This is a genomic window from Salipiger abyssi, assembly GCF_017311415.1.
Lineage (GTDB): Bacteria > Pseudomonadota > Alphaproteobacteria > Rhodobacterales > Rhodobacteraceae > Salipiger > Salipiger abyssi_A.
Genome location: NZ_JAEKIS010000026.1, coordinates 1 through 42,465 on the forward strand (window position 1 = coordinate 1; position 42,465 = coordinate 42,465).

Consider the following 42,465-nt stretch of genomic DNA (forward strand, 5'->3'; position numbering starts at 1 on the left):
CGCCTGATCGGCCCAGAACCCGTCCGGATCGCTCAGCGACCGCGCATACATCTCGTCATACGCCGCAGCGTCGACATGCGCTCCGGAAACAAAATCGGAAGACGGCGGGTAGGTGTCGGACATCGGTGGGTTCCTCCTCCACGAAATTCAATGCCCAAGGGAAGCGCGGCGGGCAGGGGATGGCAATAGGCATTTGGTGCAATGTTTCAGCAACCCGCGCATAAATTTTGCACATATTGCACGGTGCCACGGAGGCGGGGCACCCCCGCGGCGCGCGCGCTATCAGATCGCCAGATATTCCGCCCGCAGGCTTTCGTTCTCCAGTACCTCGGCGGCGGTTCCATCGAACACGATGGAGCCGGTATCGAGGATGATCGCCCGGTCCGCCAGTTGCAGCGCGCGCACCGCGTTCTGCTCGACCAGGATCGTGGTCATGCCCTGCGCCTTGATATGGCGCAGCGTCTTTTCGATCTCGTCCACGATCACCGGCGCCAGCCCCTCATAGGGCTCGTCGAGCAGCAGCACCTTGATGTCGCGTGCCAGCGCCCGGGCGATAGCCAGCATCTGCTGCTCGCCGCCCGAAAGCGTCACGCCCTCCTGCCGGCGGCGTTCGCCCAGACGGGGGAAGAGTTCGTAAAGACGTTCGATCGACCAGCCCACCGGCGGCGCGATCTGCGCCAGTTGCAGGTTCTCCTCGACCGTGAGGCCGGGGATGATGCGCCGGTCCTCGGGCACCAGACCCAGCCCGTGCGCCGCCGCCTCATGCGAGGCCATCTTGTGCAGCGGCTGGTGATCGAGCCAGATCTCGCCCTTCTGCACCTGCGGCGAGCCGAGCCGCGCGATGGAGCGCAGGGTGGTGGTCTTGCCGGCGCCGTTGCGACCGAGCAGCGCGACGATCTCGCCCTCGTGCACGTTGAAGGAAATGCCCTGCACGATATAGCTCTCGCCATAATAGGAATGCATGTCCCAGACGGAGAGGAAGGCCGGCGCGGTCTCGGCCATATTGGCGTTCTTGGAAAAATCCGGTCTGACGTTCATTTCTGTGATCCTCCCGTCCCGGACCTGATCCGGGACCTCATGCGTGGAGGCCCCGGACCAGGTCCGGGGCGTGTTGCGCGGGCTCAGGCGTGTTCGCCGAGATAGGCTTCCTGCACCTTGGGGTGGCCCTTGATATTGGCGGGGATGTCCTCGACCAGCGGCGTGCCCTGGGCCAGCACGGTGATCCGGTCGGCGAGCGAGAACACCACATGCATGTCATGCTCGATGATGCACATGGTGATGTCGCGCTTTTCCTTGATCTCCTTCAGCAGGTCGATGGTGTTGTTGGTGTCGGCGCGGGCCATGCCGGCGGTGGGCTCGTCGAGCAGCAGCAGGCGCGGCTCCTGCACCAGGCACATCGCCATCTCCAGCCGCCGCTTGTCGCCGCGCGACATGGAGGCGGAATGCATGTTGCGCTTCTCCAGCATGTTCACATCCGAGAGCATCGCCTCCGCCCGTTCGCGCAACGTGGCCTCGTTCTCGACCGACTCGATGGCATGCAGGCGGAAGACCCCGTCCCGCTTGGCGAAGAGCGGGATCATCATGTTCTCCATCACCGTCAGATCGCCGAAGATCTCCGGCGTCTGGAACACCCGCGAAATCCCCATCTGGTTGATCTCGAAGGGTTTGCGCCCCAGCACCGACTGCCCGTCGAACATCACCGACCCGGTGTCTGGGATCAGCTTGCCGACCAGGCAGTTGAGCAGAGTCGACTTGCCCGCGCCGTTGGGGCCGATGATGGCGTGCACCGTGTTCTCCTGCACGGAGAGGTTCACCTCGCTCAGCGCTTTCAGCCCGCCGAAGCGCTTGTTCACGTCCTTGACGTCGAGAATGCCCATAATCGCGTCTCCTTACTCGGCGGGGGTGGTGCTGGCGGATTTGGCGTCGTCCTTGGCCGGCTTGCGGCGCAGGCGGCGGGCGATGCGCTGGCCGCCCTCCACCAGCCCGCCGGGCAGGAAGATCACGATCAGCATGAACAGCAGGCCCAGCGTCAGGTGCCAGCCCTTGCCGACGAAGGGGTGGATCAGCGCGACCACCAGATCCTCGAGCCCGTCGGGCAGGAAGGAGACCCAGCCATGCACCACCTGGTCGTTGATCTTGGAGAAGATGTTCTCGAAATACTTGATGAAGCCCGCGCCCAGCACCGGGCCGATCAGCGTGCCCGCGCCGCCGAGAATGGTCATCAGCACCACCTCGCCTGACGCCGTCCACTGCATACGCTCGGCACCCGCCAGCGGATCCATGCAGGCCAGCAGCCCGCCGGCGAGCCCGGCATACATGCCCGAGATCACGAAGGCCGCCAGCGTATAGGGGCGCGCATTGAGGCCGGTGTAGTAAAGCCGGTTCTGGTTCGACTTGATCGCGCGCAGCATCATGCCGAAGGGCGAGCGGAAGATGCGGATCGCCACGTAGAAGGAGATCAGCATGATGATCGCGGCAAGGTAGTAGCCCACGGAGAACTGGAACTCCCAGGGGCCGAGCACCAGCGTCTCGAAGCTGCGCATCTCCATCCCGAAGAGGTTGGTCACCGGGATACCGCCATCGGCGGTGGCCGAGACGCCGAGCACGCGCGGATCGTCCAGCGTGATCTGGAGCCCGGTCTCGCCATTGGTGATGGGGGTCAGCACCGAATAGGCGAGGTTGTAGCTCATCTGTGCAAAGGCCAGCGTCAGGATCGAGAAATAGATCCCCGAGCGGCGCAGGCTGACATAGCCGATCACCACCGCGAAGAGGCCCGCCACGATCATCGACAGCAGGATCGCCGGGATCACGTTCATGCTCAGCAGCTTGAACATCCAGACCGCTGCATAGGAGCCGACGCCGAGAAACGCCGCGTGGCCGAAGCTGAGATAGCCGGTGAGGCCGAACAGGATGTTGAAGCCGATCGCGAGGATCCCGAAGATCACGAAACGCTGCATCAGGTCGGGGTAGCCGGCGTTGAACTGCGCCAGCCCGCTATCGGTGGGGAAGGGGTTCAGGATGAAGGGTGCGAACAGCGCCAGCACCGCGACGATCAGGAACAGGGTGAAGTCTTTCTTGCCGAGTCCGAACACAGGCTTAGTCCTCCATCACGCCCTTGCGGCCCATGAGGCCCCGCGGGCGGGTCAGCAGAATGATGATGGCGACGAGATAGATGATGATCTGGTCGATCCCGGGCAGGATCTGCTTGATCTCGTTCATCGAGGCGAAGCTTTCGAGGATTCCCAGAAGGAAGCCGGCAGCGACGGCGCCCGGAAGCGAGCCCATGCCGCCGACCACCACAACCACGAAACTCAGCACCAGGAAATCCATGCCCATGTGGTAGTTGGGCGAGTTGATCGGCGCATACATCACGCCGGCGAGCCCGGCCACGGCGGCGGCCAGCCCGAACATGATGGTGAAGCGTCGGTCGATATTGATGCCTAGCAGGCCCACGGTCTCGCGGTCGGCCATGCCGGCGCGCACCACCATGCCGAAGGTGGTGAATTGCAGGAAGGCGAACACCCCGCCGATGATCAGCGCCGCGAAGGCGAAATAGACCAGCCGCCAATAGGGGTAGATGATGGCGTTGGGGTCAAATCCCAGCAGCACGCCGAAATCGAACGAGCCGGTGAAGGCGTCGGGCGCGGGCGTCGGGATCGGGTTGGCGCCGAAGATCTGCTTGATGATCTCCTGCAACACGATGGCCAGGCCGAAGGTCACCAGGATCTGGTCCGCATGCGGGCGGCGGTAGAAATGCTTGATCAGCCCGCGCTCCATGATCACGCCGACGGCGATCATCACCGGGATCGAGAACAGGATCGCCAGCGGCACCGACCAGTCGATGATGGCGGCACCGGTCACCTCGCCGAAGAGATCGTGCATATAGGGCACATCGACCTTCAGCGGGTTGCCGAGGAAATCGGTGCGGGTCTCGTCCACCACCTGATGCGACAGCGTCAGCAGGCGGTTCAGCGTCACCGCGCAGAAGGCGCCGATCATGAAAAGCGCACCATGGGCGAAGTTCACCACGCCCAGCGTGCCGAATATGAGGGTAAGCCCCAGCGCGATCAGCGCATAGGCCGAGCCCTTGTCGAGCCCGTTCAGGATTTGAAGGGTGATTGCGTCCATGTCCCGGCCTTCAAGGTCAAAGGGAGAGGGTGCGTTCCCGGCTCGGGGCCGGGAACGCTGGGGATACGACCTAAAAAACCAACAGGTGCGGCCGTATAAAATGCGGGGGTGTCAGGCGCCGGGGTTACAGGCGCCGAGCGAACCGCCCGCGAACATCGGATGATCCGGCGCGTATTCCACCTGGGCGCGCGGCGTGACCTCGACCACTTCGAGCAGGTCGAATTCCGAGGTGGGGTTTTCCTTCCCTTTCACCACGAGCACATCCTTGAAGCACTGGTGATCCTCGGCGCGGTAAAGCGTCGGGCCGTTGCCGAGCCCGTCGAATTCGAACCCGGCAAGGGCCTCGCCCACGGCGCAGGGATCGAAGGAGCCCGCGCGCTGAACCGCATCCGCATAGAGCAGCGTCTGCACATAGCAGGTGTGCGCGGCCTGACTCGGCGGGAAGCCGTATTTGGTGCCGAAGCTCTGCACGAAGGCCTTGGAGCCCGCATCCTGAAGCGACCAGTGCCAGTTGGTGGAGCCGAAGATGCCCTTGACGTTCTCGCCGGCGCCGCGCGCCATCAGGCGCGAGTAGAGCGGCACGACGATCTCGAAATTCTTGCCGTTCACCTGCTTTTCGCGCAGGCCGAACTGCACCGCGTTGGTGAGCGAGTTCACCATGTTGCCGCCGTAGTGGTTCAGCACCAGCACATCGGCACCCGAATTCAGCACCGGCGCGATATAGGACGAGAAATCGGTCTGGGCGAGCGGGGTCTTGACCGCGTTCACGGTCTCCCAGCCGAGAGCCTCGGTGGCGGCCTTGATCGATTCTTCCTGCGTCCAGCCCCAGGTGTAATCGGCGGTCAGGTGATAGGCCTTGCGGTCATCGCCATACATCTTGGCCAGCACTGGCGCCAGCGCGGCGCCCGACATGTAGGCGTTGAAGAAGTGGCGGAAACCGTTGGCCTTCTTGTCCTTGCCGGTGGTGTCGTTGGAGTGTGTGAGACCGGCCATGAAGATCACGCCGGCCTCCTGGCAGAGCCCCTGCACGGCGATGGCGACGCCGGAGGACGAGCCGCCGGTGATCATGATCGCGCCGTCCTTTTCGATCATCGACTTGGCGGAGGCGCGGGCGGCATCGGATTTGGTCTGGGTGTCGCCGGTCACATACTCGACCTTCTTGCCCATGATCCCGGTGCCGTCGAGCGCCTTGGAGCTGAAGGTGTTCAGCATGCCACCATCGCCGCCGCCGTTCAGATGCTCCACCGCCAGCTCATAGGCGCGCAGCTCGTCGGCGCCCTCATCGGCATAGGGGCCGGTCTGTGGCACGTTGAACCCGAGCGTCACCGAGCCGCCGGTGGGGGCGTTGGTGAAGGCGCGGGCCGACGAGGCGGTAAAGATCGTCGGCAGCGCGACGCCGGCGCCGGCCACGGCACCCGTTCTCAGCACGCCACGGCGAGTCAGAGTCGTCTTGGACATGAAATCCTCCCATTTTGTAAGCTGCGCGGGAGGGCTCCTCTTCCCCCCGGCGCGAACACGTAACAGTGCAAAGCCAGTATCGGCGAGTGAATGAAAACCACGCAACAATTGCTTTTTGGTAAACAATTTTTTTGTCAACGAATGAACGGTATACTACAGTTTTCTGTAAACTGATTTATGTGGCGCCGCAGAAAGGCGTTGAAAGGACAGGAAAAGCGTCATGGCCCGCGACACGCTCACCGGCTCGCGCATCCGCGAAAGGCGGATCATCCTGGGCATGAAGCAGGCGGAACTGGCGCGGCGGTCGGAAATTTCGGCCTCATATCTTAATCTCATCGAGCACAACCGGCGCAGAATCGGCGGAAAGCTGCTGCTCGATATCGCCGAGATTCTCGGTGTCGAACCCTCCATGTTGACCGAAGGCGCCGAGGCCGCGCTGATCGCGGCGCTGCGCGAGGCGGCGCTGCATGCGCAAAGCAGCGGGGCGGAGCTTGATCGGCTCGACGAATTCGCCGGGCGCTTTCCCGGCTGGGCGCGGCTCCTGGCCGACAGCCGCGCGCGGATCGAGACGCTGGAGCGCTCGGTGGAGGCGCTGACCGACCGGCTGGCGCATGACCCGCATCTGGCCGACGCGCTGCACGAGATGCTCTCGACCGTGACCGCCATCCGCTCTGCCGCCTCGATCCTCGCCGAGCCGGGCGAGATCGACCCGGACTGGCAGCGCCGCTTTCACCGCAACATCTACGAGGACAGCGCAAGGCTTGCCGAGAGCAGCCGCAGCCTGGCCTCCTATCTGGAGGCCGAGGGCAAGGCCGCCGCCGAGAGCGGTACGCCGCAGGAGGAGGTCGAGGCGCTGTTCGAGGCGGCGGATTACCATATCGCGCCGCTCGACGCCGGCGGCCTGCCGGGAGAGGTCGCGCAGGAGCTGGGGGCGGCGCTCTCGCCCACCGCCCGGGCGCTGCTGCGTCGCGCCTTCGAACGCTACGCCGCCGATGCCGCAGCGCTTCCGCTGCCGCAGGTGCTGGAGGCTGTGGTGGTCACCGGCACCGACCCGCTGGCCTTGGCGCGGCGCTTCGGCACCGACCCGGCCCGCGCCATGCGGCGGCTGGCGACGCTGCCGCCGAGCGCGCCCTGCGGCCAGGTCGGGCTGGCGATCTGCGATGCCTCGGGGGTGTTTACCTTCCGCAAGCCGCTGCCGGATTTCCCGATCCCGCGCTTCGGCGCCGACTGCCCGCTCTGGCCGCTCTTTGCCGCGCTCTCCCGTCCGATGTCGGTGCTGAGCCGGGTGCTGCATTCGGCAGGCCGGCAAAGCGGCGCGGTCACCGCCATCGCCTTTGCCCAGCCGGCGGGTCCGCCCGAGATCAACCGCGAGCCGGTCTTCGAGGCACATATGATGATCGCGCCCGCGCGGGCGCGCACGGAGGAGCGGCCCGAAGAGGTCGGGGTGACCTGCCGGATCTGCCCGCGCGCGCCCTGTCCGGCACGTCGCGAGCCCTCGCTGCTGGGCGAGCCGGGCTTTTGATCTTTTGACACCCGCCGTCACATTGGCGATAAGTTTTTTACAGGGGAGGAAAACCACGGTTCTCCGGGCCGCACGGTCCGGGGCCGGGGCAAGGGGGCGTGATGTTGAAACGAGTGATGCTGATCGAGGATGAGCCGAACATCATCGAGGCGATCAGTTTCATCCTGTCGCGCGAGGGGCTGGCGGTGGACACCCATTCCGACGGCACCACCGCCAATGACAGGTTGCGGGCCTGCCGGCCCGATCTGCTGATCCTCGATGTGATGCTTCCGGGCAAGAGCGGCTATGACATCCTGCGCGAACTGCGCGAGGACGCGGATACCGCCGAACTGCCGGTGCTGATGCTCACCGCGCGCGGCCAGTCGCGCGACCGCGAAATGGCCGAGCGCGCGGGCGTGTCGGCCTTCATGACCAAACCCTTCTCGAATGCCGAGATGCTGGCGACGGTGCGCACGCTGGTCGCCGGAGGCGTATGAGCGAGGCCGGGCCTCCGCGCCGGGGCAAGCCCCCGGTCTTTCTGGAGCGGCAATCCTATCGCCGCCGCCGGGTGATCGACGCGGCACGGGTGCTGCCCTTTATCGGCATGCTGCTCTGGCTGGTGCCGCTGCTCTGGGCCGAGGAGGGCGCGGCGGCGGTGCGCTCCTCCAGCGCCATCCTCTATCTCTTCGGGGTCTGGGCGCTGCTGGTGCTGGGCGCGGTGGTGCTGTCCTCGCGGCTGGCGGCGCAGGGGCGCTATGGCGCTGAGACCGGCGGCGAGGGCGGATGACGATGCTCAACACGCTGGTCGCCGTGTGCAGCGCCTATGCGCTCTTTCTTTTCGCCGTGGCATTCGCCGCCGAGCGCGCGGCGCTGCGCGGCCAGGCGACATGGCTGCGCTCGCCCATGGTCTACACGCTTTCGTTGTCGATCTACTGCACCGCATGGACCTTTTACGGCGCGGTGGGCTCGGCTGTGCGCTCCGGGTTCGAATACCTGACGATCTATCTCGGCCCGTCGCTGGTGCTGGTCGGCTGGTGGTGGATCCTGCGCAAGCTGGTGCGCATCGGGCGCAGCCAGCGCATCACCTCGGTGGCCGACCTGATCTCGTCGCGCTACGGCAAGTCCAACCTGCTGGCGGTAGGCGTGACGATCCTCGCCGTGGTCGGCACCACGCCCTATATCGCGCTGCAACTGCAATCGGTGACGCTGAGCTTCGAGGTGTTCGGGGTCGGAGATCTCGCCACCGGCGAGGAAAAAGGCCACACCGCGCTCTGGGTCGCGGCGGGGCTGGCGCTCTTCACGGTGATCTTTGGCACCCGCAATCTGGATGCGAACGAGCGTCATAACGGCGTGGTCATGGCCATTGCGCTGGAGGCCATCGTCAAGCTCGCGGCGCTGCTGGCGGTGGGGGTCTTTGTGGTCTGGGGCCTGTCGGGCGGGGTCTCGGGCGCGCTCGACAAGATCGACGCCTCGCCGCTGGGGCATTGGGAAATCGACGGCGGGCGCTGGGCGGGGCTGATGATGCTGTCGGCGGCCGCCTTCCTCTGCCTGCCGCGCATCTTCCAGGTGCTGGTGGTGGAGAACGACAACGAGACCCATCTGCGCACCGCGAGCTGGGCCTTTCCGCTCTATCTGGGGCTGATGAGCCTGTTTGTCGTGCCCATCGCCGTGATCGGGCTGGAGATGCTGCCCGAGGGCTCGAACCCGGATCTCTTCGTGCTGACCGTGCCGCTGAGCCAGGGCCGCGACGGGCTGGCGGTGCTGTCCTTCCTCGGCGGGTTCAGCTCGGCCACCTCGATGGTGATCGTGGCGGCCATCGCGCTCTCGACCATGGTGTCGAACCATGTGGTGATGCCGCTCTGGCTGCGCTTTGCCGGGGGCGGCGCCAAGGTCTCGGGCGATGTGCGCCATGTGGTGCTGCTGGCGCGGCGGCTGTCGATCATCGGCGTGGTAATGCTGGGCTATCTCTATTACCGGCTCTCGGGTGGCGGCGCCGCGCTGGCCTCCATCGGGCTGGTGAGCTTTGCCGGCGTCGCGCAGGTGCTGCCGGCGATGCTCGGCGGGATCTTCTGGCGCGGCGCATCGCGGCTGGGCGCGCTGACCGGGCTGACGCTGGGGTTCGGCTGCTGGGGCTACACACTGTTCCTGCCGAGCTTCGGCCCCGGTGCGGTGCTGCCCGAGGCCTGGCTGCTCGACGGCGCGTTCGGCCTGCACTGGCTGCGCCCGCATGCGCTCTTTGGCATCGGGGGCATGGACCCGCTGCTGCATGCGGTGTTCTGGTCGCTGGCACTCAATACCGGCGGCTTCGTCCTCGCCTCGCTCGCCAGCTTTCCGCAGCCGCTGGAGCGCTTGCAGGGCGCGCAGTTCGTCAATGTCTTCGAGCATTCCACCGGCCCGCGCAGCTGGGCCGGGCGGGTGGCGCCGACCGAAGACCTCATGGTCATGGCGCAGCGCATCCTGGGCGCACGCGATGCCCGGCTGCTCTTCGAGCGCGAGGCGCAGCGCCAGGGGCTGCGCGGCGGGCTGCCGGCGCCGACACCGGATTTCCTCGAAACGCTGGAGCGCGAGCTGGCGGGCTCGGTCGGCGCGGCCACGGCGCATGCCATGGTCGGCCAGATCGTCGGCGGCGCTTCGGTCTCGGTCGAGGATCTGATGGCGGTGGCCGACGAGACCGCGCAGATGATGGAATATTCCGCCCGGCTGGAGGCGCAGAGCCAGGAGCTCGCCCGCACCGCCGCGCAGCTGCGCGAGGCCAATGCCAAGCTGACCCGGCTTTCGGTGCAGAAAGATGCCTTCCTGAGCCAGATCAGCCACGAGCTGCGCACGCCGATGACCTCGATCCGCGCGTTTTCCGAGATCCTGCGCGACACCACGGGTCTCAGCGCGCCGGAGCAGAGCAAATACGCCTCGATCATCCATGACGAGGCGATCCGCCTGACCCGGCTGCTCGACGATCTGCTGGATCTCTCTGTGCTGGAGAACGGGCAGGTGAACCTGAACCTGCGCGAGGGGCTGCTGTCGGAGGTGCTCGACCGGGCGGTCGCGGCGGCGGCGGCGGACGAGCACGGCGCGCGGCTGCGCATCGACCGCGACCCGGCGGCGGAGCGGATCTGGCTCAACACCGATCTCGACCGGCTGAGCCAGGTGTTCATCAACCTTGTGGCCAATGCCCGCAAATACTGCGACGCGGCGCAGCCGGCGTTGGATATCCGCGTGCGCACCGGCGAGGAGGTGGTGATCGACTTTATCGACAACGGCACCGGGATCTCTTCCGAGGCGCAGGATGTGATCTTTGAAAAATTCAGCCGGGTGAGCGACCAGAAGGCCGGCGGTGCCGGGCTGGGGCTGGCGATCTGCCGGCAGATCATGACGCGGCTGGGCGGCGAGATCGCCTATCTGCCGGGGCAGGGCGGCGGCGCCTTCCGCGTGATCCTGCCCGCCAATATCGCCATGGCGGCGCAGTAACCGGGGGCAGAGGGGAAATCCTGGCCCCTTAAAGCGCTTAGTAACCAAATCCCGCCATACAGGGTCGGGAGTCAGCCGGAGAACAGGCCAAGCAGGTGATGGGAGAAACCGTCAGACAGGATGACGTTCTGGGCCAGAAGGCCAGCGCCGCCCGCCGCGCATTCGAGGCGCGGGCGATGTCGCCGGCCAAGGCCCTGCGCCGGGCGCTGTCGCGTGCGGCGGACGTGCTGTGGGATCTGGCGCTGGTCACCCATGGCGTCGGGCAGGAGATGTCCGATCAGGACGGCGTGGTCGAGATGCTGCCTGCCAACACCCTGCTGCTGCTGCTCGACGGCCCCGAGGGCGCGCTTGGCCTCGCCATGATCGACCGCGAGGTGATGACCGGGCTGATCGAGGTGCAGACGCTGTTGCAGGTGACCCAGATGCCGGTCGAGGATCGCCCACTCACCCAGACCGACGCGGCCATGGTGGCGCCTCTCATCGACGCGACGATGGAGCGGCTGGCGCGCTATCTCGAAGGCCACCCGCTGCAACCGCAATTCGAGGGTTATCGCTACGGCGCGATGATCGAGGATGCCCGCGCCGCCGGGCTGCTGCTGGACGCGGCGGGCTATCGCAGCTTTCGCGTCTCGGTGGATCTGGCGCTGGGCCGCCGCCGCGGCGAGCTGCTGCTGGTGCTGCCCGACCGCCCGCATGTGGGCGAGGCGGCGCCCGATGCGGAGGGGGGCGACGATGCGCCCGGCCCGCATGAGCGCAAGATGAAGCTGCTGCCGGTGCAGATGGATGCGGTGCTCTGCCGTCTCAGCCTGCCGCTCGGCGCGGCGCAGCGGCTGAAGCCTGGCGATCTGATCCCGCTGCCGCCGGAGGCGCTCGACGGCGTGTCCTTTGTCGCGGGCTCCGGCGCGGCGGTGGCGGGCGGGCGTCTGGGGCAGATGAACGGCATGCGCGCGGTGCGGCTGGCCTGGCCCGAGGGCACGCCGCAGGGCACCGCCCCGCCGGTGATGGAAGAACATGACCCGGCGCCGGAACCGCGCGCGCCGCAATTGCCGATGGAGGAGGAGGAGCCCGCGCCCATGCCGGATCTCGAACCGGAGGAGATGGCCGGCGATCTGCCGGACCTGCCGCCGATGGAGTTCGACACGGGCGATTTCAGTTTCGATGCGGAACCGGCGGAAACCGGCGAGGACGAGGCGGAGGAGGGCGGCGCGTTCGATTTCGACTTCGCCGCCGCTCCGCTCGATATCGAGGAGTCCTGAGTCTCAGCCCTTCTGCGCGGCCAGCGCGTCGAGCGTCGGGCGCAGCCCGTCGAGCTGATAGCCCGCCTTGGTCGCCGCGCCGAGGATCGCGTCGGTTTCCATCTTGCCGGCCTGGCCCATGGCCCAGACGATGGAGCTGCGCGTGCCGGAGCGGCAATAGGCAAATACCGGCCCCTCCGCCGCGTCGATCAGCGCCGCCTGCTGCGCCACCTGGTCGAGCGTCAGCGTGTCGTTGGTCACCGGGATGTGGACAAACTCCATCCCGGCGGCGCGCACCGCCGATTCGAGCGCCGCCGCCTGATGCGAGGGCGGCACCTCGTCATCGGGACGGTTGCAGATTACAAGGGAAATGCCCGCCTCAGCGAGGGCGGGCACCTCTTCCACCGCGATTTGCGGGGAGACGAAATAGCCGGGGGTGAGTTCGATCAATGCCATGGCGGCAAGATCACTCGGCAGGCACCATTTTGTCCAGACGTGTCCGCAGGAAAGGTGCCAGCACCATGCCCGTCAGCATCGCGGCGACGAAAATATAGATCCCCGTACCGCCATAGCTGAGCGAAGCGATGGACGGACCCGGGCAGATCCCGGCGAGCCCCCAGCCGGCGCCGAACAGCACCGAGCCGATGATCAGCTTGCGGTCGATCCGGCTTGACGGCGGCGGCGGCAGCGGTGTGCCCAGCACCGAGGCGGTGCGTTTTTTTGCGATGGCCCAGGCGATGAACATCGGGATCATCGCGCCGCCCATGACGAAGGCCAGCGTCGGATCCCAGGCGCCGAACACGTCGAGCCAGCCCTGCACCTTGGCGGTGTCGGTCATGCCCGAGACAAACAGCCCCGCACCAAAGAACCCGCCGGCGATGAACGCGAAAATCAGTCGTTTCATGTCAGATCACCCCCAGGAGATGGCGGAAGATGACGACGCCGACGCCGCCCGCGAGGATGTAGCAGACCGTCGCCACGATGCCGCGCACCGAGAGCCGCGAGATGCCGCAGACCCCGTGCCCCGAGGTGCAGCCATTGGCGATGCGGGTGCCCACGCCCACCAGCAGACCGGCGGCGACCAGCACCGCGACATTGTCGGTGATATGCGGATCCACCTCGCGATAGACCGGGAAGAGCAGGATCGGCAGCAGCACGACCCCCGCCAGAAACACCAGCTTTTCCCATTTCGTATTGCCCGCCGAGCCGTCCACCAGCGAGCCGATGATGCCGGAGGCGCCCATGATCCGCCCGTTGAAAAGCAAATAAAAAGCCCCTCCGGTGCCGATCAGCAAGCCGCCGATCAGGCCCCAGATCCAATCCTGTTCCATTGTTCGCGCGTTCCCTTGGTCGTGTTTCGCGATCGCGCCCCCGGTTCGCGGCGGGGGCGCCATTGGGTGCTCAGAGCTTGTTCACCGGCACCTTGAGAAAGACGTCGCCCTGCTCGTCGGCGGGCGGCATCTGGCCCGCGCGCATGTTCACCTGCAACGACGGGATGATCAGTTTCGGCATCGCCAGCGTGGCGTCGCGGCTGTCGCGCATATGCACGAACTCGTCCTTGGATTTGCCGGCGCCGACATGGATGTTGGCAGCCTTCTGCTCGCCCACGGTGGTTTCCCAGGCGTATTCGTCGCGGCCCGGCGCCTTGTAGTCGTGGCCGACGAAGATGCGGGTTTCGTCCGGCAGGGCGAGGATCTTCTGGATCGAGTTGTAGAGCGTCTCCGACGAGCCGCCGGGGAAGTCGCAGCGCGCGGTGCCGAAATCGGGCATGAAGAGCGTATCGCCGACAAAGGCCGCGTCGCCGATCACATAGGTCAGGCAGGCCGGCGTATGGCCCGGCGTGTGCAGCACGTCGCCGCGCAGCTGGCCGATGTGAAAGCTGTCGCCCTCCTGAAAGAGCTGGTCGAACTGCGAGCCGTCGCGCTGGAACTCGGTGCCTTCGTTGAAGACCTTGCCGAAAGTGTCCTGCACGATCTTGATGCGGTCACCGATGCCGATCTTGCCGTCCACGGCCTCCTGGATATAGGGCGCGGCGCTCAGGTGATCGGCATGGACATGGCTTTCAAGCAGCCATTCGACCTTGTAGCCTTTCTCCCTGACAAAGGCGATGACCGCATCCGCTGAGCGGGTGTCTGTCCGGCCCGAGGAATAGTCGAAATCCAGCACGGAATCGATGATCGCGCAGGACGACCCTTCGGGATCGCGCACGACATAGGAAATCGTGTTGGTGGCGTCGTCGAAGAAGGCGGTGACTTCGGGTGACATCATGAGCGTATCCTCCAGTTTCGGAAGTCATATATTCAAAGGTGAATATGTAATCAAGGATTCGTTGAACTTGACCTGTGTCATGGCCGCGCCATGCTGAAAGCGGCATCTTTGCGAATGGTGTAGTGTGTCAGGACGGACCGATGCCATACGAAAAATACAAAGCCATGTTGCTGAAGAGGTTGGAGGAGTTGGGTGCACGTCTCGAGGGAATCGAGGATTCGCTTGAGGCGCCGCGGCCCAAGGACTGGGAGGAAAGCGCCGTCGAACGCGAGGGCGACGAGGTTCTGGAAAGCCTCGGCGCCAGCGGACAGACCGAGATCGCCCGCATCAAGGCGGCCTTGAACCGCATGGACGAGGGCGAATATGGCTACTGTCTGAACTGCGGCGACGCGATTTCGGAGGCGCGGCTCGACGTGCTGCCCGAGGCGCCGCTTTGCGCCGCCTGCGCCGGGGGACAGAAGAGATAGGCCGGGGTGGTCCCTGCCTGAGAGACGAGAAGAGAGGAGGAGTGAAGAAATGATCGAAGCCCTGAAAGCCCGGATCGCCGAGCTCGAGGCCGAAATCGGACACGCTACGGCCTCGGCCGATGCAACCGCCTACAAAGATCTTCTGGACGACCTGGAGCGCCATGTGGAAGAGCTTGAGGCGCGCGGCGGCAAGGCGCCGCAGAGCGCGCTGGCTCTGGTGCGCCCGGATGGCGACAGCGAGGTCGAAGATCAGTTCGACAATATGCCGATCTGAGGCAAGACCGCTTCAAACTTGCCATAATCGCAAGTTTCCCGTCTAATACCGCGAAATCGTGCGGAAAAGCGCGGCGACCAGAGGCGCCGGCCCGGTGATCGGGCCGGCTTGCGGGGGCAGGCGGATGACAGAGGCGCGGGACGCGGTCGAATATTCCTATCGGGACGGAATTGTCTGGCTCGGCGTGTCGGAGCCGCCGGCAAATGCTCTGACGCGTGCCGCGCGCGAGGCGCTGCTCGCGGCGCTTGAGCGTGCGCTTGCCGAGCCGGAGGCGCAGGCGGTGGTACTCCATGGGCGCGGCAAGAGCTTTCCCGTCGCTCTGGATGCCGATGACCTGCTGTCGCTGCATGAGGTTCCGTCGCTGGCGGAGCTCTGTGCACGGATCGAAACCGCGCCGATACCTGTGGTTGCGGCGATGCATGGTGCGGTGCTTGGCGGCGGTCTCGAACTGGCTCTTGCCGCGCATTACCGCATCGCGCACGCTTCGGCCCGCATCGGGCTGCCGGCGGTTCAGCTCGGTCTGCTGCCCGCCGCGGGCGGCACACAGCGGCTGCCCCGCATGCTCGGTGCCGGGGCGGCGCTCGACATCATGCTGAGCGGCGCGAGCTTCGCGGTGGATCGGGCGCCGGCGCGCGGGCTGGTCGATGCGGTGGCGGAGAGCGATCTGCTTGGGGCGACCACGGTTTTCGTCCGCAAGCTGCTGACCGACGGGAGAGGGCCGCGTCGCAGTTCCGAGATGCGTCAGGGTTTTGCCGACGCGATGGCATATCAACAGGAGGTGGCCCGCCGGCGCGAGGCGGTGGCGGCCCGGCCCGAGCTGGCCCCGCGTGAGATCGTGGCGGCGGTCGAGGCGGCGATGCTGCTGCCCTTCGAGGCCGGGCTCGCATTTGAGGCCGATGCGTTTGACGCCTGCCGGACCTCGGAACAGTCAAAGGCGCTGCGCGGGGCGCAGACGGCCGAGCGCCGAGCGCTGCGTTTCGGTCTGCCCGCCGGGACCGAGTTGCCGGATCTGCGGCGTGTCGCGGTGCTGGGCGGTGGCGGGCTGGCGGCACAGATCGTGTTTGCGGCTTTGAATGCCGGGCTGTCGGTGAACTGGGGCACCCGCGATCCGGCGCGTCTGCGCATCGGAGTGCCGCAGGTCAACGAGATGTTCCGTCAGAGCGTGGCGCGCGGGGCGATCAGCGATGAAATGGCCCAGGAGCGGATGGCGCGCCTGCGCGTGGGCGACAGTGCCGACATGACCGCCGACAGCGACATGATCCTGCACGCGGCGCGCGGTCAGGCCGATGTTCCGGCGCCGGACCATATCGTGCGCGCATCGGTCTTTACCGACCGGGTCGAGCGGCTGGGCCTGCGGTTCGCCTTGCCTGTGCATGGCATGCGGCTGGTGGAGGTGATCGCCGGTCCATCGGTGGGGCCGGAGCAGCTGGCGGCGGCGCTGTCGCTGGCGCGCGCCCTCGGCAAGCTGCCGGTCAAGGTGGTGTCCAGCGGCGACAGCCTGGCCTCGCGGCTCATGGGTGCGTGCCAGCGCGCGGCGGATGCGCTGGTCGATCTCGGCCAAGACCCCTACGAGATCGACCGGGCCCTGCGGGACTGGGGATGGCAGCGCCCGCCCTTCCAGCTGCGCGACCAGATCGGCCTCGACAAGCTGGCGCAGCGGGAGCGGGCCGAGGGCGCACACAACTGGTCGGCGCTGCTGCTCGGGCAGGGGCGTGGCGGACGGGCGCAGGGCAAGGGGGTCTATGAGTGGTCCGAGGGCGGGGCGCAGCCGGATCCCGGTCTGAGCGCGCTGCTCGAAGCGGAGCGTCCGCCGGCCAAACCGATGCCGCCCGATCTCATTCGCAAGCTGATCTTCGGTGCCATGGCCAATGAGGGCGCGCGCATGCTGGCTTCGGGCATGGCGGCGCGGCCCTCGGATATCGACATCGTGGCGGTCATGGCGCTCGATCTGCCGCGCTGGCGCGGCGGTCCGATGCATTTGGCGGGGGTGATGGGGCTGCTCTCCATGCGCCGCGCGATGGAAGCGCTCGACCATCCCGACCGCGCCTTCTGGAGGCCGCAGCCGGTTTTTGCCGATCTCATCAAGAACGGCCGGAGCTTCGACGATCTGAACGGGCGGTAACCGCCCGAACCGGGCTCAGCCCAGGAAGATCCCGATGATCACCATCATCAGGCCGAGCACCGACAGCATCAGCGCGCCCATGTTCAGCGGCACCGCCTTGCGCACCACCTCGCGCAGCGCCTCGTCCGACAGCCCCGCCCGGCGCGCGCGCCAGACCTTTGCGATGCTCCAGAAGAGACCGCCCAGTCCCAGCGCGGACACGGCCGCTCCCAGCCAGATCAGCCATTCCATCGGGTCCGTCCCCTCATCCCATGCAAACGCGGCTTCGCGTAATCCATCGCCGGTGCTGCCGCAACCCCTTGATGGGCGCGTACCGCTTGGGCTACTCAAAGCGCCAGATCGGCAGGAGACAAGAACGATGCAAGACGAAGGTTCGAGCAACAGCTACGGCGTTGCCGCAGGCGAGCTGCGCAGCTTTATAGAGCGCTTCGAGCGGCTGGAGATGGAAAAGAAGGAAATCGCCGACCAGCAGAAAGAGGTGATGGCCGAGGCCAAGGGGCGCGGCTATGACACCAAGGTCATGCGCAAGGTCATCGCCCTGCGCAAGCGCGACAAGGACGATATCGCCGAGGAAGAGGCGGTGCTGGAGATGTATAAGGCCGCGCTCGGCATGGAATGAGCGCCGGCCGGGCAGGGGCTTCGAACACCGGCGGGCCGGCATCCGGCCCGCATTCCCCCTTCCGGCGGCTCAGGGCGTGATCAGTGTGACGCCAGGCATCTGGCCGATCTCCAGCACATCCTCGTCGTAAAGCTCGGTCAGCATGTCGACATAGGCGCCGTCCCAGCCCGGCAGGTCGAGCTCTTCCTCGATCGCGTCGTCGAGCGCGTATTTCTCGAGAAACGCCATCATGACCCGGCGTTTCTGTATCTCGTTGACGCTGGGGTTTTCCTTCAGGAAGGCGCGGAACCGCCGCATGCCCTCGGGATTGATGATCTCGGAGAAGATGTCGAAGCTGCCGATGATCTTGCGGCTCATCTCGATCCCGGCCATGTCGCGCATGATCTGGCCCCAGATCAGTGGGGTGTCCTCGTTGCACCAAACGGTGATCGGCATCTCGGGCGCGGTGCGGCGCATGCGCCCGATCACCTCTGACCAGCGCAGATGCATCGGATCGGCGCCGTTCAGGAAAGCCTCGAAGGCCTGGTGCGGGGTCTTGCGGTACATGGCAGGCAGAAAGGTGGCGAAATCGCGCAGCCCGACAAAGAGCCCGATCTCGTCGCCCTCGAAAAGCCGCTGCAAGGCGGAGAGGCGCTGCTCCAGCTTGCGGTAGAGCCTGCCGCCGTCCAAAGCCAGTTTCGGCATCGAGAGCAGGTTTTCGTGGCTCAGGATCAGCCGCTCCACCTGATCGGGATCATCGTCGAGAATCGCATCGATCAGCACGTCGCGGGCGCCGTCCGAAGGGGAGGCGTCGCCCAGAGAGGCGACCGCCTCCGACAGCAGCCGACGGTAACGGCTGGGGCCGGGGATCGAAACGCCGTCCTTGCGGAAATCGCCGGCATTGCGCAACAGACCCTTCAGCAACCGGTCCTCATCGGTACAGTGAACGCCGAGATGAAGAATGATCTGCATTGCCTGCTCTTTTGGTTGGCCTGCGGCTGCACTATAAGAGCTTTCGCCGCGAGGAAAACCGCAATCGCCCGAAGGGACGCGAGATGAGCCTGGCAGACCACAGCCGCCGCAAACCCGATCTGCGCTTGCGCTGGCCGAATCCCTGGTCGGCGGGGGCGGCGCTGATCGCCGCGCTGGTGGTGGCTCCGATCCTCGCCGTGATCTGGATCGCGCTGTTTCCGGCGGAGAATATCTGGCCGCATCTCGTCTCCACCACGCTGCCGCGCTATCTGCGCAACACACTGGTGCTGATGTTCGGGGTCGGGCTGCTGGCAGGGGCCGTGGGCTCCGGTGCGGCCTGGCTGATTTCGCGCTACGAGTTCCCCGGGCGGCGCTGGCTGGAATGGCTGCTGCTGCTGCCGCTGGCGATCCCGGCCTATGTTGGCGCCTATGCGCTGGTGGATTTCCTCGAATATGCCGGCCCGGTGCAGACCGCGCTGCGGCGGCTCTTCGGCTGGCAGACCGCGCGGGATTACTGGTTCCCAGAGATCCGCTCCATGGGGGCGGCGATCATCGTGCTGGCGGCGGCGCTCTTTCCTTACGTCTACCTGCTGGCGCGCAACGCCTTCCGCGAACAGTCCGGCGCCTCGGAAGAGGTGGCGCAGTCGCTCGGCACCGGCGCGCTTGGGCGGTTCTGGCGTGTCGGCCTGCCTCTGGCACGCCCCGCCATCGCCGCCGGCATGGCCATCGTGATGATGGAATCGGTCAACGATTTCGGGACGGTGGATTATTTCGCCGTGCAGACGCTGACCACCGGCATCTTCTCGGTCTGGCTGCAAAGCAACAATGCCGGCGGCGCGGCGCAGATTGCCGCGACCGTGCTGTCGCTGGTCATCCTGCTGGTGCTGCTCGAGAAGCACTCGCGCCGCAAGATGCGGTTTTTCAATCTCTCGACCCGCCACCGCCCGGTCGCCCGCAAGGATTTGCCGGCGCGCACGGGCTGGCTGGCGACGCTGGCCTGTGCCTTTCCCTTCGCGCTGGGTTTCGTGCTGCCCGCCGGGGTCATCCTGAGCCACGCGCTGCGCAACGCGGCGAACTGGGCCGAGCCCGCGCTCTGGGAGGCGGGGCTGCACACGCTGATGGTCTGCGGCATCGCAGCGGTGCTAACGGTTCTGGGCGGAGTGTTTCTGGTCTATGGCGTGCGGCTTTCGGGGCGTCAGCTACCGCGGCTGCTGCTGCCGGTGACGACCATCGGCTATGCGGCGCCGGGCGCGGTGCTGGGCGTCGGCATCCTGATCCCGCTCGCGGGGCTCGACCACGCTCTGGCCGACACGGTCGAGGCGGTGACCGGCTACGATATCGGGCTGGTGCTGACCGGCTCGGCCTTTGCGCTGGTGCTGGCCTATTTCGTGCGATTCTTCGCCATCGCCCAGGGCGCGGCGGATGCGGCGATGGGCCGGGTCTCGCCCAATCTGGCGCTCGCCGCCCGCTCGCTCGGGCGCAATCAGGGCCAGACGCTGGCCGAGGTCTATTACCCGATGATCCGTGCCTCCATTGCCTCGGCGCTGCTGCTGGTCTTTGTCGACTGCGTCAAGGAGCTGCCCGCGACGCTGCTCCTGCGCCCGTTCAACTACGAGACGCTGGCGACGCGGGTGCATGAGCAGGCCTCGCTGGAAAATCTCGGCGACGCGGCGCCGGCGGCAATGCTGGTGATAGCGGTCGGGCTGACGGCGGTCGGGCTTCTGGCAAGGGCAAACCGCTAGATAGCGCTTGCGCATGGGGGCGCTGCTGTCATATCCCTTGCGCCACGGTGCCCCTATAGCTCAGCTGGTAGAGCAACTGATTTGTAATCAGTAGGTCCGCGGTTCGAGTCCGTGTGGGGGCACCAGGCCAAAATTTAGGCATTGATTTAATTGAGATTTTTGGGATTTGTGCCCCACGATCAAATGACCGTGGGGCACCTTACCCCCATTCGATGTCCGCAATGGTCGCCAACGCCTGCTCGGAAAGCATCCCTCGCTGCGCCTTCTGGGTGTAGATTCTGGTAGTCGATGGCTGGGTGTGGGCGAGCACCGCGCCGATCTGCTGATCATTCACGCCACCCTCGGCGAGCATTGTCGCCATGCCGAGCATTGTCGCCATGCCCTTCCTCACTCCATGAGAAGACCGCTCGGGCAGTCCCGCATCGTCGCACCAGCGGCGGACTCGTGTCCTCAGGGTCTCGACGTTCTTGAACGGCTTGCCGCGCTCCGAAAGCAAGTAGGCTGGGCCGATGACCGGCATTGCGCGGATTGTCCGCAGCAGCGGCGGCAGGATCGGCAAGGACACGGCGGCGCTGCCCTTCTTGCCTGGCTGCCACTCAAGCCGCACGATTCCGTTGCGCGTGACCTCGTGCTCTCGACCGAGGACGCACAGGTCGCCGATGCGCGCCCCGGTGAACATGGCTAGCGTGAGCCAGAGGAACGCCATGGAGCCGGGCCGGTGCGTCTCCGCAAACTGTCGCATGTCGTCAGCGGTCCAGGGCTTTGTTCCGCCCTTGCTCTTGTGGATCTTTCCCACGCCCTCGGCGGGGTTCGTCTCAGCCGCGCCTATCTCGATGGCGAATTTGTACATCGCCTTCGCCGCCTTCATCATGTTGTCAGCTTCGGCTGGGGTCGCGGCGCGGGCGTTCCTGACACGCACAAGGGCGTGCGTCGGAAGGTCCAGGTGCAGATCCCCGTAGCGGTCACCGTCGTCGTCCATCTCGTCGCAAAGGCGCGTGAGTAGGCTGCGGCGTTGCTTTAGCGTGGCGGGGCTTGCGTTGCTGCCATCGACCATGCGCGTCAGGTGGGCGAGGTACTTATCGCGCAGCCAATCCAAGCTTTCGCGCGGCGCCTGTATGGCGACTGGCGCCCCCTCCCATTTCTCGCCGACGCGGGCGGCGCGGTAGTGCTCTAGAAAGTCCGGGTGATCCGGGCCGACTGGAACGGTGATCTTTTTCGACTTCTTCCCCTTCATGCGGACGATATGCCGGATGTTGCCAGACGGCAGGGTCTCGGAATACCAGCCGGGGAAGGGGTTGGGAGGCGTCATTTTTCACCGTAGCGTTTCAGGGGCGTGACCTTGTTGCCCTGCTTTTCGTCTTGGGCATAGTCGAATTTCACCCCGTCCGGTCCGACAGCGACGATCCGAGCGCCTGGGTTCAGAGCCCTGACGGCTTCCAGAGCGTCAGCGATCTGGCGCGGGGTTGGCATGGATGGTGCGGCAGTTTTGGCCATCAGCTCTTCCTCCGGTGCTTCTGCTTCCATGCAGTGTGGCGGTTCGCGGGCATGTCAGGGTCTCCCATCGGTGGTGGGTGCGTGGCAGATGTAGAAGCGCAGCCGCCGCTTGCCGGTGACTTTGCTGCCCCTCGTGTAGACGGGCCGATGACGATAGCCGCCTCGCTGCCACGCGGTGAACGCTGGCCAGAACGGGTGCGTATCGCTGGTGGGCTGGCCGGGCATCGGTTCGAGGTCCGACTTTCGAAGCAACAGCGGGCCGAACATATCGGAATGCTCGAACCACCATTCTTTGCCGCCGAAGCGCAGCAGCAGCGGGCCACGGCCCCAGCAGTCGATATGAGCGCCGCCGATGTTCGCGGCGTGTTGTCCGAAGGCGGAAGGCATCACCTATCCTCCCCGAAAATTGCAGCAACTCCGAAGGCTGTACCGATGGCAAATTGCGGCCCGAACGACCACCAAGGTGCGCCGTCCACGAGGGCCAATAGGCTGGTCATGAGTAGTGCGCCCGAAGCGAAAGCGTACAGCATCAGTCGCTGCTTTCCGCTGCTGGCGAGCCTTCGTTGCAGATTTCAGCGCAAAGCGATACGCACTCGTTGCAGATGTAGGCAGATGGTCCGGCTATGATCTTCTTTACCTCAGTCTGAGGCTTGCCGCAGAATGAGCAGCGCAGGGGCCTGAGCTCTTCGAGCCTCTGTTTCAGATCGTCACGGTCTTTTTCGGCTTTCGAAAGCTTGAATTGCAGCTCTTCGAGAGTTTTGCGGCTCACGCGTTCGTCGTCCAGTGATCTGGGCCTTCCAAACATCAGTCGTCCTCCTCACCCGGCGTGGGCCCGGTGTCTTGGCGAATTATCAGCTCAAGATACCGCCGGATTGGCATTCGCATCACGTCTTCTGCGGAATGCAGGTTTTCGGCGTCCAGGTGCTCCGCCACCTTCCGGGCGTGCCGATCAAGGATGCGTTGTGCTGCTTGGGCGTCTGTGAAGCCACTCATTGTTTCCTGGCCTTCCTCGCCCCGGGTCCGATCCTGCGCGAGCTGCGGCGCAGGGCGCGGATGCGGGTATCGGCGTCGCTGGCGATGGCGTGAAAGACCTGCGCCGCCGGGCCGGAGGCGCTGGCGGCTGCCGCCCGCGCCCGGTCGCGCAGATCGGTGATCTCGTCGATTTCGGCCAGCACGCTCTGGATCGTCACGGTGCTCATGCGGCGCCTCCATCGCCGCGCCCCATCATGCGGGCGATCATGCCGCGACGGTTCTTGTGCGCGTCGACAGCGGCGCGGATGGAGGGCAGGGCGGCGACGCGCGCCGCATCCACCGCGTTGGGGCGCTGCGGCGTCGGGTAATGGCTCGGATAGGCTTCGAGCTGGGCGGCATGGCGCCCCTCGATGCGGGCTGAGCTGCCGTCCTCGCGGCGCTGCTCTTCCTTAAGCTGCAACCAGGCGTCCTGCACGGCGGCGGGGCTGTGAAAGACCAGGTCCGGCGTGGTCACCATGCGGGACAGGCCGGCGAAACGTGTGGGGTGAAGCATTGTGTCCTCCATCTCTGAACCCGCGATCAGCCGGAGGCGTCTTCGGCGGGTAACGTGAATGAGGTAGCGAATTTCGCTACATAATGCAATGACGATGTAGCAATAATCGCTACAATTTGCGAGGGAGGTCTGCTAGAGTTCTTGTGTCAGCGCGGTGCTGGCGCATGTCTCACAGGTCAAGAATCGGATGCAAGTATACCCCGTCGGACAGTATGATCCCCTAGCAGACCCATCGTTCTGGGTGCTGCTCAGGGGAGATGTCGTATTGACCAGAGATGATGACTATCTGCGTGAACTGCTTCTTGAGTTCGAGGCTGACGAAGACTGGGTTCAGGTTTCAGAGCTCTTGTTGGGCCCCGGCGACGACGAAACGAAACGACATTACCATGTACTCCTGCTCTGTGACGCGGGCATGATGACGGGTGTCGACGAGGGTTTGTTCCGATTGACCAGCGCGGGGCACGATTTTCTTGAGCTAACGAGGCAGAGTGAAGCTTGGGAAGCAACAAAGGGTGCCTCCCGGAAGCTTGGCGGGGCCAGTATTCAGATGCTCTACCGTGTTGCTGAGGGCTACGCGCGGAGCAAGCTGTCGGAGCTGGGTATTCCGTTGGCATGAAACCTCCAGCGCGGTGCTGGCGGAATGAAAAAGCCCGGCGCTGGGGCCGGGCGGGGAGGGTGCGATGAAACTCGATGCAGGGAAAACGAGAGCCGTAGCGATCGCCGAACTGCGCCCGGCGCGTGTGGAGCCGGGCCTATACTATAGCCCTGTCGGTGGTATTATAGTGGTGCGCGAGATATCAAGTAGCGATCAGAAGTTGGGCACATCAGAAGGGTTCTCTGATAAAGAATAGTTCGTCCGATAACCACATCATACATCCGCCCATTGTCCCTTAGGTCGGCGGTGATGAATTCATTGTCGCAAATCGTTCTGCTGCCAATAAGGAATAGCGGGGCGTCGATTATTTTGCCCGCCGTGGTTGAAGTCGCACCACTTACTTGAACTGTTTGCGTGGGAACCACTCCTAGTTTTTCGGCCAGAGCTGTGTCGATGTAATTATGATCGGCACCTGTGTCGACAAGTGCCCAGCCTCTGCAAAACGGGGCGTTTGACCAATCTAGGTTCGTAAATTCCCCTGAACTGCCTAAGCTATGGGGCAGCGCGTACTCAATCACCGGGCAATCTTTAACGCTCGATGGGGATGCCAGAATTCTGCCATCCGCTGTCAGAAATCTTATCTCATCGGCAGGGGCGTCATTCGTCATATCTTCCTCGCCAGCTCCGCAGGCCAGTGCAGGCGCACGGGGGAGGCCCATTTCAGCCTGACGCCGTACATGGTCGGGCTGGTGTCGTTGAAGCTGTGCAGATCAAAGGTGCCGTCCTCGCGGCCCTCGCGCAGAACCTTTACCCAGCCCATGCCGGTCTCGTCCTCGCAGACACAGCGTCTGCCGAGCGCCTCGGAAGGCACGCCTTCGTGGCTATCGCGAGTGTAAAACAGCAGATCGCCCGCGCTATACACGGGTTCCATGCTGTCGCCCTTGACCTCAACCGCAACCACGCCACGCGGTGACAGGCCGGGCGGGCACTCGACCTGGGGGCCAGCGCCCTTGGCGTAGGCGTCGAAGACCGGCACCTGAGCGCCGGCGCCGACCTTCCCGGCAATGGCGATTGTTGGTGTTGAAGGCGTATCGCCAGGCACATCGAACCCTGTAATCTCGGCAATCCTGAGAAGCTCTTCCGCCGAGATCGCGCGCTTTCCGAGGGTCATCTTGTTGATTGTCGAGCGATCCACCTTCTTCGACACGACTGCATCGAGGCGCTCAGCGAGCGCAGACTGACTCATGCCCGAGAAATCAAGGGCTTGGATGAGCCACTCATTCAGCGGCGTGGAGATGGGTGTTCGCGCGATCATGTCGGCGAACAGAATATCGCTACATGCGGACATCATCTGTAACGAAAATCGCTACATTGCGTCTTGTTGCGTGTAGCTAAAATCGCTACAATGTTGCTATGGAACCGGCAAGCAGCATCATTTCGGCCCTCGGAGGGCCTACAGCGGTCGCCGCAGCGATTGGCATTCACCGCACGCGTGTGTCGATGTGGCAGGCTCCGCGCGAGCGGGGCGGCACCAACGGGCTTATCCCTTACCGTCATGTCCCCCGCCTGATGGAGGTAGCACGCGAGAACGGCGTCGAGCTCACACCCGCCGATTTCATGCCGCCGGTCGATGGCGCCGCCTGAATCCCTTCGCTGTCCCATGCCTCGACCATGGAGCAGCGCCGACGCAACACCAAGAAAAAGGGGTTTCCCATGAGCATCTTGCTACGGGCCCACATGTTCGGAGAACTGGTCAAGGCGGTCGGCGGCGTCGATGCGGCGGCGGCGGCGATAGAGGCGGTGGTCGGGCACACGGTGTCGCGGGGCACGATCTCGAAGGTGCAGAACGGACATGCCGAGGTGCCCTATGCCTGGGCGAGCGCGCTTGAGAACGCCTCGGGCCGGCACCCGTTTCTCAACATGCGCAGCCGCGAGGTCACCGGCGGGCCGGCGCGCTCCGAGCTGGCCTGCCATCTCGACATGTTGCGCGAGGCCACCGAAGGGGTCACCGCGCTGGCCGAGTTCGAGGCCAATCCGGACGATCCGCAGGCGGTGGCCAAGGCCTATGCCGAGCTGGCCGATGTGCACGACCTGACCGCCGGCGCCATGGCGAAGCTCAAGGCGATGATGGGCGTGTGGAAGGGGGATGCGGCATGACCAACGACCCTATCCTTTCCCGCGCGGCGTTCTCCCCGGCGCCGCAGCTTTTTCCGCTGGAGATTTGACATGCCCGCACGAATGCCCTCGCGCACCGATGATGAAACGCTTCTGAACATGCTCGACATGCGTGATTACGATGGTCTCAGTGCGGCCAAGATCGGCCAGCGCGCCGGGCGCTCAAGGGCTGCCGTCTGCGGGCTGTTCAAGCGGGTCCGGGATGATGAGGCGTGGTACGAGGTGGAGTGTGCGGCGCGTGGTGTGCCTGTCTGCCGGTGCCGGAAGCCCGAAAATCGCGATGGGGGCATGACGCGCCGCTGGTGGCGCTCGTGAGTTCCGGACCTTACCCCCTCGATATGGCTGGCCGGCGGAGCTTGCCGGTCGCGCATCTGACCATGGATCTGAGCCGGTCGACCTGCGGCAACTTCATGTGGTCGCTGCGTTTTGTGCCCCCGAGCGGGATGGAAGGAAAACCGGCGCCTGTGGCCAACGGGTTTTGTGACCAGCCGCGTGAGCGTCACCGCCTCGCGGCGGAGCTGCGCGCCGTGGCCGATGCTGTGGAGGCTTGGCCATGACCGTGCGGAAATCGCCGACCATCGCCTTCGGGCTTCAGGTGTCTGCCGTCGCGCTCAAGGCCAAGGCGGGCTTTCTGACCGCGCGGGATCAGCTTGCGCTGGTCGAGAATATGTTTGCCTGGGCCGATGGCGATGCATCCGCGCGCGACGCGGTGCGGGATTTCATGGCGCTGGCGAAGATCGATCCGGCTGCCGCCGGGCGGCGTTTGCAGGACTGGCTCGATGGCTGGTCTCCGGAAACGGATAGCCGGCGCACGGAAGAGGTGCTGGCCGGCATCGATGCCGCGCGACCCGACTGGCGTGCCAGGAAGGATTGCGGCCTTGAGTGAGCCGCGGACCCTCCCGCGCGACGTTCTCGCCCGCATTCCCGACCTGTCGGTCGATGAGCTGCGCGGCTGGTGGGCGGCCGTGTTCGTCTGGAAATTGCGCCCGGTCAAGACCGGGGAGCCGGCGCTGCTTGGCGCCCGGGCAAGGGAGCTGGGGGTGACGCTGTGACGGATCCACGTCTGGACGAAGCGAAGGCGATCTCGGCGCGCGAGACGGTCGACCGGCTCGGCATTGTCGGGCTGAAGGCCGGCGGCGGTGAGCTGATCGGGCCGTGCCCGCTCTGCGGCGGGCGCGACCGGTTCGCGATCAACCTGCGCAGCCATGCCTTTCTGTGCCGCCGTTGCGACATTCGCGGCGGCGATAATATCGCCCTGGTCATGGCGGTTCTGGGCTGTGACTTTCGCGCGGCGCTGACCTGGCTTTGCGGCGATGCGCCGGCGCAGATCGATCCCGGGGAACTGGCGCGCCGGCGGCAGCGGGCGGAGGAGCGGGCGCGCCGGGATCGCGCGGCGCAGGATCGGTATCGGGAGCGGGCCATTGCTGACGCGCGCGCGATCTGGGCGCGGTCACGACCGGGCGCGCAGGGCGTGGTGCGGGCCTATCTGACGGCCCGCGGCATCGCGCCCGGGGCGTTGCCGAGCATCCCGCCGGCGCTGCGGTTCCTGACCGATCACCCCTATGTCAAGAAGATCGGCGGCGCGCTGGTGACGGTGCATCGGGGGCCGTGCATGACCGCGGGGGTGCTGAACCCGGCGGGCGAGATCACGGCGGTGCATCAGACATGGGTCGATCCGGAGCCGCCTCACGGCAAGGCGCGGATCGCGTGGCAGGGCGAGGCGCTGCCGGCGAAACTGGTGCGCGGCTCGAAAAAGGGCGGCGCGATCCGGCTGGTCACGCCTGACGATGCAGAGGTGCTGGTGATGGGCGAGGGGATCGAGACCACGCTCTCGGCGCTGGCGGCGGATGCGGTTCCCGGCGCGGCCTATTGGGCCGGTGTCGATCTGGGCAACATGGCGGGGCGCGCGCAGCGGGGTCCCGGTTTGAGATATGCCGGCCTACCGGATATGAGCGATGCCGAGGCCTTTGTGCCGCCGCCCTGGGTGCGCCGGCTGATCTTCATCCAGGACGGCGATTCCGATCCCCGCGCCACGCGCCACAAGCTCGAATGCGGCCTGCGCCGCGCCATGGCTTTGCGGCCGGGGCTGCGCGGCCAGATCGTGCAGGCGGGGCAGGGTGTCGACCTGAATGACGTGCTGGCCGGCCGGGGCGCGGACGAACCGGGGCAGGATGGGGCAGGTGACAGATGAGCAGGTTTTCTGAGCCGCATCGTTGTCCGTTCTGTGGTGGTGTTTTGCCTCTTCTCGCGCTCGCTGGGGAAGAGGGGCGGCGTTTCGTCATGTGCCACGGGTGCGAGGCCCGAGGGCCCGTCGAGCATTCGGATCTGCATGCGGTTTCCGGTTTCGAAGGCGATGCGGGATTCGAGCATCTGAGTGAGATCCGCGACAGGTTACAGCGGCTGTATCAGGAGTGGGCCGGCCTTGAGAAAACGACGAGGCCGGATTTCCTGACCTTTGCGCATCACCGCCGCAATCCCGAACTGGGAGGCGACGCGGACGGATGAGTGACAGGCTGGACGAGGTGCGCGCGCGGTTTGCCGCGCCCGAGGATGTGGACATGCCAGATGACATGCCGCTCACGGAAGATCCGCAGGAGGCTGCCGACCATGGAGACGATGGCGGTAATGGCGGCGCCGGCAGCGCGACCGAAGAGCCGCGGGAGGCGCAGGGTGCGACCTTGCCGCTGAATGACACGGGCAACGGCCGGCGGTTCGCGCACTATTGCGGCCAGGACGCCATGGTCGTGCCGCGCGTGGGCTGGCACGTCTGGGATGGCCGGCGCTGGAAGCTCGATCCCGACGATATCTCGGTGCGTCGCCATGCCCAAAGCGTGCAGCACCACATCATCCGCGAAATCCCGCATCTGGTTCTCGAGGACTGGCAGCAGCGTGAGATCGGCAAAGAGGTCGAGATCCGCAGGCGAGAGGCTGCGCTGCGCGCGGAGCTGAAAGCCGGCACGCCGACCACCGAGCAGGAGGTCGCGCTCGAAGAGCTGACACAGCGGCTGAGCTGGATCCGCAAGCTCAAGGATCGCCGCTCGACGATGAAATCGGATCACCGGACCTTTGCCAAGTCGAGCGGCAACAAGGCCAAGATCGACGCGATGCTGACCGAGGCGACGGTCGAGCTGGCGCGCGAGGTTGACGATCTGAATGCCGATCCGCTGACGGTGAACACCGAATCCGGCCTGTTGCGGTTCTCGGTCGATGGCGGCGGCGATAGCGGCTTTTCGAAGACGGCCGATGTCACGCTCGAGCCGCATGCCCGCGAGGTGACGATCCCCGGCCGCAATGCGCCGCAGCTGATCACACAGATGATGCCGGTCACATACGACCCAGATGCGACATGCCCGCTCTTCGATGCCTTCCTGCACCGGGTGCAGCCGGATGCGGAGATGCGCGGCTTTCTCCAGCGCTGGCTGGGGCTTTCGCTGACCGGGCTGAAGATCCAGAAATTCGCCTTCTTCTACGGGGCCGGCGCGAATGGCAAATCGGTGCTGGTCGATCTGATCGCCAAGATGATGGGCGACTATTCCCATGCGGCGAAGATCGAATCCTTCACGGGCCGGAACCGCCGCGGCGGCGGCGACGCGACACCCGACATCTTCCCGCTGATGAATGCCCGCATGGTGCGCGCCTCCGAGCCGGAAGAGGGCGAGCGGCTGCAAGAGGGGCTGATCAAGGAGCTGACCGGCGGGGAGCCGATCCTCGTGCGCCAGCTGCATGCCGATTTCATCGAGGTGCATCCGTTCTTCAAGCTGACCATGTCGGGCAACCACAAGCCCGACATTCGCGGCACCGATGACGGGATCTGGCGGCGCGTTCTTCTGGTGCCGTTCGATGTGCAGATCCCGGCGGCCGAGCGCGACGAGAAGCTGGGCGAGAAGCTCTGGGCGGAGCGCGCAGGCATCCTGAACTGGCTGGTCGACGGGCTTGTGCAATATCTCGAGGGCGGGCTCCAGGAGCCGCAGCAGGTGCTGGACGCGACACAGGAATATCGCGCCGATAGCGACCCGATTGGCACCTTCCTCGGCGACGCCTGCCTGATCACCGGTGATCCCGGCGACTTCCTGCTCGCGCGCGAGATCATTCAGGGCTTCAATCTGTGGCTCGATCTGCGCGGCGAGGGCATGTGGGGCGACCGGACGGTCTCGCTCAAGTTCAAGGGGCTCGCGAACCGATATCGCGACCCGAGAACCGGGAAGACCTACAGCCCCGGCAAGCGCGAGGCGACCGGGTATCGCGGCATCAGGTTCGTGGACATGTTCCGGCGCAGCTTCGATACGGCGCCGCGCGATGCGAAGGGGCGTCCGGTGGCGGCGACGGCCAGCGCCGGAGGCGGGGCCGACTGATGGCCCTGCCGGACAAATACTGGCTGCTCTGCGGCCTGAGCCTGGAACGGCTGCCGCGCGCCGCGCTCGACGAGATGCTGGGGCAGGCGGCGCGGGCCGGTGCGCTGGCGCTCTGCTCGCGACCGCGCACGAAAGCCGACTGCGCCCGGCTGCTTCGCCGCGCGCGACAATCGACCTACGATCAGACCGCCGCGCGCCGGCAGACTGCCGGCGGGGCCTTGCAGTCCGCGGCGCCGGTCTCGGTTTGCGAGATCCCTGCGTCCAAGGTGAACGCCTGGCTGCGTGCGCTGCCGCCGGAAGGCCTTGATCCATGATCCCGCGGGGCGCAGCCCGGCGCGCAAGCGCGGCCCGCACCCCGCACCCCTCACCCTTCTTTCGGAATTCAGGACGGTCGGACCGGCCCGACATGCCCATGTCACGGCTCGATGGCGCGACATGGGGTTCGGGGGAAATGTCGCGATTCCAATATCTTGCGCGGGCTCTACGGCCTGAACGGCCCGAACGGCCTGAAATGCGAGGTAACGCATGCGCGCGACAGAAAGGGGGTGTGGGGGAAGAGCCGTCTTATGCGTTAGTTGGCATCTCACGCCGTTCGGGCCGTTCAGGCCGTGATCCGCCTTCGTTCTCACATTATTTCAATGGCTTACCTGTTCACGGGCTTTCTGTGTCTCAGGCCGTGCCCTGTCTCTCTCGGGCCGTTCAAGCCGTTCTCTTTTACAATCGAAAATCAACATCTGGTCTCAAGTGAGAGAAATGAGACGAAATATTGAGGAAGTCTGGGGATGAGCATGGAATATAGGACGTTTGGAGCGCCACGCATTCGACCGGGCCGGGCTGGCAAGGTGCCGGTGAGCATCTGGGATCTGCTCGTCTGGGCCTTCCAGTCGGAGCGGGTTTCGCTCGACTTCAATGAGATGGGAAGCGCGGCGGGGGAGCGGCCCGGCGTCGGGATGGAATACATCCTGATGAAGCGCGGAGATCTCGGCTGCGCCATCGATGGCGGTGGCCGATCCGATCCGCATCCGGATGCTGACCTGGTGGCATCTGCGGTGTCGTGCCTGCCGGAAGGATGTGGCGGCCGGCGCATGGCCGTCTGGTTGGTGGAGCTTGCCCGCCTCGGGCGGTGGCCGGACTGGGGGCAGACTGTGGTGTCGCGCTGCGAACCGGTTGCGTGGAAGGATCACTGGCGCGGTCGTTTTGCCGAAAAGTCCATTTGGGACGGGCTGGGGCGGTGGCCGGTGAACCAGCTCGGTCGCGATGATGGGTATTGCTGCCGTGTGATCTTCACGGGAACGGCGGCGGAGCGTGCGAAGCTGCGCCGGGATTGGCTGTTGTGGTGGTCGGCACTGCTCGAGCTGAAGACGACGTTCGTCCTGCATTGCAATCTGACGGGGTTCGACGTGACCGAAGCAATGCCGCCGCGCGCGCCGTGGAAGAAAATGGCTTGACCGGATGTAGGATCGTTGACATCTTGCCAGCGAACCGAACCGCGCCCGGAGCTGAGATGCTTCCGGGCGCTTCTCGTTTGAGGCCTTCAAAAATGGGTAAGCTTCGTGGGCGGGGCATCTCGTCACGGATCGGTGCGCCGGGGTCGCGGTTGCGGCGGGCGGCGCCTGCCGGTGGGGAGACGCCGGCGCGGCGCTCGACGGATTGGCTGAACACGGCGCGCTGGCAAAAGCTGCGGCGCAAGGTGCTGGCGCGGGACGGTTATGTCTGCCGGCAGACCGGTGTGTTGCTGATCGGCACATACCCTGCCGGCGACAGCCCGGTGGTCGATCACATCCGCCCGCATCGCGGCGACCCGGCGCTGTTCTGGGATGAGGACAACCTCCAGTCGGTGAGCAAGGAATGGCACGACCGGGTGAAGCAGAGCCGGGAAAAGCGCGGCCTGGCGTGACGGGCCGGGGGGTGGGGTCAAAGTCAGGCGCTTTGGGCGGCCAGACCCGCGCCCCCCTCACCGGGAGATTTTTTATTCGGAGACCGGGTTTTTGAACGACATCCGCGAAACAGACCTGTTCGGCAACCCTGTGCGGGCCGGCAAGGGCGCGCCTGGGCGGCCTCGCAAGGAGCTGACGGCAACCGACCTCGACATGCTGGAGGCGGGTCTGATGCAGGGCTGGACGAACCAGCGCATCGCCAAATCTCTGGGGATCGGGGTCTCGACGCTGAAGCGGAATTTTGGGCCTCTGCTGCGGATGCGCGACCAGATGCCCGACCGGCTGCGGCTGCTGATCTTCTCGACCGCGGTGCGCAAATCGCTGGAGGGCGACATGGGCGCGATCCGGCAGGTGCGCCAGCTCATGGAGGACAATGAGCGGCGGCTGGCGGCGGCGCGGATCGACCGCGCCGGCGAGGAGGAGCCGCCGGAGGCGCCGGTGGGCAAGAAGGAACGCGCCCGGCGCGCCGCCGAGCAGGTGGCGGAAACGGGCGGCGGCGATCTCTGGGGCGGCGATCTGAGCCCGGGGAGCTATCACTGATGGAGGGCGCGGAGGCGCTCTTCGATCCGGCCTGGTCGACGGCGGTGCCGGACTGGGAGGCGCGGATCGTGGCGGGACGGTCGCTGCTGCCGGATCTGCCGCTCTTCGATGCGGTGGCCGACAAGGCGCTGCGGATCTTCAAGCGGCTGCGCGTGCCCGATCTGATCGGCACGCCGACCTATGGCGAGGTGTGCGAGGATTGGGTCTTCGATCTCGTGCGGGTGATCTTCGGCAGCTACGATCCCGACCTGAAAAAGCGGATGCTGCAGGAGTTCTTCCTGCTGGTGCCGAAGAAGAACGGCAAATCCGCCATCGCGGCGGCGATCATCGTGACCGCCGCGATCATGAACGAACGGCCGCAGGCGGAGCTCCTGCTGATCGCGCCGACGCAGAAGATCGCCAGCATCGCCTTCAAGCAGGCGAAGAACATGATCGCGCTCGACGCCGATCTGGTGCGGCTCTTCCGGGTGCAGAACCACCTCAAGGAGATCACCCATCATGTCACCGGGGCGGTGATCATGATCCTTTCGGCGGATGGCGATGTGGTGACCGGCTCGAAGGGCACCTTCATTCTTGTCGACGAGACCCATGTGCTGGGCACCAAGCCCAAGGCGCCGGATATCTTCGTCGAGCTGCGCGGCGGGCTGGCGTCGCGGCCCGAGGGGTTCCTGCTCCAGATCACCACGCAATCGAAGGACCGCCCGACCGGCCAGTGGGAAAAGGAGCTGGAGACCGCGCGGGCGGTGCGCGACGGCAGGATCGACCTGCCGATGCTCGCGGTGCTCTACGAGCTGCCGGCGAAGATGGCCGAGGCGGAGGAGTGGCGCGACCCGAAGACCTGGGGGATGGTCAATCCGAACCTCGAGCGTTCGGTGTCGCGGGCCTATCTGCAACGCGAGATGCGCAAGGCGGAGGAGGACGGGCCGGAGGCGCTGGCGCTCTTTGCCAGCCAGCACCTGAACGTGCAGATCGGGCTCGGGCTCAAATCGGGCCGCTGGGTCGGGGCGGATTACTGGCCGACGGCGGCGCGGGCGGATCTCGATCTGACGCGGATCCTGGCCAGCTCGGAGGTCTGTGTCGTCGGCATCGACGGCGGCGGGCTCGACGATCTTCTCGGGCTCTTCGTGCTGGGGCGGCATGCGGAAACCAGCCGCTGGCAGGGCTGGGCGCGGGCCTGGGCGGATCGCGACGTGCTGACGCTGCGCAAGAAGATCGCGCCGGAGCTGGTGGCGCTGGAACAGGCGGGCGAGCTGATCCTGGTCGACAATATCGAGGAGGAGGCGAATCCGGAGATCGTGGAGATCTGCGCGCGCATCCGCGATGCCGGGCTGTTTCCGGAGCAGGACGGCATCGGCATGGACCCGGAGGGCGTGGGCTCGATCATCGACGCGCTGGTGGAGGCGGGGTTCCGGATCGAGGATATCCGGGCGATCAGCCAGGGCTACAAGCTCAATGCGGCGATCAAGACGGCGCCGGTGAAGCTGAAGAACGGCAGCATGGTGCATGGCGGCCAGCGGATCATGACCTGGTGCGTCGGCAACGCCAAGACCGAGGCGCGGGGCAATGCGGTGATCGTGACCAAGGCGCAGAGCGGCAGCGCCAAGATCGACCCGCTCATGGCGATGTTCAACAGCGTCATGCTGATGAGCTGGAACCCGGTCGCGCATCGGCGCGGCAATCTCAACGACTTTCTGAACAACCCGGTGATGGCGATATGAAGCTTGCGCGACTGATGAAGGGCGCGATCCAGGGCGCGCGCGCGTCCCTGGCGGCCGGCGAGTCCGGCTGGGTCGCGCTCTCGGGCGCGGGGGTGTTTCCGCAGGCGGGCTATCGCTCGACGGCGGGCAAACCGGTGTCGCAGGACAGCGCGCTGACGGTCTCGGCGGTCTGGGATTGCGTGCGCAAGCTCAGCCAGACGGCGGCGACCCTGCCGCTCAAGGTCTATGAGAAGAGCGCGAATGGCGGTCGGGTCGAGATCGAGCCGGATTTTGCCGATATCATCTGTCGCCAGCCGAACAGCGTGCAGACACAGGTCGAGTTCTGGGAGGGCATGGTCGCCAATCTCTCGATGCGCGGCAATGCGGTGGCGGAAAAGAAAGTCCTGGGCCGCAATATGGTCGGGCTGTCGCCGCTGCCGAACCTGACGCCCTATGTGAATGCCGAGGGCCGGATCGTTTACGAGTTCTACGACCGCGGCAAGCTGGAGCGGCTGCCGAAGGACAAGGTCTTTCATCTGCGCGCCTTCGATCCGGGCAACGGCATCGGGCTCTCGACGATCAGATACGGCGCCAATTCGATGGGCGCGGCGCTGGCGGCGGACGAGACCGCCGGCAGCGTGTTCTCGAATGCGATGATGGTCGCGGGCGTTCTGGCCTCGGATCAGACGCTCGACGCGCAGCAGCGCGTGCAGCTCGGCGAGATCATCAACAGCTATGTCAGCTCGCGCCGGGCGGGCAAGGTGATGGTGCTGGAGGCGGGGCTGAAGTTCGAGCCGCTGCAGATGAACCCGGAAGACGCGCAGCTGCTGGAGACCCGGCGCTTCCAGGTCGAGGATGTGTGCCGCTGGTTCGGCGTGCCGCCGATCATCATCGGGCATGCGGGGGACGGGCAGACCATGTGGGGCAGCGGGGTCGAGCAGATCATGCTGTCCTGGCTGACGCTGGGGCTCAACCCGCTGCTGAGCCGCATCGAGGCGCGGCTTCAGCGCGATATCGTGCCGCCGGAAAAGCGCGGGCGCTGGTATTGCGAATACAACCGCGAGGCGCTGCTGCAAATGGACAGCAAGGCCAAGGGCGAGTTCATGGCCAAGATGGGCCAGTCCGGCACCATGACGGCGAATGAGCGGCGCCAGAAGCTGAACCTGCCCCGGCATGACGACCCGGCCGCCGACGCGCTGCTGGCGCAGACCGCGCTCGCGCCGCTCGAGGATCTCGGAAAGGAAAAAGAGCAATGAGCAATCGTGATCTGCCGAAGGCCTTTGTCGCCGCGCGGCCCGGGGTGGCGTCGCAGGTATCGGATAAGGCGGTGAACCGCTGGAACCCCGATATCCGGGCGGCGGCGGGGGAGGACGACCGGCGCAGCATCTCCATCCTGGACGCCATCGGCGCGGATTATTGGGGCGACGGGGTGACTGCCAAGCGGATCTCGGCGGCGCTGCGGTCGATGGGCGAGGGGCCGGTCACGGTGAATGTGAACTCGCCGGGCGGCGATTTCTTCGAGGGGCTGGCGATCTACAACCTGCTGCGCGAGCACAAGGGCGAGGTGACGGTGCGGGTGCTGGGCATGGCGGCCTCGGCGGCCTCGGTGATCGCCATGGCGGGCGACCGGATCGAGATGGCGCGCGCCAGCTTCCTGATGATCCACAACACCTGGGTGGTGGCCGCCGGCGACCGCCATGCCTTCCGCGATGTGGCCGACTGGCTGGCGCCGTTCGATGAGGCGGCGGTGGGCATCTATCACGCGCGCACCGGGATCGCCGAGAAAGAGCTGGGCGCGATGCTCGACCGCGAGACCTGGATCGGCGGCGACGCGGCGGTGGCGCAGGGCTTTGCCGATGCGCTGCTTGCCTCGGACGAGATCGAGGCCGCGCCGTCGAACGCGGCGTCTGCGGAGCTTGCCGCGGTCAAGAAGCTCGACCTGATGCTGGCCACGGGCACCCGGGCCACGAAATCCGAACGGCGTGAACTTCTCGCCGCTCTCAAGGGGGGCAAGTCTGGCGCTGCCCCGACCGGCATGTCTGGCGCTGCCGATGATCGGGAGGTGCTTTCCGCCCTCCTTACGAAGCTCAACTCCATCTGAGGAAATCCACGATGAAACAGGCAAAGATGCCCGCCATTGCGGTGGCGGGGCTGGCGGCGCGTATGCCGCAGGCAGTGCTGTGCGGGCCGCGCATGGATGCGGGGGGCTCCACCGAGGAGATGCTGAAACAGGTGCAGCAGTCGCTCGACAAGCTCACCGGAGAGACCAAGCAGACCGCCGAAAACGCGCTCGATGAAGCGAAACGGGCGGGGGCGGTCTCGGCGGAGACCAAGGCTGCGGCCGACCAGCTGCTTTCGGCGCAGACCGCGCTCTCCAAACAGCTCAAATCGCTGACCGACCAGCTCGAGGGCGTGAACCAGAAGCAGCTCGATATCGCGCAGCAGATCTCGGACGGTCTGCCGGGCAATGGCGGCGCGGGTGTCAAATCGCTCGGGCAGGCGGTGATCGACAGCCACGAGAAGATCAAGGCCTTCAACGGCGGCACCCTCTCGGTCGATGTGAAGAACGCGATCACCACGGCGGACGGATCGGCGGGCGGGCTGATCGTCCACGAGGAGGAGCGCACGCCCGTGCGCATGCCGCGCCGCCGGCTGCTGGTGCGCCAGCTCCTCATGTCCGGGCGCACCAGCTCGGATCTGGTGACCTATCGCAAACAGGTTGTCCGGACCAACGCCGCCGGCATGGTGGCCGAGGGCGGCACCTATCAGGCGTCGGAATACGGCTGGGAGAAAGCCACCGAGCAGGTCAAGAAGATCGGTCATATCACCCATGTCTCGGAGGAGGCGCTGGCCGATGCCGATCAGCTGATGACCGAGATCGACGGCGAGCTGCGCTATGGGCTGGATCTGGAGGAGGAAAACCAGATCCTCGCGGGCGACGGCACCGGCGAGAACCTGACCGGCCTTCTGACCGAGGCGCCGGCCTTCGTGGCGGCGGCGGGTCTGCCCAACGCCACCCGGATCGACCGTCTGCGCCTGGGCATCCTTCAGGTCACGCTGGAGGATTACATCCCGACCTTGATCCTGCTGAACCCGCTGGACTGGGCCGCAATCGAGCTGCTCAAGGTCAGCGGCACCGACAACCGTTATGTCTGGGGCAACCCGGGCACGGGCAACACGCCGGTGCTCTGGGGCAAGGATGTGGTCGACAGCAATTCGATGACGGCCGGGGAATGGCTTGTCGGCGATCTCGCGCTGGCGGCGACCTATTACGACCGCCGCGAGGCCGAGGTGCTGTTCTCCACTGAACACGGCACCAACTTCATCGAGGACATGGTGACTGTGAAGGCGCGCAAGCGCGTCGCGATGGCGGTCAAGCGTGCGCTGGCGATGGTGCAGGGCGACTTCACCTTCGCCTGATCCGTCCGGCCCGCGACCGGCGCCTTTCGGGGCGCCGGTCCAATCCCTTCTAGAGAGAGGAGCTTCCGATGTTCGTGAAGTGCAATTCGACCCGTCATACCGTGATCGGCACGTTGCGCCGCAACCATGTCTACCGGCTCGACGACAAGAGCCCGAAAGCGCGTAAGGTGGTCAAGACCCTCACCACCGGCAAGCGCCCGGTGCTGTCCGAGTTGAGCGAGGACGAGGCCGAGAAAATCGGCGCGCGGGCCATCGGTCTGGTCTATTCGGAGGATTTGGCGCCAAGCGAGGAGGATGCGGAGGCGCCGGCGCTGATCGAGGCGCTGACATCGCAGATCGAGGAGCTGACACGCAAGCTCGACGCGGCGGGGGCCGACCGGGAGAAGGTCGTAACGGAACGCGACGCGCTTGCCGGGGCCGTCGATGAGCAGAAAGCGGCCACTGAGGAACTTTCCGGGAAACTCGAGGCATCGACGGCAAAGCTTGAAGAGGTCACGGCGGAGCGCGATGCGCTTGCCAAGCAGATCGCAGACCTGAGCGCCGCGCAGGGCGCGGACAAGGCCTGAGGCGGGAGCAGTCGGGATGAGCATCACGGTTGCCGAAGTGAAAGCCCATCTTAACATCGGCTTCGATGACGACGATACGCTGCTCGGCGGCTTCCTCTCCGCCGCGACGACCCATGCCGAGCGCTACCTGCGCCGCGAGTTTGCGGTCGAATATCCGGACGGGCTCCCCGCCCCGATCCGCACCGCGATCCTGCAACACGTCGCGGTGATGTTCCGCGACCGCGAGGCGACACAGGAGGGCGGACTGTCTGCGCCGCCGCTCATGTGGAAAGATCTCCTGTCGAGCTACCGGGTGTTCTCATGAGCGGCGCCGGGGCGTTGCGCGAGCGGGTCACATTCCAGCGCAAGATGACCGTTGGCCAGACAGCGCCGAGCGACCAGACAGACCCTTTCGGCAACTCTATCGACGGGTTCGGAAACAGCACCGGCGAGTTCGGCGACCTGTTCAGTGTGAGAGCTGACATTCGCGAGACACCGGGCAAGGAGAGGATCGCGGCCGGGCAGTTGGAGAGCACGCGGCTGGCGACAATCCGAGTGTGGGCGGAAGCGAGAACGCGCAGTGTGACACCGGCAGACCGGTTGGTGGCGCGCGGCGCGGTCTGGAACATTCGCAGCGGCCCGGTCCAGATCGACCGCGCAGGGCGGATGCTGGAGTTCACCTGTGAGACGGGGGTGGCCACCTGATGGGTGTGCGCAAGGTCGGGTTCAAACGGGTCCAGAAGATGATGGAAGAGCTGCCAGAGACCACCGGGAAGCACCTTGAACAGGCGAACGAGGATAACGCCGACGAGTGGATTCGCGTGGCAAAGATCCTTGTGCCGGTGGGCGAGACTGGTCGTGCCAAGGCGGCCATCCGGACCACCAAGCAGGGCAAGGGCCAGCTCATGGATTTCGGGCCGCTTTCCTCAATCCTGGAGGGGGGAACGCAAGAGCGTTTCCATAAAAGCGGCAAGGGCACGGGGAAAGGGCCAAAGCTGCCGTTTGTCAGGCCGGCAGAGAGGGCGACGGAGGACGCGCGCAACGAGCGCCTCGCGAAGGCTCTGCGGGACGCGGTGACGGAGGCGAAGAAGAATGGCGGCTCCTGAAATTGCGCTTTGGTACGGTCTTGTCGCCGCGCTACGGGCGGATGCTGGCGTGGTCGCGCTGGTCGGGGGGCGGATCTATGATGAGCCCCCTCAGGGGTCCACACGTCCTTTCGTCCGCTTCGGCAACCTCAACCCGTCGCCGGTGCGGACGGATTGCGGCACAGCCTGCCTGGTCACGTTTTCGCTGGAGGTTCACAGCCGCCCTATCGCAGCCGGGCGCACCGAGGCAATGCTGATTGCGGCGGCGCTGGTCGAGGCTCTCAGCGACAATGAGGAGACGGTGACGCTGGACGGATACACGCTGTCGCGCCTGCAATGGATGCCTGGCGCGGCCACGGGTGGACGGGACGACGACGGCGAAAGTTACGTCGAGATCCGCGGTTTCGAGGCGATCGTGGGTTAGTCCGGAAGGCAGGGTCGGGAGGCCGTCCTTGCTAAAAATCTGGGGGAGTATCTGGGCAAGCTTCTATGAGGGCCTTGGAGTTGTCATTTAAGGTGTCGAGCATCTCGTCCGTGATCTCTCCGAGCCTAGAATTTAAAGGCTCAGGCGTGCCGCCGCGCAGAGCTTGCCTGCCTTCAGCGGTAATTATCCGAGTAGATGACATCATCAACGTCTTCATAAGTTCATATGCAATATCGCACTGATCTTTCGGCTTTGCCTGCGCTGGCACCACTGCCACGAGTGCCGCTGCAAGTATCAATAATCGCATGAAATTACCTCCGGTTGTTTCCGGCAGGTTGGCCCTCTTTGCGCCCTTGGGCAAGGCGCTTCCCCAAATATGGAGCCTCCCCATGGCAACGCAAAAAGGCCGTCTCCTGCTGGTCAAAATCGGCGACGGGCAGGAGACAGAACAGTTTTCGACCCTCTGCGGGCTGCGTGAGAAGACGTTCGGTTTTTCCGTGAACGAGTCGGATGCAACGCAGGCAGACTATGACAACCCCGGCGGGCAGATCTGGACGCGGGGTGTTTCGGGTGCGCGCAGGCTCAACGTCAGCGGCACCGGTCTCTTCGAGGACCACTCAACGCTCGAACGCATGCGCTCCATCTGCATCGGCTCCGGCCCGGCAGATACCGTCGATGCTGTCGGCAATTTCCAAGTGGTCGTTCCGGGTGAGGGCACCTACGAAGCGGAGTTCCACGTCTCGCAGTTCGAGCGTGTTGGTCCGCAGGAGGGTGAGATCACCTACTCGCTCACGATGGCGTCGAATGGCGCGCCGGCGTTCACGGCAGAAGCCTGATGACGATCACGGCTGAGCCACCCATTGGCGGCACCATAGCGGAGTTGGGCGGAAAATCCCGCCCACTCCTGTTGCGGAACGAAGAGATCGAGCGCTTCGAGAAGCACCACAACTGCGGAATTTTCGCTATCTTCGATGCGCTCTTCCTGGATGGAGATGCCCCGAAGGTCCATCAGATCCGTGACCTCGTGGCGCTGGGGCTGGTCGGCGGCGGGCAGCCGGATCGCGCGGCGGACCAGATTGTTGCGTCCATGCCGCCAAGCGCGAACTTCACGCTGCGGCAGATCGCGGGCGACATGATCCTCGCGGCCTTCACGCCTGAGAATCCGGAAAAAAAAAGCGATACGGATGGCTCGTCCGGCACCCCGGGCGCGACAGCGACCGATGGGACGCCCCCGGTCGTATCCGATCCGTCGTCGCCACCGGCCTGAAACCGGCGGAGGTGCGCGCCATGACCCCGCGCGATCTGGGCAACTTCATCACCGGCTGGAACGAGGCGCACAGCGACGAAGTGCAGGCGCCGACGGCTGACGAATATGCGGAATTGGTGAGGGAATATGGCTGAAGCTGACGAACGCACCGAGCGCATCCGCATCCTGCTGGATCTGGAAAAGGACGCGCACGATAGAGAGGCCCGCGCGGCTGCGCGAGAGATCGTGCGCCTTGAGCGGTCATATGACCCGCTGTCTCGCGCTGTCGAAAAGCAGGAGCGCGCGATGCAACGCCTGTCGAAGCAGTTCGAGGCGGGCAAGATCGATGCGCAGCAGATGCAGAGGCTGCAAGATGGCATCCGGCGCGAGTACGAGCAGTCCGTCGAGAAGGTGAACCGCTTCAACGCTGCGCTTGCGGCGAACAACAACGCCCACGGCGGACTGATCGGCACGGTGACCCGCAACAAGGCTGCCTTCCAGCAGCTCGGCTATCAGGTTGGTGACGCCGCAGTTCAGATCCAGGGCGGCACGAGTGCGATCACGGCAATGACGCAGCAGGGCTCGCAGCTTCTGGGCGTCATGGGGCCATGGGGCGCAATCGCTGGCGCTGTGCTGGCTGTGGGCGCCCCTCTGGCAGCTTCATTTCTCAGCCAAGCGGATGGCGCGGAAGAGGCCAAGGAGAAGCTGGAAGGCTTCTATGAGGCTCTGGACGCTTATTCGAGCTTTGCCGAGCGTGCCAGCGCCACGACCGAAGACCTACGCGAAGAGTTCGGCGATTTTGCCGACGAGATCCGGCAGATTTCGGAGTACATGGCCGAAGTCGTCGCGACCCGCGCGCTGGATCAGTTCCGGAAAGACAGCGCGACCTTGCGCGGCGCGTTCTCCGATATCGTTGATGACCTTGAGAAAGCGGACAGGCTCAGCGGCAATAACGCTAGGAACATGGAAGATCGGGCCGAAGATGCCGCCGCAGCCATCTGGCCTGCTGCCGGTTTCGTGGACGGCAGTTTAAGCTTTCATAGCTCTCTCCTCGAACGTGATAGGGCTTAGATACCCGATGGTCGAGTGCCGACGCTTTGGATTGTAGAACCGTTCGATGTAATCGAAGACATCTGCGCGCGCCTGCTTCCTGGTGCGGTAAGTTTTCCGCCTAACCCGTTCGGTTTTTAGCGAAGAGAA

The 42,465-nt window shown here is 65.5% G+C and carries 56 protein-coding genes, 1 tRNA gene and 1 pseudogene; 37 read left to right on the forward strand and 21 right to left on the reverse strand.

Going from position 1 to position 42,465, the window contains the following annotated elements; all coding sequences use genetic code 11:
• Positions 1-282 precede the first annotated feature (282 nt).
• The 5 genes from I6N89_RS22445 to I6N89_RS22465 all read right to left on the reverse strand — a co-directional run bounded on the left by I6N89_RS22445 (position 283) and on the right by I6N89_RS22465 (position 5,586).
• Positions 283-1,038, reverse strand: coding sequence for an ABC transporter ATP-binding protein (locus I6N89_RS22445; RefSeq protein WP_207020594.1), 756 nt, complete (start codon positions 1,036-1,038; stop codon positions 283-285).
• Between the two features lie 83 nt (positions 1,039-1,121).
• Positions 1,122-1,877 carry an ABC transporter ATP-binding protein gene (locus tag I6N89_RS22450; RefSeq protein ID WP_076695683.1) on the reverse strand — a complete coding sequence of 252 codons (756 nt, stop codon included), beginning with the start codon at positions 1,875-1,877 and terminating at the stop codon, positions 1,122-1,124.
• A 12-nt stretch (positions 1,878-1,889) separates the two neighbouring features.
• The gene (locus I6N89_RS22455) at positions 1,890-3,092 is read right to left on the reverse strand and encodes a branched-chain amino acid ABC transporter permease (protein ID WP_207020595.1); all 1,203 of its coding nucleotides are present in this window, start codon (positions 3,090-3,092) and stop codon (positions 1,890-1,892) included.
• Between the two features lie 4 nt (positions 3,093-3,096).
• Entirely contained in the window at positions 3,097-4,128 is a 1,032-nt protein-coding gene (locus tag I6N89_RS22460) for a branched-chain amino acid ABC transporter permease (RefSeq protein ID WP_207020596.1), read from the reverse strand.
• 111 nt (positions 4,129-4,239) lie between these two features.
• A complete protein-coding gene (locus I6N89_RS22465) occupies positions 4,240-5,586 on the reverse strand; it encodes a substrate-binding protein (RefSeq protein WP_207020597.1) in 1,347 nt (448 codons plus the stop codon).
• A 220-nt stretch (positions 5,587-5,806) separates the two neighbouring features.
• Here I6N89_RS22465 and I6N89_RS22470 point away from each other — a divergent pair, with 220 nt between their 5' ends.
• The 5 genes from I6N89_RS22470 (at position 5,807) to I6N89_RS22490 (ending at position 11,808) form a co-directional block, all read left to right on the forward strand.
• Positions 5,807-7,108 carry a helix-turn-helix domain-containing protein gene (locus I6N89_RS22470; protein ID WP_207020598.1) on the forward strand — a complete coding sequence of 434 codons (1,302 nt, stop codon included), beginning with the start codon at positions 5,807-5,809 and terminating at the stop codon, positions 7,106-7,108.
• 101 nt (positions 7,109-7,209) lie between these two features.
• The gene (locus I6N89_RS22475) at positions 7,210-7,584 is read left to right on the forward strand and encodes a response regulator transcription factor (protein WP_207020599.1); all 375 of its coding nucleotides are present in this window, start codon (positions 7,210-7,212) and stop codon (positions 7,582-7,584) included.
• The gene (locus tag I6N89_RS22480; protein WP_207020600.1) at positions 7,581-7,874 is read left to right on the forward strand and encodes a hypothetical protein; all 294 of its coding nucleotides are present in this window, start codon (positions 7,581-7,583) and stop codon (positions 7,872-7,874) included. The genes I6N89_RS22475 and I6N89_RS22480 overlap by 4 nt, the downstream gene beginning before the upstream one ends.
• The gene (locus tag I6N89_RS22485; protein ID WP_207020601.1) at positions 7,871-10,552 is read left to right on the forward strand and encodes an ATP-binding protein; all 2,682 of its coding nucleotides are present in this window, start codon (positions 7,871-7,873) and stop codon (positions 10,550-10,552) included. The genes I6N89_RS22480 and I6N89_RS22485 overlap by 4 nt, the downstream gene beginning before the upstream one ends.
• 98 nt (positions 10,553-10,650) lie before the next feature.
• Positions 10,651-11,808: a FliM/FliN family flagellar motor switch protein gene (locus I6N89_RS22490; protein ID WP_207020602.1), complete on the forward strand. Its 1,158-nt coding sequence runs from the start codon at positions 10,651-10,653 to the stop codon at positions 11,806-11,808.
• Between the two features lie 3 nt (positions 11,809-11,811).
• On the opposite strand, the gene I6N89_RS22495 is transcribed toward I6N89_RS22490, so the two are convergent.
• The 4 genes from I6N89_RS22495 to I6N89_RS22510 all read right to left on the reverse strand — a co-directional run bounded on the left by I6N89_RS22495 (position 11,812) and on the right by I6N89_RS22510 (position 14,052).
• The gene (locus I6N89_RS22495; RefSeq protein WP_207020603.1) at positions 11,812-12,243 is read right to left on the reverse strand and encodes a TIGR01244 family sulfur transferase; all 432 of its coding nucleotides are present in this window, start codon (positions 12,241-12,243) and stop codon (positions 11,812-11,814) included.
• A 10-nt stretch (positions 12,244-12,253) separates the two neighbouring features.
• On the reverse strand, positions 12,254-12,691 hold the full coding sequence (locus tag I6N89_RS22500; protein WP_207020604.1) for a DUF6691 family protein: 438 nt from the start codon (positions 12,689-12,691) through the stop codon (positions 12,254-12,256).
• Position 12,692: 1 nt separating this feature from the next.
• On the reverse strand, positions 12,693-13,118 hold the full coding sequence (locus I6N89_RS22505) for a YeeE/YedE family protein (RefSeq protein WP_076695661.1): 426 nt from the start codon (positions 13,116-13,118) through the stop codon (positions 12,693-12,695).
• A 70-nt stretch (positions 13,119-13,188) separates the two neighbouring features.
• Positions 13,189-14,052 (reverse strand): MBL fold metallo-hydrolase, encoded by an 864-nt coding sequence (locus tag I6N89_RS22510; RefSeq protein WP_207020641.1) that lies wholly within the window; start codon positions 14,050-14,052, stop codon positions 13,189-13,191.
• Between the two features lie 143 nt (positions 14,053-14,195).
• Here I6N89_RS22510 and I6N89_RS22515 point away from each other — a divergent pair, with 143 nt between their 5' ends.
• From I6N89_RS22515 to I6N89_RS22525, 3 genes are all read left to right on the forward strand, one after another.
• Positions 14,196-14,522 (forward strand): TraR/DksA family transcriptional regulator, encoded by a 327-nt coding sequence (locus I6N89_RS22515; protein WP_207020605.1) that lies wholly within the window; start codon positions 14,196-14,198, stop codon positions 14,520-14,522.
• Between the two features lie 49 nt (positions 14,523-14,571).
• A complete protein-coding gene (locus tag I6N89_RS22520; RefSeq protein WP_207020606.1) occupies positions 14,572-14,796 on the forward strand; it encodes a hypothetical protein in 225 nt (74 codons plus the stop codon).
• Between the two features lie 124 nt (positions 14,797-14,920).
• Positions 14,921-16,918 (forward strand): enoyl-CoA hydratase-related protein, encoded by a 1,998-nt coding sequence (locus I6N89_RS22525; protein WP_207020607.1) that lies wholly within the window; start codon positions 14,921-14,923, stop codon positions 16,916-16,918.
• A 15-nt stretch (positions 16,919-16,933) separates the two neighbouring features.
• Here I6N89_RS22525 and I6N89_RS22530 read toward each other — a convergent pair whose 3' ends face one another.
• Positions 16,934-17,149 (reverse strand): hypothetical protein, encoded by a 216-nt coding sequence (locus I6N89_RS22530; protein ID WP_076695538.1) that lies wholly within the window; start codon positions 17,147-17,149, stop codon positions 16,934-16,936.
• A gap of 127 nt (positions 17,150-17,276) precedes the next feature.
• Between I6N89_RS22530 and I6N89_RS22535 the strand changes: the two genes are divergently transcribed.
• Positions 17,277-17,537, forward strand: coding sequence for a DUF2312 domain-containing protein (locus I6N89_RS22535; RefSeq protein ID WP_207020608.1), 261 nt, complete (start codon positions 17,277-17,279; stop codon positions 17,535-17,537).
• A gap of 69 nt (positions 17,538-17,606) precedes the next feature.
• Here the strand turns inward: I6N89_RS22535 and I6N89_RS22540 are convergent, their stop codons facing one another.
• A complete protein-coding gene (locus I6N89_RS22540) occupies positions 17,607-18,488 on the reverse strand; it encodes a hypothetical protein (RefSeq protein WP_207020609.1) in 882 nt (293 codons plus the stop codon).
• A gap of 83 nt (positions 18,489-18,571) precedes the next feature.
• On the opposite strand from I6N89_RS22540, the gene I6N89_RS22545 reads away from it, so the two are divergent.
• Both I6N89_RS22545 and I6N89_RS22550 read left to right on the forward strand, forming a co-directional pair.
• Positions 18,572-20,230 (forward strand): ABC transporter permease, encoded by a 1,659-nt coding sequence (locus I6N89_RS22545; RefSeq protein WP_207020610.1) that lies wholly within the window; start codon positions 18,572-18,574, stop codon positions 20,228-20,230.
• A gap of 49 nt (positions 20,231-20,279) precedes the next feature.
• Positions 20,280-20,355: transfer RNA gene (locus tag I6N89_RS22550), tRNA-Thr, on the forward strand.
• Positions 20,356-20,429: 74 nt separating this feature from the next.
• Here I6N89_RS22550 and I6N89_RS22555 read toward each other — a convergent pair.
• From I6N89_RS22555 to I6N89_RS22580, 6 genes and pseudogenes are all read right to left on the reverse strand, one after another.
• Positions 20,430-21,539 (reverse strand): tyrosine-type recombinase/integrase, encoded by a 1,110-nt coding sequence (locus I6N89_RS22555; RefSeq protein ID WP_207020611.1) that lies wholly within the window; start codon positions 21,537-21,539, stop codon positions 20,430-20,432.
• Positions 21,536-21,724 carry a hypothetical protein gene (locus I6N89_RS22560; RefSeq protein ID WP_207020612.1) on the reverse strand — a complete coding sequence of 63 codons (189 nt, stop codon included), beginning with the start codon at positions 21,722-21,724 and terminating at the stop codon, positions 21,536-21,538. Before I6N89_RS22560 ends, I6N89_RS22555 begins: the two co-directional genes overlap by 4 nt.
• Before the next feature lie 54 nt (positions 21,725-21,778).
• Positions 21,779-22,111, reverse strand: coding sequence for a hypothetical protein (locus I6N89_RS22565; RefSeq protein ID WP_207020613.1), 333 nt, complete (start codon positions 22,109-22,111; stop codon positions 21,779-21,781).
• Positions 22,112-22,268: 157 nt separating this feature from the next.
• A pseudogene (locus I6N89_RS25855) lies at positions 22,269-22,427 on the reverse strand (ClpX C4-type zinc finger protein); the annotation flags it as partial.
• A gap of 286 nt (positions 22,428-22,713) precedes the next feature.
• Positions 22,714-22,923, reverse strand: coding sequence for a hypothetical protein (locus I6N89_RS22575; protein WP_207020615.1), 210 nt, complete (start codon positions 22,921-22,923; stop codon positions 22,714-22,716).
• Positions 22,920-23,249 (reverse strand): hypothetical protein, encoded by a 330-nt coding sequence (locus I6N89_RS22580; protein WP_207020616.1) that lies wholly within the window; start codon positions 23,247-23,249, stop codon positions 22,920-22,922. Before I6N89_RS22580 ends, I6N89_RS22575 begins: the two co-directional genes overlap by 4 nt.
• A gap of 265 nt (positions 23,250-23,514) precedes the next feature.
• Between I6N89_RS22580 and I6N89_RS22585 the strand changes: the two genes are divergently transcribed.
• Complete coding sequence (locus tag I6N89_RS22585) at positions 23,515-23,865, forward strand: DUF2513 domain-containing protein (RefSeq protein WP_207020617.1); 351 nt, start codon at positions 23,515-23,517, stop codon at positions 23,863-23,865.
• 64 nt (positions 23,866-23,929) lie between these two features.
• Positions 23,930-24,100, forward strand: a complete 171-nt coding sequence (locus I6N89_RS22590; RefSeq protein WP_207020645.1) for a hypothetical protein — start codon at positions 23,930-23,932, stop codon at positions 24,098-24,100.
• Here the strand turns inward: I6N89_RS22590 and I6N89_RS25860 are convergent.
• Together I6N89_RS25860 and I6N89_RS22600 are read right to left on the reverse strand one after the other, a co-directional pair.
• On the reverse strand, positions 24,027-24,563 hold the full coding sequence (locus I6N89_RS25860; protein ID WP_419247632.1) for a retropepsin-like aspartic protease: 537 nt from the start codon (positions 24,561-24,563) through the stop codon (positions 24,027-24,029). The genes I6N89_RS22590 and I6N89_RS25860 overlap by 74 nt on opposite strands.
• Positions 24,509-25,195, reverse strand: coding sequence for a S24 family peptidase (locus I6N89_RS22600; RefSeq protein ID WP_236016787.1), 687 nt, complete (start codon positions 25,193-25,195; stop codon positions 24,509-24,511). Before I6N89_RS22600 ends, I6N89_RS25860 begins: the two co-directional genes overlap by 55 nt.
• A 149-nt stretch (positions 25,196-25,344) precedes the next feature.
• On the opposite strand from I6N89_RS22600, the gene I6N89_RS22605 reads away from it, so the two are divergent.
• The 21 genes from I6N89_RS22605 to I6N89_RS22705 all read left to right on the forward strand — a co-directional run bounded on the left by I6N89_RS22605 (position 25,345) and on the right by I6N89_RS22705 (position 40,019).
• Positions 25,345-25,488, forward strand: a complete 144-nt coding sequence (locus I6N89_RS22605) for a hypothetical protein (protein WP_207020619.1) — start codon at positions 25,345-25,347, stop codon at positions 25,486-25,488.
• A gap of 69 nt (positions 25,489-25,557) precedes the next feature.
• Positions 25,558-26,001, forward strand: a complete 444-nt coding sequence (locus tag I6N89_RS22610) for a hypothetical protein (protein WP_207020620.1) — start codon at positions 25,558-25,560, stop codon at positions 25,999-26,001.
• A 69-nt stretch (positions 26,002-26,070) separates the two neighbouring features.
• Complete coding sequence (locus I6N89_RS22615; RefSeq protein ID WP_207020621.1) at positions 26,071-26,334, forward strand: hypothetical protein; 264 nt, start codon at positions 26,071-26,073, stop codon at positions 26,332-26,334.
• A 238-nt stretch (positions 26,335-26,572) separates the two neighbouring features.
• Complete coding sequence (locus tag I6N89_RS22620; protein ID WP_207020622.1) at positions 26,573-26,905, forward strand: hypothetical protein; 333 nt, start codon at positions 26,573-26,575, stop codon at positions 26,903-26,905.
• On the forward strand, positions 26,898-27,071 hold the full coding sequence (locus tag I6N89_RS22625) for a hypothetical protein (protein WP_156876292.1): 174 nt from the start codon (positions 26,898-26,900) through the stop codon (positions 27,069-27,071). Before I6N89_RS22620 ends, I6N89_RS22625 begins: the two co-directional genes overlap by 8 nt.
• Positions 27,068-28,210, forward strand: coding sequence for a DUF7146 domain-containing protein (locus I6N89_RS22630; protein WP_207020623.1), 1,143 nt, complete (start codon positions 27,068-27,070; stop codon positions 28,208-28,210). Before I6N89_RS22625 ends, I6N89_RS22630 begins: the two co-directional genes overlap by 4 nt.
• Complete coding sequence (locus I6N89_RS22635; RefSeq protein ID WP_207020624.1) at positions 28,207-28,524, forward strand: hypothetical protein; 318 nt, start codon at positions 28,207-28,209, stop codon at positions 28,522-28,524. Before I6N89_RS22630 ends, I6N89_RS22635 begins: the two co-directional genes overlap by 4 nt.
• Complete coding sequence (locus I6N89_RS22640; protein ID WP_207020625.1) at positions 28,521-30,371, forward strand: DNA primase family protein; 1,851 nt, start codon at positions 28,521-28,523, stop codon at positions 30,369-30,371. The genes I6N89_RS22635 and I6N89_RS22640 overlap by 4 nt, the downstream gene beginning before the upstream one ends.
• Entirely contained in the window at positions 30,371-30,685 is a 315-nt protein-coding gene (locus I6N89_RS22645; RefSeq protein ID WP_207020626.1) for a hypothetical protein, read from the forward strand. The genes I6N89_RS22640 and I6N89_RS22645 overlap by 1 nt, the downstream gene beginning before the upstream one ends.
• A gap of 468 nt (positions 30,686-31,153) precedes the next feature.
• On the forward strand, positions 31,154-31,819 hold the full coding sequence (locus I6N89_RS22650) for a hypothetical protein (RefSeq protein ID WP_236016788.1): 666 nt from the start codon (positions 31,154-31,156) through the stop codon (positions 31,817-31,819).
• A 92-nt stretch (positions 31,820-31,911) separates the two neighbouring features.
• On the forward strand, positions 31,912-32,268 hold the full coding sequence (locus tag I6N89_RS25585; RefSeq protein WP_236016789.1) for an HNH endonuclease: 357 nt from the start codon (positions 31,912-31,914) through the stop codon (positions 32,266-32,268).
• A 91-nt stretch (positions 32,269-32,359) separates the two neighbouring features.
• Positions 32,360-32,848 (forward strand): resolvase, encoded by a 489-nt coding sequence (locus tag I6N89_RS22660; protein WP_207020627.1) that lies wholly within the window; start codon positions 32,360-32,362, stop codon positions 32,846-32,848.
• Positions 32,848-34,566 (forward strand): terminase large subunit, encoded by a 1,719-nt coding sequence (locus I6N89_RS22665; RefSeq protein WP_207020628.1) that lies wholly within the window; start codon positions 32,848-32,850, stop codon positions 34,564-34,566. Before I6N89_RS22660 ends, I6N89_RS22665 begins: the two co-directional genes overlap by 1 nt.
• On the forward strand, positions 34,563-35,801 hold the full coding sequence (locus tag I6N89_RS22670; protein WP_207020629.1) for a phage portal protein: 1,239 nt from the start codon (positions 34,563-34,565) through the stop codon (positions 35,799-35,801). Before I6N89_RS22665 ends, I6N89_RS22670 begins: the two co-directional genes overlap by 4 nt.
• Positions 35,798-36,646: a head maturation protease, ClpP-related gene (locus I6N89_RS22675; protein WP_207020630.1), complete on the forward strand. Its 849-nt coding sequence runs from the start codon at positions 35,798-35,800 to the stop codon at positions 36,644-36,646. The genes I6N89_RS22670 and I6N89_RS22675 overlap by 4 nt, the downstream gene beginning before the upstream one ends.
• Before the next feature lie 11 nt (positions 36,647-36,657).
• On the forward strand, positions 36,658-37,965 hold the full coding sequence (locus tag I6N89_RS22680) for a phage major capsid protein (RefSeq protein WP_207020631.1): 1,308 nt from the start codon (positions 36,658-36,660) through the stop codon (positions 37,963-37,965).
• A 68-nt stretch (positions 37,966-38,033) separates the two neighbouring features.
• Positions 38,034-38,531, forward strand: a complete 498-nt coding sequence (locus I6N89_RS22685; protein WP_207020632.1) for a hypothetical protein — start codon at positions 38,034-38,036, stop codon at positions 38,529-38,531.
• Between the two features lie 16 nt (positions 38,532-38,547).
• Positions 38,548-38,835 carry a head-tail connector protein gene (locus I6N89_RS22690; protein WP_207020633.1) on the forward strand — a complete coding sequence of 96 codons (288 nt, stop codon included), beginning with the start codon at positions 38,548-38,550 and terminating at the stop codon, positions 38,833-38,835.
• Complete coding sequence (locus I6N89_RS22695) at positions 38,832-39,215, forward strand: head-tail adaptor protein (protein ID WP_207020634.1); 384 nt, start codon at positions 38,832-38,834, stop codon at positions 39,213-39,215. The genes I6N89_RS22690 and I6N89_RS22695 overlap by 4 nt, the downstream gene beginning before the upstream one ends.
• Entirely contained in the window at positions 39,215-39,616 is a 402-nt protein-coding gene (locus I6N89_RS22700; protein WP_207020635.1) for a hypothetical protein, read from the forward strand. The genes I6N89_RS22695 and I6N89_RS22700 overlap by 1 nt, the downstream gene beginning before the upstream one ends.
• Positions 39,603-40,019, forward strand: coding sequence for a DUF3168 domain-containing protein (locus tag I6N89_RS22705; RefSeq protein ID WP_207020636.1), 417 nt, complete (start codon positions 39,603-39,605; stop codon positions 40,017-40,019). Before I6N89_RS22700 ends, I6N89_RS22705 begins: the two co-directional genes overlap by 14 nt.
• A 31-nt stretch (positions 40,020-40,050) precedes the next feature.
• Here I6N89_RS22705 and I6N89_RS22710 read toward each other — a convergent pair whose 3' ends face one another.
• Complete coding sequence (locus tag I6N89_RS22710) at positions 40,051-40,380, reverse strand: hypothetical protein (protein WP_207020637.1); 330 nt, start codon at positions 40,378-40,380, stop codon at positions 40,051-40,053.
• Between the two features lie 28 nt (positions 40,381-40,408).
• On the opposite strand from I6N89_RS22710, the gene I6N89_RS22715 reads away from it, so the two are divergent.
• From I6N89_RS22715 to I6N89_RS22725, 3 genes are all read left to right on the forward strand, one after another.
• Positions 40,409-40,855: a phage tail tube protein gene (locus I6N89_RS22715; RefSeq protein WP_207020638.1), complete on the forward strand. Its 447-nt coding sequence runs from the start codon at positions 40,409-40,411 to the stop codon at positions 40,853-40,855.
• The gene (locus tag I6N89_RS22720; RefSeq protein WP_207020639.1) at positions 40,855-41,286 is read left to right on the forward strand and encodes a GTA-gp10 family protein; all 432 of its coding nucleotides are present in this window, start codon (positions 40,855-40,857) and stop codon (positions 41,284-41,286) included. The genes I6N89_RS22715 and I6N89_RS22720 overlap by 1 nt, the downstream gene beginning before the upstream one ends.
• Before the next feature lie 126 nt (positions 41,287-41,412).
• The gene (locus tag I6N89_RS22725; RefSeq protein ID WP_207020640.1) at positions 41,413-42,336 is read left to right on the forward strand and encodes a hypothetical protein; all 924 of its coding nucleotides are present in this window, start codon (positions 41,413-41,415) and stop codon (positions 42,334-42,336) included.
• On the opposite strand, the gene I6N89_RS22730 is transcribed toward I6N89_RS22725, so the two are convergent.
• Positions 42,295-42,465: IS3 family transposase (locus I6N89_RS22730; protein WP_207020243.1), on the reverse strand; the 171-nt coding region annotated here is incomplete at its 5' end. The two genes, I6N89_RS22725 and I6N89_RS22730, sit on opposite strands and share 42 nt — an antisense overlap.

What these genes read in the sequence shown, in the direction of transcription:
- I6N89_RS22445 (WP_207020594.1), bottom strand. Translation starts at nt 1,038, where the DNA reads ATGAACGTCAGACCGGATTTTTCCAAGAACGCCAATATGGCCGAGACC.
- I6N89_RS22450 (WP_076695683.1), bottom strand. Translation starts at nt 1,877, where the DNA reads ATGGGCATTCTCGACGTCAAGGACGTGAACAAGCGCTTCGGCGGGCTG.
- I6N89_RS22460 (WP_207020596.1), bottom strand. Translation starts at nt 4,128, where the DNA reads ATGGACGCAATCACCCTTCAAATCCTGAACGGGCTCGACAAGGGCTCG.
- I6N89_RS22465 (WP_207020597.1), bottom strand. Translation starts at nt 5,586, where the DNA reads ATGTCCAAGACGACTCTGACTCGCCGTGGCGTGCTGAGAACGGGTGCC.
- I6N89_RS22470 (WP_207020598.1), top strand. Translation starts at nt 5,807, where the DNA reads ATGGCCCGCGACACGCTCACCGGCTCGCGCATCCGCGAAAGGCGGATC.
- I6N89_RS22475 (WP_207020599.1), top strand. Translation starts at nt 7,210, where the DNA reads ATGTTGAAACGAGTGATGCTGATCGAGGATGAGCCGAACATCATCGAG.
- I6N89_RS22480 (WP_207020600.1), top strand. Translation starts at nt 7,581, where the DNA reads ATGAGCGAGGCCGGGCCTCCGCGCCGGGGCAAGCCCCCGGTCTTTCTG.
- I6N89_RS22485 (WP_207020601.1), top strand. Translation starts at nt 7,871, where the DNA reads ATGACGATGCTCAACACGCTGGTCGCCGTGTGCAGCGCCTATGCGCTC.
- I6N89_RS22490 (WP_207020602.1), top strand. Translation starts at nt 10,651, where the DNA reads ATGGGAGAAACCGTCAGACAGGATGACGTTCTGGGCCAGAAGGCCAGC.
- I6N89_RS22495 (WP_207020603.1), bottom strand. Translation starts at nt 12,243, where the DNA reads ATGGCATTGATCGAACTCACCCCCGGCTATTTCGTCTCCCCGCAAATC.
- I6N89_RS22500 (WP_207020604.1), bottom strand. Translation starts at nt 12,691, where the DNA reads ATGAAACGACTGATTTTCGCGTTCATCGCCGGCGGGTTCTTTGGTGCG.
- I6N89_RS22505 (WP_076695661.1), bottom strand. Translation starts at nt 13,118, where the DNA reads ATGGAACAGGATTGGATCTGGGGCCTGATCGGCGGCTTGCTGATCGGC.
- I6N89_RS22510 (WP_207020641.1), bottom strand. Translation starts at nt 14,052, where the DNA reads ATGTCACCCGAAGTCACCGCCTTCTTCGACGACGCCACCAACACGATT.
- I6N89_RS22515 (WP_207020605.1), top strand. Translation starts at nt 14,196, where the DNA reads ATGCCATACGAAAAATACAAAGCCATGTTGCTGAAGAGGTTGGAGGAG.
- I6N89_RS22520 (WP_207020606.1), top strand. Translation starts at nt 14,572, where the DNA reads ATGATCGAAGCCCTGAAAGCCCGGATCGCCGAGCTCGAGGCCGAAATC.
- I6N89_RS22525 (WP_207020607.1), top strand. Translation starts at nt 14,921, where the DNA reads ATGACAGAGGCGCGGGACGCGGTCGAATATTCCTATCGGGACGGAATT.
- I6N89_RS22530 (WP_076695538.1), bottom strand. Translation starts at nt 17,149, where the DNA reads ATGGAATGGCTGATCTGGCTGGGAGCGGCCGTGTCCGCGCTGGGACTG.
- I6N89_RS22535 (WP_207020608.1), top strand. Translation starts at nt 17,277, where the DNA reads ATGCAAGACGAAGGTTCGAGCAACAGCTACGGCGTTGCCGCAGGCGAG.
- I6N89_RS22540 (WP_207020609.1), bottom strand. Translation starts at nt 18,488, where the DNA reads ATGCAGATCATTCTTCATCTCGGCGTTCACTGTACCGATGAGGACCGG.
- I6N89_RS22545 (WP_207020610.1), top strand. Translation starts at nt 18,572, where the DNA reads ATGAGCCTGGCAGACCACAGCCGCCGCAAACCCGATCTGCGCTTGCGC.
- I6N89_RS22555 (WP_207020611.1), bottom strand. Translation starts at nt 21,539, where the DNA reads ATGACGCCTCCCAACCCCTTCCCCGGCTGGTATTCCGAGACCCTGCCG.
- I6N89_RS22560 (WP_207020612.1), bottom strand. Translation starts at nt 21,724, where the DNA reads ATGGCCAAAACTGCCGCACCATCCATGCCAACCCCGCGCCAGATCGCT.
- I6N89_RS22565 (WP_207020613.1), bottom strand. Translation starts at nt 22,111, where the DNA reads ATGCCTTCCGCCTTCGGACAACACGCCGCGAACATCGGCGGCGCTCAT.
- I6N89_RS22575 (WP_207020615.1), bottom strand. Translation starts at nt 22,923, where the DNA reads ATGAGCACCGTGACGATCCAGAGCGTGCTGGCCGAAATCGACGAGATC.
- I6N89_RS22580 (WP_207020616.1), bottom strand. Translation starts at nt 23,249, where the DNA reads ATGCTTCACCCCACACGTTTCGCCGGCCTGTCCCGCATGGTGACCACG.
- I6N89_RS22590 (WP_207020645.1), top strand. Translation starts at nt 23,930, where the DNA reads ATGAAACTCGATGCAGGGAAAACGAGAGCCGTAGCGATCGCCGAACTG.
- I6N89_RS25860 (WP_419247632.1), bottom strand. Translation starts at nt 24,563, where the DNA reads ATGGGCCTCCCCCGTGCGCCTGCACTGGCCTGCGGAGCTGGCGAGGAA.
- I6N89_RS22600 (WP_236016787.1), bottom strand. Translation starts at nt 25,195, where the DNA reads ATGATGTCCGCATGTAGCGATATTCTGTTCGCCGACATGATCGCGCGA.
- I6N89_RS22605 (WP_207020619.1), top strand. Translation starts at nt 25,345, where the DNA reads ATGTGGCAGGCTCCGCGCGAGCGGGGCGGCACCAACGGGCTTATCCCT.
- I6N89_RS22610 (WP_207020620.1), top strand. Translation starts at nt 25,558, where the DNA reads ATGAGCATCTTGCTACGGGCCCACATGTTCGGAGAACTGGTCAAGGCG.
- I6N89_RS22615 (WP_207020621.1), top strand. Translation starts at nt 26,071, where the DNA reads ATGCCCGCACGAATGCCCTCGCGCACCGATGATGAAACGCTTCTGAAC.
- I6N89_RS22620 (WP_207020622.1), top strand. Translation starts at nt 26,573, where the DNA reads ATGACCGTGCGGAAATCGCCGACCATCGCCTTCGGGCTTCAGGTGTCT.
- I6N89_RS22635 (WP_207020624.1), top strand. Translation starts at nt 28,207, where the DNA reads ATGAGCAGGTTTTCTGAGCCGCATCGTTGTCCGTTCTGTGGTGGTGTT.
- I6N89_RS22640 (WP_207020625.1), top strand. Translation starts at nt 28,521, where the DNA reads ATGAGTGACAGGCTGGACGAGGTGCGCGCGCGGTTTGCCGCGCCCGAG.
- I6N89_RS22645 (WP_207020626.1), top strand. Translation starts at nt 30,371, where the DNA reads ATGGCCCTGCCGGACAAATACTGGCTGCTCTGCGGCCTGAGCCTGGAA.
- I6N89_RS22650 (WP_236016788.1), top strand. Translation starts at nt 31,154, where the DNA reads ATGAGCATGGAATATAGGACGTTTGGAGCGCCACGCATTCGACCGGGC.
- I6N89_RS25585 (WP_236016789.1), top strand. Translation starts at nt 31,912, where the DNA reads ATGGGTAAGCTTCGTGGGCGGGGCATCTCGTCACGGATCGGTGCGCCG.
- I6N89_RS22665 (WP_207020628.1), top strand. Translation starts at nt 32,848, where the DNA reads ATGGAGGGCGCGGAGGCGCTCTTCGATCCGGCCTGGTCGACGGCGGTG.
- I6N89_RS22670 (WP_207020629.1), top strand. Translation starts at nt 34,563, where the DNA reads ATGAAGCTTGCGCGACTGATGAAGGGCGCGATCCAGGGCGCGCGCGCG.
- I6N89_RS22675 (WP_207020630.1), top strand. Translation starts at nt 35,798, where the DNA reads ATGAGCAATCGTGATCTGCCGAAGGCCTTTGTCGCCGCGCGGCCCGGG.
- I6N89_RS22680 (WP_207020631.1), top strand. Translation starts at nt 36,658, where the DNA reads ATGAAACAGGCAAAGATGCCCGCCATTGCGGTGGCGGGGCTGGCGGCG.
- I6N89_RS22685 (WP_207020632.1), top strand. Translation starts at nt 38,034, where the DNA reads ATGTTCGTGAAGTGCAATTCGACCCGTCATACCGTGATCGGCACGTTG.
- I6N89_RS22690 (WP_207020633.1), top strand. Translation starts at nt 38,548, where the DNA reads ATGAGCATCACGGTTGCCGAAGTGAAAGCCCATCTTAACATCGGCTTC.
- I6N89_RS22695 (WP_207020634.1), top strand. Translation starts at nt 38,832, where the DNA reads ATGAGCGGCGCCGGGGCGTTGCGCGAGCGGGTCACATTCCAGCGCAAG.
- I6N89_RS22700 (WP_207020635.1), top strand. Translation starts at nt 39,215, where the DNA reads ATGGGTGTGCGCAAGGTCGGGTTCAAACGGGTCCAGAAGATGATGGAA.
- I6N89_RS22705 (WP_207020636.1), top strand. Translation starts at nt 39,603, where the DNA reads ATGGCGGCTCCTGAAATTGCGCTTTGGTACGGTCTTGTCGCCGCGCTA.
- I6N89_RS22715 (WP_207020638.1), top strand. Translation starts at nt 40,409, where the DNA reads ATGGCAACGCAAAAAGGCCGTCTCCTGCTGGTCAAAATCGGCGACGGG.
- I6N89_RS22720 (WP_207020639.1), top strand. Translation starts at nt 40,855, where the DNA reads ATGACGATCACGGCTGAGCCACCCATTGGCGGCACCATAGCGGAGTTG.
- I6N89_RS22725 (WP_207020640.1), top strand. Translation starts at nt 41,413, where the DNA reads ATGGCTGAAGCTGACGAACGCACCGAGCGCATCCGCATCCTGCTGGAT.